Consider the following 55,734-nt stretch of genomic DNA (forward strand, 5'->3'; position numbering starts at 1 on the left):
TGGTTGTTACGGCAACTCGTACTGAAATGGCACTAAAACAAGCGCCGGCTTCAATGTCAGTGATCACCGCTCAAGACATTGAAGACAGCCCTGGTATTACCTTGGCTGACATCGTTGCAGAATCAACCAGTGTCGAATCTGACTTTGATAGCACACGGGCTGGCCGTCAGATGATCTCTATTCGTGGTATGGATTCAGATTACACGCTTATCATGGTGAATGGCCGTCGTCTAAGCTCGGCGAGTGCCATCATCCGTGGTAACGACTTCGACTTATCGACTATTCCTGCTGATTCAATCGAACGTGTTGAAATCATCCGTGGTCCAATGTCTGCACTTTATGGTTCAGATGGCATGGGTGGCACAATCAACATCATCACCAAGGCTCCTGAAAATGATTGGAGCTCTACGTTAAGCATGGACACTTCATCTCCGTTAGACGGTGATGGTGGAGAAGAGTACTCGATGGGCTTCACAACATCGGGCGCGTTAATTGAAGACGAGTTGTTTGCTCGCCTATCTGTTAACCAAACTAGCCGTGATGCTTGGCAACCCTATTCTGGTACGCATAGCTCTGGTTACGATCGTTTAGACATTACTGCGTTAGAAGAAAGAGAGACATTAAGCTTACTCGCAAGCCTAACTTGGAATGCGACAGACAACCAAACGATCGACTTTGATTTTGGGTACAGCGACGACGAACGTGAGTCATCCGCTGAAAACTTAAGTTCTGTAATTGAATCAGATACACAAGTAGTGCGCCAGAGCCAAGCGATTACACATAGTGGCTTTTGGAGTTGGGGTGATACAAAAGTTCGCTACTCGCGCGAAAATGTGACTGACAACGACGCTGCGGATTCTGATACTAACTACAGCAGTGACGTAGAAGAGTTAACTCAAATAGCAGAAGCATCAGCGACGACTTATCTTGGTGATAATCATACCGTAACGTTTGGTATGGACTATCAGTTGAGCGAATTAACCAACAAAGAAAACTTGGTCAATGGCACATCAGAAGCGTATCAAGGCGCGTTATTTGTTCAAGACCAATGGCTGATGACTGAACAACTAACCGCAACCATCGGTGGTCGTTTAGATAAGCACGAATTGTACGGTGAAGAGTTTAGTCCTCGTGTGTATTTGGTGCACCAAACAACGAATGACCTGATCATTAAGGGTGGCGTGGGTAAAGCATTTAAAGCACCAACATTGACTCAAAACCAAGCCGACTACACAGTTAACAGTTGTAAAGGTGCTTGTGATTTATATGGCAATGAAGACCTGAAGCCTGAAACGAGCTGGAACTATGAGATTGCAGCGATATACAGCCAACCTCGTTGGAACGTTGAAGGTGCCTTGTTCCGCAATGAAATCAATGACCTTATTGATCGTGATGAAACCTACTGCGAGAACGGCGGAATGTTTGAATCGGGTAAAGGGTGTGCCGATAGTTCTAGCTCAACTGGCTATGTGAAAGGCAAACGTACTTATACCAATGTGTCTGAGGCTGTGGTTCAAGGTGCTGAGCTTACTGGCCAATTCCAAATAACGGATGAATGGGGCGTATCTGGTAACTACACTTTCTTAGACACTGAAGATAAGTCTACTGGTGAAGAACTGCTTGAGCGTTACAAGCACTCGGGTTTAGTTAAACTGAACTGGAGCCCAACTTACGACCTGAACACCTTTGTTAGTGCGCGTTACCGAGGTGAGCGTAATATCGAAACTGATTTGACTCAAGAAGCATACACTACGCTAAATATTGGTGGGGTATACAACATTAATGATTCGGTTAGAGTACGCGCAGGCATTACTAACTTGACTGACGAAGCGGTATCACAAGAGCTAGAGAGCATGGGTTATGTTGAAGAGCCACGCACTTATTACTTAGGTATGACCGCTGACTTCTAATCGAGAGTTCGCACACCGATAGCTTGATACAAAAGAACCCACACTGGCTGGATGCTCGATAAAGAGTACGGCGAGTGCGGGTTCTTTTTTGTCTGTGCTTGAATCTGGCTAATTCGTTTTGTATCGACGGACCTAGATTTTTACACAAGCGATCAGAGCATTACCTGATTTGGTATCCCAAGGTAACAGCTTGTCATAATCGTGCTCAAAAATATGAACCTCAAAGTAGGGCTTCAATATCTCGATCAACTCCTTAAACGAGAATGCCACCATCGGGTGTTCATCATTCCAAACTTGCGTCTTACCAGCTGTTGTCTTTTCGATACTGAGTTTTAACGCCTGCTTGTCACCCTTGCCAGAGTAATACCAGCCGGAGCTGAACGTGAAATCATCTTGTTCAAGATTGGTGGTGTGTCGAACAAAAAGATCATTGCTGATCTTGTCTTTATCCACCACATTAAAACAGAAAATTCCCTCTGGTTTTAAAGCGCGATGTACGCTCTCAACACATTCTTTTAGCTTCTCGAAACCATCGTTGTAATGGATTGAGTATAAGAAGCAGGTGATCAAATCCAGAGGTTCTGCCACTTCAAAACTGCTCATGTTTTGCACCGAGAAATGGGCTTCGGGGCAGCGAACCTGAGCGATATCTAGCATTGGCGCGTTGAGATCGAGTCCATTACTTTGGTAACCAAAATCGATAAAGTGACGAACGTGTGGACCAGTGCCGCAAGCTAAGTCGAGGTGAGTCTTTCCACCATTCCCGAAAATTTGATGTAGCCTACGTACGCAGTTACTTTGCGCTTGATAGTCAATATCAACACACATTAAATCGTAGTAACTGGATAGGTCGGTATAAAGTGCGTTGGAAGAAATAGTAGCTGACATATTGGCGGACATAAGTGCCTACAGCGTTAGCTGATATAATGAGGGTGGCGCATCATATACCGAAATGTCGAAATCGCAATCAAATATTCGATCAAGTTATGTGCTTTAATTCTCGGTGGCTGTACCTTAATTATGTGCGGCTGTGCTCAATTTGTATGGTTAGCCGACTCATTTAGCGTTAGCTTAAAAAGGCGTTGGATTATGAAAGAGAGCTGGTGGGTTATGCAGGATAGCCAGTGGATTATGAAGGAGAGCAGGGAACTGCGATCAAGCTAGTGCTTCATAGCAAACCACATCATCGTTGATCGATACTTGATTTTTACCATTCGCTTTCGCACGATATAGTGCATCATCGGTAACACGAATAAGTATATCAATGGTGTTGGCAGAGTGGCACAAGCACTGGTTGGTAACGCCAATACTCACGCTCGTTGTAAAAGCGCGGCGATTAATACCAAAGAAGGTATGTTGATTGAAGGTGTGGCAGATTCGTTCGCTGATGATTTTGGTATGGGCCGATTTCGCTTTTGGAATGAACACAATAAACTCCTCGCCACCCCAACGTCCAACTACACCACCTAACAACTCAATGTGAGTTTTAATGGTGTCTGCTAAGTGCCTAATCACCGTGTCACCCACTGTATGCCCAAATCGATCGTTAACCGATTTGAAGTCATCAATATCAATCAACAGACATGACATCTCCATATGCTGATTAACCGGCTTCTTGAGCCAATCGTAAATAGCACGGCGATTGAACACATGCGTTAAGTCATCATGCATCGCTCGATGCAGCAACTCCCTTTCTAGTAATACTTTATCGGTGACTTCTTCAAGGATCACTTGTATCGCGTCTTCACCTTCCCAGTTAATCACGTTGTCATAGAGGTTGAAGTATTTGTGGGTGCCATCAAAGCATTGGTTAGACACCACGGAACTAAAGTTGGGTGTATTGCCATTGAGAATGTTCTCGCAGCGTCTGATGGCCGTTGAACGCTGATCTTCAGGTACGATGGGTAGGATAGAGTCCATCGCAAGCACTTGCTCTATTGAGTCCGCACCTTGTTGTTCTACCCATGCTTGGTTGACCATTAAAGGTTTGAAGTTTCTATGGATCAGGATCCCTTGTTTCGATGTATTAAGTAGCGTGCGATACATGCGATCCGTTTCGTTACGTTTGCGCTGAGCTTCGACTACGGATGTGATGTCGATGATAGTGACTTGGAGGGCGGGTTTACTATTGAGTTCAATAATGTGTGATAGGCAAAAGATAGAGATGTTGCGGCCATTGGCTGGAATATCGGTGTACAATTTTCCTTTTTTTAGTTTTCCTTTTATGGCCTCTAAGTAACGTTTCTTGGCTAACTCTTGGTAACTGTCAGGAACTAACGCATAAACAAATTCAACGTTCAATAACAGCGCTTCACGGGTTCGGTAACCAAAGATCTGAGCGATTTCGTTGTCGACATCAATAATTCGGTGATTTTGCAGTGTCATGCGCCCTTGCGCGGAATCGAAGTTCTGGCAGGGTGTCGTGGTGGTTAAATCTAATTGAATGCTCATATCGACCTGGCTACTTATTCGTTAAATTGAAACAGGTGTTGTTCCTCGCCGTAGTGAACACACAGGCATTGTGGAACACTTTTATGAAGAGACTAGATAAGAAAAACATGCTATCTAGGTAAGGTCAGTATGGCATTTATAATTTCCTGATTAATCGGTAATTTTACTGATTCAAACGGAGTTTTTGAAAAGAAAACAGTCAGGAAAGCAGGCCAGTAATTAAAGCCAAATCACTCAAGCTAGATAAGCGAACTAAACAAGGAGAGTTGAGGTAATGAAACCAGAAATAAAAGCACAGGATTCAATGGGAAACGGAACAGCATTGGAAAGCAGCACATCAATAGAAATTAAGCTTGATGACTTGTCGGGTGGGGAAGTCGTTGAATTGCTTGAAGAGCACCTTGCTGACATGTATGCCACGTCACCGGCTGAAAGCGTTCATGCATTGGATCTGGATGGGCTCAAGTCGCCAGAAATTACCTTTTTCAGCGCTTGGAAAGACAGCCAATTGCTTGGGTGTGTTGCCATTAAAGAGCTAAATCCCCAACATGCTGAACTGAAATCGATGAGAACCTCACAGTTTGCTCGAAAGTCAGGTGTTGCAAGCCAACTGTTACAGCATGTAATAGACACAGCAACCGTTCGCCAGTATCGACAAATCAGTTTAGAGACAGGCTCAGAAGATTACTTTAAGCCAGCGCGTAACCTGTATGAAAAGTTTGGCTTTGGATACTGCGAACCCTTTGCTGACTATGTGTTGGACCCGCACAGCCAGTTCATGAGTATTGAGTTGCGTTAGATGTGGTCGAAATTGTAGATCGAAGTAAAAGAAAGATTCCCTATCACGTTCGTTCCTCACTGTAGGGAATGACGGGCGGGGTGTATCTCGATGACTTGTACTTCTATTTTGCTGTTGTGAAAACAAAAAGGTTGCTCTGAGCAACCTTTTTTCTTTATGAATCAATAGATAAACTGAAAGCGTTAGCGTGTTTCTAGTTCTGCAAATATCGCTTCTGCATCCACAACGCTGCCTGAGATAGAAAGGGTACTGAAAGGAACCAAATCTTCTGGGTTTGATGGCTTTTTAACAAGCAGCTCTGGGTAGATTTTTGATTCACCCATTAACATCGCCTTTAGCTCTTTTACCGATAAATCAGGATAGCGCGACCACACCAACGCAGCGACACCGGAAACAACAGGTGCAGCCATACTTGTGCCACTTTTCGAACCGTAGGTGTTTCCCGGAGTGGTTGATAAAATGCGGTACCCAGGTGCAAACACATCAACCGATTTCTGACCGAAATTACTGAAGTTTGCGACCAAGGTTTCGTCTGCGTATTTCGCTGATGCGCCCACATCTAACCACGTTGAAATAGGCTTCGAGCGGTAGTGCTTAGCGTAGCGGTTTGGAAAGCTTGGTTTGATGTCGTTATCGTTGCGGCTGTTACCCGCAGAGTGAACGATCAATACGCCTTTACGAGCGGCATAGCGGAACGCGTGGTCAACGATGTATTTACGTGGCGAGTAGCTTTTACCAAAGCTCATGTTAATGATCTTCGCGCCATTATCGACGGCGTAACGCACTGCATTGGCAATGTCCTTATCTCGCTCATCGCCATTTGGCACCATGCGTACCGCCATGATTTGGGCATGATCCGCGACACCTTCAATACCAATAAAATTGCCGCGCTCCGCAGCGATGATTCCAGCAACGTGTGTACCGTGCGAACCGACAGGGCCTTTTACATCGTTGTTGCCGTAGCCTTTTTCCCAAGGGTTAGAAATGTCATCCCATACAATATCGCCACGCGTATCAAGATCTAAGTTAAGGTGGAAATCTAGAGAGTCTTGATAACGGCTACGACGTGATTCTAGATATTCAAAGGAGTACCATGAATCAAATACGCTCAAAAGCCCTTCAGCTGCTGTAACGACGCTAGCATTCTCACTATCTAACAGTGTTTTAAGACCGTTAGTAGAAAAGTCTTTTTGATCGACGAATTTAAGAATCTCTTCTTTGTACTCATTAGCTTGATTAGTTGCTGATGTTACGCGATTCAACGCATCTTGGTCATCTTTTAGAGACGACAAATAATCAGATTCAACACCTTGATAGTACTTGCGTTTCTTTCGAGGAATCCAATGTCCATTTTCTTTTAACTCGAGGTACTTTTTGTATTCTCTGGTGACCTCTAATGTATCTTGATCAACGTTAATACCTAACGAGTTACCCAGAAAGTTCCAGCCGTGGACATCATCGATGTAACCATTACCATCATCGTCAATCCCGTTGTCTGGGATCTCGTCTTCATTGGTCCAAAGTTTGTTTTTGAGGTCTTCGTGTTCAACGTCGACACCCGAATCAAGAACGGCAACGATGACAGGTTGTGGTTGAAGAGGGGGCATCAAGTAGTCGTATACCACATCAGAACCCACGCCCTGAAGTCTTGTGTAGCTCGCCGATAAGTTAAACCAATCGCCGCGTTGTTCATCGGCGTTACTCATCATTCTCATAGAGAAGAACGAAGGTTGAATGGTTTCTCGTGAGTAATCCTCAACAATCGTGCCTTTTACATCTTGAATAAAAGGTGAGTTGATGGGTTGTGGCTCTGGGCTACTTTTGTTCAGAGTCGTAGCTGATACGTGGGTCGAAGCCATAATAGCTAGGGCTATAGTGGTAAGTCTTTGTCCGTGATTCATCTGTGGTGCATCCTTATCATTGTGCGACTAAATAGTTGTGCGACTAACGCTGACTTCTTCGAAACGAAGTGTACAACGCGCAATAAGTCAGTTAAGTGAGAGGAAAATGCCCGCTCAAAACGCAGTTAAAAGGTAATATGCAATCAGACTTGTATCATTCGCTTGGTCAATGAAATGGTAGGAAGATCTCACTGTGATCGATTTTTAATTCTCAAACTTTGAGCTAAATTCTATTAATAAAATCAACATTTATAAAATAGAGCTTGGAATTAAAGATGTTTAAAATCAAGTGATTGGATTGTTAATTATTGTATCGGAGGGTAGGGTAACTCGTTCCGAGTAGAGTCGAAGTATGCGTCTGCTCCTCGTCTTTTGGTTACTCTAATGGCCAAAAATACACGAAACGTGTCATTGATAAACAACAGAGTCACTTGTTAACAATCTGATTAATTGGCAGTATTGTGTCAATTATTACCGTCACTACTTTTACAGATCTTTTTCCATGACGACTTATTTTGCTGGTTTCTCTCTGGGGCTTTCGCTGATTCTTGCGATTGGCTCTCAAAATGCGTTTGTTTTAAAGCAAGGGCTTAAGAACCAACACGTATTGGCAATTTGCGCTGTATGTGCGATTTCTGATGCCTTACTCATTAGCTTTGGTGTGACGGGCTTTGGCGCAATCGTTAAGCAGTTCCCACAAATTGAGCAGTTCGCCCGTTATGGTGGGGCTATCTTTTTGGGTGTCTATTCATTCTTAAGCTTCCGTTCAGCATTTACTGAAAACCACGCCTTAGAAGCCACTGCTGAAACCAAAGACTCGCTAACTAAAGCGATTGCGATGTGTTTGGCATTCACTTGGCTTAATCCGCATGTGTATTTGGATACTGTGGTATTGCTGGGTTCTATCTCAACCCAATATCAACCTAACCAAATGTTGTTTGGCGCTGGTGCAGTATCGGCGTCGTTTGTGTTCTTCTTTTCACTTGGATATGGAGCACGCTTTTTGGCTCCAATGTTTAAGAACCCGAGATCGTGGAAGGTATTGGAGTTTGTCGTTGGCGTGATCATGGCATCTATTGCAATATCTTTGATCGTCTAGTTACTCGTAATTAGGCATTCAAATATATTATCTAAAGTTCCCACTTAAAGTGACGACTTAAAATGACTGTCTTTAGTTGCCTTTGTATTTAATTATTTCCACAAAAATGGAATTATTTTTCGTCTTTCGGTTTTGGCGTTCGTCTTAGGGGTACAAATACAAATTAATGACCTAATTCGGAGTCAACCATGATTAAACTTGTTAGCTTTAAAAACTGCCCATTCGTTCAACGTGTAATGGGTGCTTTAGTAATGAAAAATGTCCCATTTGAAATTGAATACATTGAGCTAAACAATAAGCCTCAATGGTTCCTAAATATTTCGCCAAACGGACAAGTGCCGGTATTGATTACAGAAAATGACACGGTTCTGTTTGAGTCTGATGCAATTGTTGAATACCTAGACGATAAATATGCGCCGATAGAAGAGGTGTCTGCAGAGCAAAAAGCACTAGATCGCGCTTGGTCTTATCAGGCAAGCAAACATTACATGCCGCAATGTGGAACGATGGGCAGTAAAGATAAAGAAACCTTTGAGACACGTTTAGCGAATCTTCAAAAATCCTTCCAAAAGGCCGAGAACAAGCTGGGTGACAGCGACTTCTTCAAAGGCGATGACATCTCTAACGTCGACATCGCTTGGCTACCACTATTACACCGAGCGTCAGTGATTAAAGAAGGCTCCGGTTTTGATATGCTTGAAGGCTTCCCGAAAGTACAGAAGTGGCAAGCGGCGCTGATTGAATCTGGCTTGACCGATAAAACCGTTCCTGCGGACTTTATTGAGAAGTTCAGCGGCTTCTACTTAACGAATAACTATTTGGCTAGTCTCGTTGACGCTCGTTAATAATATGAATTAAATTGTAATATATTTTAATAGCAGGTCGTTCTAAATAAATGTCCTCCAAAAATAAAACTCATTCTTCTCTTTATATCTTTTATTGGGAAAAGAGAGAAACAGGATGAGTTTTTATATTTAGGCGTGAAGATTCAGGTTGTTTTTGAGAACGAGTGACAATTTGGCTAGTACGGTAACGACATGATTATAATGAACTTAATGTTGATGATGCTCAGGTTTACTATCAGGTTTATACGTATTTTAGTACTCGTCACTTCTCAGGAAATACATCTGTCTCATAAGTAAGACTGAATTAAATATCTATGATTGTTCGTTTGATGACCTAAAAATCTTGTGGTACTTTCTCATTCGCTCCGTAAATGAACAGTGTTTTATTATTCATTAGGGGCTGCTTATTTAATTTATTTTAAACAGTAACGCAACAGGTGAAATAGTGTTGGAAGCTATTGGCGGTTGATCAACGTTACTGTAGGACAGACAAAAAAAGGGTATTTTCATGCTTAAATCATCATTTCTATTGGGCCTAGTTGGCTTAGTTTCACTTCCTACATTTGCTGCTGGTATTGAGGGTGGTCCATACATTGGCGCCGGCCTTGGTGTGTATCAAGACTCAGACACTGACGGCGCAGGTAATTTAGATGCTGAAAGCATGGGATATAGCCTTTACGGTGGTTACCAATTTAACCGCATTGTAGGTATCGAACTTGGTTACACGGATTATGCTGACTATGAATCATTTGGAACGAAGGTGTTTTCGCCAACATCGCTTTCTGTTGCAGCAAACCTTGGCTACACCTTCGATAACTCAATTCGTCCATTTGTACTAGCGGGCTTGAGCTACGTAGATTTGAACTCAAACAACGCTAGCTCTTTTGATGATGATTCTGGTGCCGGCTTTCATTTCGGTATTGGTGTTGAATACACGCCAGTAGAAAACCTAACATTACGTTTGATCTCACAAGCAGACGCAGTAAACATCGAATTCTTCGATAGAACAACGGGTAATCGATTGGAAAGCCGTGATGTAGCCTTTAGCACAGTAACTCTGGGTGCTTCATACAATTTCTAATGGCTTCTGTTAAATAGCTTAAAGCTAAAGCTATGGACACCCAAAACCGCTCTAACGTTGAGCGGTTTTTTTATGTCAAAAATAACGATTGCTCACGCTGTGGGCGGAGTTGGTCCAAAGCCTGAAATTAGTTGGTTTTCACAAGCTTATAAAAGGGAATTATCTCGACTATTTTGGTAGATTAAAGGTATTACAGACTTCCAGTGAGCAGCAATGAAGATTCTTCACACGTCCGATTGGCACCTTGGCCAAAACTTCTACAATAAAAGCCGTAAGAATGAACATGAACGGTTTTTACAATGGTTACTTGAGCAAGTTACAGAGCACGACATCGACGCGATCATTGTTGCTGGCGATATTTTTGATACCAGCACACCGCCGAGTTACGCTCGTGAGATGTATAACAAGTTCGTGGTCGACTCGAACAAGATCGGCTGTCAATTGGTGTTGTTAGGTGGAAATCACGATTCGGTGTCTGTGCTTAAAGAGACACAACAGCTGCTCAAATACATGGGTACAGACGTGATTCCTAATACTAACGAAGATCATGCGACTCAGGTTGTCGAACTCAAAGGCAAGAACGGCGATGTAGAAGCGCTGGTTTGTGCTATTCCTTTTATTCGCCCTCGCGATGTGTTGACCAGTCAGGCAGGTGTCACCGGCGTTGAGCGTCAGAAGCAACTCGGAGATGCAATCAAACAGCACTACCAAAGTGTTTATGATGCCGCTGTAGAAAAACGTGCGACGTTTGAAAACAGCGAACACATGCCGATTATCGCTACGGGTCATTTAACGGCGATGGGGGTTCAACAATCGGATTCGGTACGCGACATCTATGTCGGTAACCTTGATGGTTTTGCCGCTGATGGCTTCCCAGACGCAGATTATATTGCACTTGGTCATATCCACCGCCCACAAGTGGTGGCAAAGCGTGAATACATTCGTTACTGCGGCTCACCAATACCATTAAGCTTTGATGAACTTAAATCTCAAAAGCAGGTATGTGTGGTTGAGTTTGTTGAGGGCGTGCGCACCATTTCTCAATTGCCAGTTCCAACGTTCCAACCCTTAGCTGAAATCAAAGGCGACTTGAGTGAAATCGAATCTCAACTGAATCAATATGTAGGCTTAGATAGCGAACAAAGCGTTTGGTTATCGATAGAAGTGCAAGCGCAAGATTACTTGTCGGATCTTCAAGAACGTATGCGCGCACTAACAGAAGGTTTGAATGTGGAAGTGCTTCAATTGCGCAGAGCAAGAGAACGTCGCAATCAAGCATTAGAGCAAGAGTCAGCAGAAACACTATCAGAATTGAGCCCGATGGACGTTTTTAGCAAGCGTATTGCCTTAGAAGAATTTGAAACCGATTCTGAAAAAGCACGTTTAGAGCGAATGACGGTGAAGTTTAAACAAGTGATGGTTGAAGTGTCTGAAAGCGCTCAAACACCAAACAAAGTAGAAGAGTAACCAGCATGAAGATTTTAAGCCTAGAATTTGAAAACCTGAACTCTTTGAAAGGGCGTTGGAAGCTCGATTTTACCCAATCACCGTTTGCAGAAAATGGTCTGTTCGCGATTACTGGCCCGACAGGGGCAGGTAAAACCACTATTCTTGATGCGATTTGTTTGGCACTGTTCCACCGCACGCCACGTTTGAAAAGTATCGCTAAAGGCAACAATGAATTAATGACACGTGGTACAGGTGAGTGTTTCGCTGAGCTGGAATTTGAAGTGCAGGGCAAAACGTACCGCTCTAACTTCCATCAAAAGCGAGCGCGTGGAAAGCACGATGGCGCATTACAAACGCCAACGTGTGAATTTGCCGATGCTGACACCGACAAAGTCTTAGAAACCATGCTGACCAAGAAGACCAAGTTGGTCGAGCAAGTAACAGGTCTCGACTTCTCTCGTTTCACCAAATCCATCATGTTGTCTCAAGGTGAGTTTGCGGCGTTCTTAAATGCCAATGCGAACGACCGCGCAGAGCTACTTGAAGAGCTGACGGGAACAGAAGTTTATAGCCTGATTTCAGAGCGTATCTACGATCATTTTAAGTCGAGTGAAGAGTCGCTTAATCACCTTAAAGCGAAAGCCGAAGGGGTGAGTTTACTGTCTGAAGAGCAAATCCAAGCGCTAACCGCAGAGCGTGAAACGCTAGAAGTCGACCAGAAGCGTTTAGCCGAGCAACTAAAAGAGTGGCAAGCCCATTTAAGCTGGTGGAAAGACGTGACTAAAGCTGAGCAAACTATTGCGACCAGTGAGCACGACCTTAAAAGCACTCAAGATGAACTAGACCGTAACCAACCTTCACTAGAGCGTTTGGCAAACAGTGAGCCGGCTGAAAAGCTGCGCCCAATGCACAAAGATTTAAAGCGTTGCGAACAAGAGGTAAACACCACTCAAGCTAACCTAGATAACAGCACCAAGTTACTTGAAGCTCGTGATGCAGAAAAGAAAGACGCGCAAACTCAACTGACTCAAAGCAGTGACGCTGTTCAGAAGATAAAAACCGAACAACAAGATCAAGAGAAGATCATTGAACAGGTTCGTCCTCTAGATAACCAAATTGCCGTACTCAAAGATAAGCAAACTGCGGCCGTTAATGCAGCGAATACGCTAAACGAGCAACACACGCAGCAGCGTAATCAACAGGTCGATTTAGTTCAAAAAACTGATGCACTGAAGCAACAATATCAACTCAGCACTGAGTACCTAAATACGCATCAAGCTGACCAACATCTAGAAAAATACTTAGGTCAGTGGCAAGCCAAAGTAGAGCAAGTTCGTACCCTTGAGCGTCAGCATTCAGAACAACTAAATTCAGCGAAGCAAGCTTTGTCTGCGGTTGATGCACAGCAAACGATCATCAAATCTGCGCAAGAAGCTAAAGCCACGCAAGATAAAACTTTAGCTGAATTGGTTGTGCTAGAGAGTAGTGCAAAGCAACAGTGGGAAGCCTTGCAAGGCAACACCAGCGAACAAGTATTGAATGCGCAAAAAGATCTGTTGGAGTATTGGAATCGCAATACGCACTCATTACTTGAGATCAATCGTGGTTTCCTAAATGCCCAACAACAGCTGCACGTTAAAACACAAACACATCAAACTAACACTCAGTTGGTCGACAAGCTTTCGAAAGAGCGTGAAGTGTTGGTGGAGCGATATAAAGAGAAAGAGACTTCGCTTGAGCGATTAACGCGTTTGATTGATCAAGAAGGCGAGTTGGCGAAATACCGTGCAGCTCTAGAATCTGGATCTGAGTGCCCGCTGTGTGGTTCAACAGACCATTCGATTGAGCAGTCGCAAGATATTGCAAATCTGGTCTCGCAAAAAGATCGGGAAAACCTAGAGTTAGCGGCCATCAAAAAAGAAGGCCAAGAGCATCGTCAGCAGTTAGATTCTCTTGCCCCTATGATTGCAGCACTTAACGATGACATTCAACGTGCGCAAGCGGATATTCAGCAGGCTCAAATGAATTGGCAAGGTGTAATTGGTAAGCTTCAACAAAGCTTATCGGATTTCGCTGGCACGGCTCCAGAACTAGCACTGCTAACGGTAAACGATTTAGGCAATGACGCTACAGTCGCGACCTTTGCTCAGCAGTGTGAACTTCAACTAAGTCAGAGCTCGCAGCAACTCAAAGCATTGGCTGATGCTAAAGCGCATTATGCGGAAGCTGAGAAACAACGCCTGTCTGTAAGTGTTATGGCTGACAAAGCGCAATCTAACCTTGAACTGGCCGAGCAACGCTTAGCGGATCTGAATAAGCAAAACCACATTACAAACGAACAAGTAGCTAAGATAGCTCAAGCGAAAGATCAGCAATGGCATTCGTTGAAAGAGAGCATTGTTCAAACCGCTATCGAAGCACCTGAACTTGAACATATCGATGATTGGTTTACTGCGAAATCACAAGCATCAAGCACATGGCAGCAAACCAAACAGCAACAGGCCGATATTGAGAAGCAACTGATTACTCAAAATGCCGAATTGAAAACCTTAGATGACAAGCTAAGTAGCGCAGAGAAAGAGCTCGCGACACTGACGCAACAGAGTGAGTCTTTAGTGTTAGAGCTGACTCGTATTAGTGCTGAAAGGGCAGAGTTGTTTGGTGACAAAGACATTCAAGCCACCAGCAATGGGATGAAGCAAAAAGTCACTGAAGCGGTAAATACGTTTGATGCAGCGCAGTTAGTGCTTAACCGCTGCGAACTGGAACATCGAACTGAGCAAACTAAACACATTAGCTTCTCTGAAGAGTTGGCCAGCAAGCAGTCAAGTTACACACAAGCGTCGAATGCTTGGTTAGAAGCGCTTAAAACGAGCCCATTCGAAGGTGAGGCTGATTTTGAAGCAGCATTGTTGGATGAAGAGGTTAGAACTCAACTTCAAAGCCTGAAGAAGTCTTTAGACGAAGCGATTGTCAGTGCACAAGCTAGGTTGAACACCGCCAAAACGACGCAAGTGGAGCTACAAAACCACGAAAATGCTAAAGCATGGCAAGAGCAAAACCAGCAGCAAGTTGAAGACGCGACAACTGAGTGTCAAAACGCACAACAAAGCCATGCGACAAAGATCGGCGCGATTTCTGCCAATCTTGAAACGGATAGCCAGAACCGCAGTAATCAGCAAGATCTGTTTAAGCAAATAGACGAGCATCAGATCGAGTTTGATGATATCTCACGTCTGAATTCACTTATTGGTTCTAAGAACGGCGACAAGTTCCGTAAGTTTGCTCAAGGTTTAACACTGGAAAACTTGGTGTACTTGGCGAACAAGCAGCTACAGCGTTTGCATGGTCGTTACGAGCTAAAACGTAAAGCCGATGATGGCTTAGAACTGCAAGTGCTTGATACATGGCAGGGCGATGTGATGCGTGACACCAAAACCTTATCCGGTGGCGAAAGCTTCTTAGTGAGCTTGGCGTTGGCATTAGCGCTTTCTGATCTTGTGAGTTACAAAACCAGTATTGATTCATTGTTCTTGGATGAAGGCTTCGGCACGTTGGATAGCGACACATTGGACATTGCTTTAAACGCGCTCGATAACTTGAATGCATCTGGCAAGATGATTGGCGTCATCAGTCACGTTGAAGCATTGAAAGAGCGAGTGCCTGTTCAGCTTAAAGTAACAAAACACTCCGGCTTAGGTGTGAGTGAGATGGAGAAGCAGTACAAGGTTGTTGCTTAGCTTCTAGCCATATTCATTAGCGCAGAAATAGAGGTAGAGCTAGACCAAGCAGATCCCCGACTCAGTCGTTCCTCCTTCTCGAGGATGACGGAGTCGGGAGTTGTCATCAATCATGTCTCGTACTCCCTAACACATGGAACGAACATAATAATTATCGTCATTCCCTAAAGCGAGGGACGAGCGTAATAGGGAATCTAGCTTTGTTGGTTTTACGTTCGTCATTCCCTAAAGTGAGGAACGAACGTAATAGGGAATTTCTACTAGACGCAGAAAGTGGACTCATCGAAAAGGAAACTGACATGCACAAGAAGCCCCATTTACCAACTAAGACATGTCCTATTTGCCAAAAGTCTTTCTCATGGCGTAAAAAGTGGCAGCGCTGTTGGGATGACGTGATCTACTGTTCAGAACGTTGTCGTCGTCATAAGCCAACTTTGGCGTAATTTCTGTTCGTTTTTAGAACACGTTAATAGTTTCGTCATTCATTTCTTAAGTTAATATTTCTATCTGTAAGACAACTAATGTATAAAGGCGGCATGAAGATACCTAAAAGAATACAGCCCTTAGTTGACGATGGTTTAGTCGACGAGGTGACAAGCCAATTAATGAGTGGCAAAGAAGCATCAGTGTACATAGTGCGCTGCGGCGATACGATCCGTTGTGCCAAGGTATATAAGGAAATAAGCCAGCGCAGCTTTAAAAAAGCAACGGCGTATCGTGAAGGACGAAAAGTCCGAAACAGCCGCCGTGCCAGAGCGATGGAAAAAGGCTCAGGATTTGGACGTGAGCAACAAGAGAAAGTGTGGCAAAGCGCTGAAGTGGATGCCTTGTATAAATTGGCAGAAGCGGGTGTTCGTGTGCCTGTGCCTTATGGCTGTTTTGATGGCGTGCTGCTTATGGAGCTAGTCACTGATGATGACGGTTATGTTGCTCCAAGATTGAACGATGTTGTGATGCCGCCAGAACAAGCGATTGAAGATCATGCAGTGATGATGACTTACGTGGTTAAAATGCTTTGCGTTGGTTTGATCCATGGTGACTTGTCTGAGTTCAACGTATTGGTTGATGAATACGGCCCTGTGATTATCGATCTACCACAAGCGGTCGACGCTTCGGCTAATAACAACGCCGAGTGGATGTTGGCTCGTGACATCAATAACATCCGTGATTATTACGCTCAGTTTGCCCCTGAATTGGCGAAAACCGAGTATGCCAAGGAAATGTGGGCTTTATACGAGAAAGGCGACTTAAAGCCAGACAGCAAGCTGACGGGCGAGTTTACAGAAACTGACGATTTGGCAGACATCGAAGCCATTATGCAAGAGATAGACGCTGCGCGAATTGAAGAACAACACCGACGCGAGCGTGTTAAAGAAGAAAAAGAAGGTGTGGACGACAGCAAGTTCAATTGGGCTGAGTAGTCGTAATGACCCGTTTTGAGCTTTAGTTAAGCATCAGCCATATATCCCTAAATAATTGATGCATTCGTTCTAAAAATAACCCAACAGAGTAACACTCGTTGGGTTTTCTTTTTTAGCACTCATCAAATTTTACCATTCATCAAAGCCAGCGATTGGTATTCCTCACTACCAGTTTAACTGCTCACCATCGTAAGCGTAGAAGTGCCCACTTTTGTCCGGTGTGGCAGTGCGAATGATATCGACCAATTGATGGGCGACATAGCTCGACTCAAACAACTTGCCTTCAGGGACATTGGTCTGAAAAGGCTTCGATAAAGCCGTGTCTGTTGTGCCCGGATGTAGCGCTAACACGGTGCCTTTCTTTATGGTACGTTGCCATTCAATCGACATGGTTTTGATAAACATATTGAGTGCCGCTTTCGATGACCGATAGCTATACCAACCACCTAAGCGGTTATCTGAAATACTGCCGACTTTGGCCGATACCACTGCAAATTTTGGATTGTCACTGGCTTTGAGGATCGGCGTGAAGTGCTTTGCCAGTAATAAGCTGGGTAGGGTATTCACCGAGATGTTTTTCAGGAAGAATTCTGGGTCGATAGAAGATAGATTTTTTTCAGGCCCTAGATCTGGTGTATGAAGCATACCCACGCAATTTATTAACCAATCCAATCGCTCGAATTGAGTGCTTAGCTGCTCAATATCAGCTTCGTTGGTGGCATCGACTTGGTGCCAATTTAGACGGCTATCTTCCAATTCCGGTCGTTGTGAATGATAAGTCGCGTCTACATGCACATCAAGAAAATCAAAGCGAGACAGCTCAGACAGTAGGTGCTTAACCACGGCGAAACCAATACCGCCGCTGCCACCAATGACCAATATATGTAATCTGAGTTGTTCCACCATTATAAGTTCTCCAAGTTAGTCAGTCGTTGTTCTGCGGTGTCGAGTATCGCTTGTTGGTCTTGCTCATCCATGTTGTCCCAAGAGCGATATAACATGCCCATTCGAGGGTTGCGATTTAGGGCCTCGCGATGTTTGTTCATGAAGCGCCAGTACAAGCTGTTGAATGGACAAGAACTCTCGCCGCTGCGCTCTTTAATTTGGTAATGACAGCCTTTGCAGTAATCACTCATGCGATTAATGTAAGAACCGCTGGCAGAGTATGGTTTGGTTCCGACGATCCCGCCATCGGCAAAAAGTGCCATACCTCGCGTATTCGGCATTTCGACCCACTCAATCGCGTCGACGTATATACCAAGGTACCAACTGTCTACTTGGTCGGGGTCTATGCCAGTAATTAAGCAGAAGTTACCGGTGATCATGAGCCTTTGAATGTGGTGCGCGTAAGCAAACTCGAGGGATTGATCAATCGCGTGTTTCATACAATTCATCTTGGTTTGCCCATCCCAAAAATAATGAGGCAACTGACGGTCTGCTGCGTAGTGGTTTTTGTTGGCGTAAGCAGGCATGTTCGCCCAATAAACGCCACGTATGTATTCTCTCCAACCTAGAATTTGGCGTACGAACCCTTCAACTTGTGCAATATCGATAGTGGGTGCGTTTGGTTTAGAAGAAGCCTGATAAGCCGAAAGTGCCGCATCAATCACTTCTTGGGGACTTAGCAGTTTACTGTTCAACGAAAAGGAGAGGCGACTGTGGTACAAACTCCATTTCGAATCGTGCTCGGTCGTCATTGCATCTTGAAACTGACCAAACAGTGGCAAACAGACTTGGCAGAAGTGAGCAAGCAGAGACAGGCTTTGCGCTCGATTGACTGGCCATAATAACTGATCGCCAACTTCACCAATGGTTTGAACTTGATGACACTCGATGCGTTTTAAAATCGCAGAAATGTCGTTGGCAAACATTAATGGTTGCGGCAAGTTCTCGATGTCTTGCTTCTTTAGCTTCTTACGATTGTTTGCATCGTAATTCCATTTTCCGCCAACCGGTTTACCATCGTCGAGCAGGATGTCGAAACGCTTTCTCATTCGACGATAGAAGTGTTCCATCATGATGTGTTTGTCTTTAGGAAACTGGGTTTCAATCTCGTCAAACGGAAACAGGAAGTGCTCGGAATCGCTACAGCCTTTGGTTACTCCAGTTAACTTCAGCTTTGCCAGTTGTTGGAGAAGTCGATATTCATCTGGCCGTTGGTATTCAAATTTTTCAGCTGCAAACTCGTGTACATAGTGTTGCAATAGAGCATCGAGATTTTCAAATTGAGTCGTGTCATCCAGAGTTAGGTGGAGTACCTGATGACCTTGTTGTTTTAGCTCGTCGGCAAAGTAGCCCATCGCAGAGAAAAACGCGGCCACTTTTTGAATGTGAGATGCAACGTAGTCAGTCTCTTGCTTAAGTTCGGCAATGATATAAATGACATCGTCATCAACTTGTTGAAACCAAGAGTGCTGTATATTGAGTTGGTCGCCTAAGACAAGGCGCACAGTTTTGAAATTCATAACATATCCTGATTGTTGGTTAAGACAGGTTCTTTGCTGCTCGTATTCCACTTATTGATAAACGCTTGGTCTGGATCGTACATATCCGTTTGCTTACCCAAATCAAAATGTCGTGATTTAGGTTTGGTTTTAGGTTTAGGTTGCTTAGCATCATTTTGCTTATTGGCTTGGGTGTTTGCCTGAGAGTTCAGGGCTCCGGCTATATATGCCCAGTTACCCCAGTTTGATGCCACGTCATAGTCAATAAGTTGGCTCTCAAAATAGGCTGCACCGTGTCGCCAATCGCTCCCTAGTTCATAGATCAAACAGCTAGCGGCTAGCTGTCTTCCTCGGTTAGACATGTAGCCTGTTTCATTAAGCTGACGCATACATGCATCGACAATCGGATAGTTGGTATTGCCACTCTTCCATTTGGCGAAATTCAGGTTCGAAGTCGCTGAGGAGTTTGAAGAGTGGAGTTCATGGTTTGAGGTTTCACCGAACAACGAGGAGCCCAGTGACAAACACTTCCAATAGAAAAATTCGCGCCACAACAACTCAAAGTAGATCCAATAGGTTGAATCGTTACTGCCATGTTCAGTTTCTAATTGTTTCAAATGGCGATAAATCGTTTTAGGCGAAACGCAACCGAGCGCTAACCACGGCGAGAACTTGGTTGAGCTTTCGATGCCGTCAAATGCGTTTCGAGTCTGCTTGTAGTTAAGGGCGTAATCATGTGAAAAGTAGTTTTCTAAATGCGCTAGTCCTGCGTCTTCTCCACCCAAATAATCGCTTGTTACTCCGATTTCATCATTTGCTGAACTAAATAGTGGGATTGTCGCTATTGGTGTCACTGCTGGTGGGAGGTTTGCAATAACCGTCTCATCGCCATTAACGTCCAAGTGTTCGACTAGCTTTCTAAATTTGGTAAACGAGCTTGGGACTTTTGATAATTCAAATGGTAGCTCATGTGAGTCAAACAAGGTCGAGTTATGTGGTAAACACATTACTAAGTTAGGGGACTGTCTTTGTATTGACCGAATCAATTGTCGCTCGTCGTAGCCGCAATGTGCGTTAGCGAAAAAGTGAGTGACGTGTTGAGTAGCGATGATTTGGCTGAGTGTTTTCTCAGCAGAGCCTGGCTCTATATGGTTACTGTGAATTACGACCAGTTGCTGCCCAAGCTTTACCAAATTCGATTCTAAGTTAGCTATCGATTGTGAAATAAAAGCCTGGCGATGTGCGCCATAACTTTGTTCTTTCGCGAAATCAGCAGAGAAACGAACCAAAGTGGGGTCGACAATCACGCAAATGAGTTTATCGACGCTCTGTGCAGCACAATGGAGCAATTGATTGTCGTTGATTCTTAAGTCGTTCGTAAAAAGATAGAGACCAATCTTTTTCATTGCTTGCACTCGTGATTTGTTAGTTATTAGACGGTTACGAGTGGATGAGCAAACAAGATCACAAATGATTACGCCGAATGGGTAATGGTTGAATTTGGGGAAAGAAGAGGATTGAGGAGGGAATAGAAGCCAACCAATAATACCGATAGAGGTTGGCTTATCAAGTCTGGCTTTATAAGCCTAAACAGCTATTTTTTAAGAGCGACAGTCTTTAGGAGCAGACAGTCCATAGAAACTCTAGTCCATAGGAACGACGAGTATGTCGACAGGAGAAGAGTCTATCAATTGCTTCGAGTGCGAGATGATCTTATGCCAAAAATCATGATGGTGACCACAGAGCATTAGGTCAATGTTGTGCGCTTTTACGGTGTCTTTGAGCTTGTCATTCAAATCACCCGTACCCACAAAGATGTGCTGAACCGGCTGTTTAGCGTAAGCCTCAAACTCTCTTAGTTGTTTTATGGCATCTTCATTGACAGGTAGGTCATTCTCATTTTCTTGAATATCAACGAGTTCTGGGTAGATTTCTCCGTGAGTACCGTCGATATAAACAAATGAAAGTTCCGTTTCTAGTTTGTTCGCGAAGAAGGTTGCTCTATCAATGAGAATTTTTGAGTCATCAGACATTTCAAGTGCGACCAGAATATGTCGGTATTCCATAATTAAAGCCTCTTGTTATTAGTGATGTTACAAGCATAGTTTCTCTCTAAGTAAATGATATCGAAGAGGTCTCATATTGCGTAAAATCATCATTCAAAGATCTTCTAAGTACTCTCGTATTTATATCGCTTTGATTGATAAGAAATTTACAAAAGGTTGTTATAGTGACTTGAGTCCGAGCTTTAGCCTTTTTGCCATTATATAAGTTCGCCAGTCCAACGCGCCATTAACGAAGAGGCATCAATGACAGCATTACTTACCATTCCCACTCGTACATTAGGCTTCGACTACGATATTGAGATCAGTGATTGGTCACAAAAGCTCGTGGGCTTTCATGTGTTCGAAGATGGTAGGCGCCCGCTCGATGGTGGTATTGGTTTAAGCCTCAATCTCGTTGAGCAGTTTGATGTGAATGGTCGTTGGTTAGAATCATTGCCAGCTCGTTATCGTGAAATCACCGATGATTTTCCAGAGTATCAATACCAGATGTTGTGGCTCGCGGCGAATACTTATGAAGCTGCTCAACTGCTTGAATTAAGACCGGTTATCTTGGCATTAATCTGCATGAAGCACAGTGTCGATAACAAGAAAGCGTTGGAACTGAGTCGCTTAGGGCAAAAGAAAATCTTAACCAAACTGGGCTTAGACGGTAGTAAAGCGACCCTAAAATTCATCGATAAGCTAGAGCTTCATTACAACGTCGGTGACGAGCTTGACCACATTGTGCGAATTCTTGAACCGCTGCAAAGGCGTGTACTGAAATTTAAACACTATTCTAAAGTGGGTTATACAGCGCTGCGTTTGGATCAGGTTCATCCGTTTCTAACGGGTAGTCGATTAGGTATTGCAATGGTTGAGGAGGGCAGGCTTAATGCGCCTTCAAAAATGGCCATGTTCCAAGATGCGATATTGTTAGGACTAGATTTGGAGATGGATGATCCATTACGCGCCATTACCAGCCAGAACTCGTTTGCGATGTTCGAACAACTTCACGATAGATGGACAGAGCAACGTCAACTGCGTCGTTTAGAAGGTAACCGCCCAATGGATAAAGACATTCCTTACCCGGTTCCTTTGCTAGGTAACGACAATATTCATCCGCTTACTGATTACTACGACCTTGAAAAAGAAGGCATGGAGCAAAAACACTGCATTGGTGTTTATCACAATCGAATCATGAGCGATCGCTATGTGGTATTCCGCATGTTCAAACCTCAGCGTTTAACCATAGGTCTACGTCGTGTACCGAGCAAAGCGTTTCCGTTTGAGATTGACCAAATTTGCGGCAAACGAAATGCACCGCCATCGGAGTCTGCTCGCCAAGTTATTCATGATTGGTTAGAAGCGAGTAAGCAAAAGTATCCGAAGCAATAGCTGTGAAGTAGAAGGAATAACAGGATGTTTCAACAAGGCGATTTATGCCCGCATTGTGGTTTGATTATTGTCATGCCAACAGATTTGCAAGCCGAATGCTTAGGGTGTGGCGAAGAGATCAATCAAGACCCTGCAGACGATTACGACGAAGAAGAGTAACTTTATCTACACTGATATAAACCAAGGCTAGGATGGCCGTATTAGCCCTTCAAAGGATGGGAAGACATGCAGAAAGTAATCTTTAGAAATTGCGATGAGAGTTCGCCATATTGGAGTGATTTAGAGCGCTTGTTTCAAAGTGAATGGTCGGATTTTAAGTTTAAAGATACCTATAAAGACTGCGTACAACTCCCTCCAGTAATAGTAGTGCTTCGCGATAATGTGGTCATTGGTGGCTTGGCATATTCCCATTTTCAGGAACCTCATCAAGTAAGAGATGTGGTTTGGGTCAATGCCGTTTATGTTGATGCTCAATGGCGAGGCCAAGGTATTGCAAGTGAATTGATTAATCGTGGTGTAAAACAGGTTTCTTCTACAGTGCAAACTCAACTGTACGTGTACACCAATGTAATGGAACTCTACCAAGGGTTAGGTTGGTCAGTCGTCGATATCGACTCAGAAGCAAACCATAAAGTGATGAGTATAGAGCTTATTCGATAAGCTCAGAGCAAAGCCGACTATTAGGTTATCTACCTATCGAGTATTGAACCTATCTCTTTATCAACAACGTATAATCCTGTTAAATTTTCGTTTGAAATGATACCTATATCGCCTTTAAATCAAACAACTCGCTGTTGATTAAAACGATCACTACGATTTATTGCAGCAGTTGTTGAGCACAAAGCCTATATTGACTAGAATGGCGCACTTTTTTTATTTACGTACATACAGGTAATGAACATGAGCGATACTAATTCAAAACCAGCTTTACCAGATCATCTAGCAGGTAACCCACGCAGCCCACACCACGTGGCTGAGTGTTTCGAATACCCAATCGGTATTCGTCTAAATGGTAAAGAGCGTACTGATGTTGAAGAATACTGCATCAGCGAAGGTTGGGTTAAGATCCCTTCTCCAAAAGCGCTAGACCGCCGTGGTCAGCCAATGCTTATTACTCTAAAAGGCTCTGTAGAAGCTTTTTACATCGAAGAATAATCGCTTTGTGTGACTAGCTAATGCTTCGTGTAGTTAGCAAATGTTTTGGCTAATTAGCCAACATAAAGTCACTAAGAGTTATTACTTGAAAGGGTCTAGAGAAATCTAGACCCTTTTTGTTTGCATTAATGTTGGCGAACTTGTTTAACCAATAACCAAAACCACCTTCATAACTCCACAAAGCTTATCAAACTTGTCGACGTCTACTATGCATGCGTTGGAATAATGCGCTTACTGCTGGTTGATTTATGTTCGCTCGCTCGTTTTGGGTTGATTCGCATTCGAAATTACTGCTGATAAATCAACCGATCAAAAACAAAAATATGAAGCGTAGTCTAATTAAATGAAACTAAAGTGCTGTATTTAAGGTTGTTTATTGTTAATGGCTATCTCTATCACAGAAAATAATCCTGAAGCACATACAATTCCCAGGCTTTCGAATGAGCACTATACTTTTTTCGTTCGAGCATTTTATTTCTATCGCCCAATACACATGAGGTTCCTATGTTTGGAATATTCAAACCTATGGCGCATATCGATCGCTTATCTACCGATAAGATCGATAGCACCTACACACGATTACGATGGCAGCTTTTTCTCGGCATCTTTGTTGGCTATGCGGGTTATTACTTAGTTCGCAAAAACTTCAGTTTGGCGATGCCATACCTGATTGAGCAAGGGTACAGTCGAGGAGAGTTAGGGATTGCTTTAGCCGCAGTATCCATCGCTTACGGTTTATCTAAGTTTTTAATGGGAAGCGTTTCTGATCGTTCAAATCCCCGTTATTTCCTAAGCGGTGGCTTGTTAATGTCTGCACTGGTGATGTTTTGCTTCGGCTTCATGCCATGGGCAACAGGCAGTATCACTGCAATGTTTATTCTATTGTTCTTGAATGGTTGGTTCCAAGGAATGGGCTGGCCAGCTTGTGGACGAACCATGGTTCACTGGTGGTCACGCAAAGAGCGTGGTGAGATCGTATCGGTATGGAACGTTGCTCACAACGTGGGTGGCGGTTTGATTGGTCCAATGTTCTTATTGGGTCTTTGGGCTTTTAACGATGATTGGCGAACCGCTTTCTATGTTCCTGCATTTTTTGCCACTCTCGTTGCTATCTTTGTTTGGTTCACGGTAAGAGATACACCTCAATCTTGTGGCTTACCACCGATTGAAGAACACAAAGACGATTACCCAGACGACTACGATACGTCTCATGAGAAAGAAATGACGGCGAAAGAGATCTTCTTTAAGTACGTTTTCTCTAACAAGTTATTGTGGTCAATCGCGATTGCCAATGCGTTTGTTTATCTTATCCGCTATGGCGTACTCGATTGGGCTCCAGTTTACTTAAAAGAAGCAAAAGACTTCTCTGTAGATAAATCGTCTTGGGCTTACTTCCTGTATGAGTGGGCAGGTATTCCTGGCACATTATTGTGTGGTTGGATTTCAGATAAGTTGTTCAAAGGTCGACGCGCTCCAGCAGGGATCCTGTTTATGGTTCTCGTAACTGTCGCAGTGTTGGTGTACTGGTTGAACCCAGCGGGTAACCCAACGGTTGATATGTTGGCACTTATCGCGATTGGTTTCCTTATCTATGGACCAGTAATGCTAATTGGTTTGTATGCACTTGAACTTGCACCTAAGAAAGCGGCAGGTACGGCTGCAGGTCTTACTGGCTTGTTTGGTTACTTAGGTGGCGCAGTTGCTGCCAATGCAGTGCTTGGTTTCATGGTTGACCATTACGGCTGGGATGGCGGCTTCATTATCTTGGTAGGTGCTTGTGTTGCTTCAATAATTTGTCTGCTTTATGCCTTCTTAGGAGAGCGTGAACACCATAAACAAAAAGAACTCGAACAACAGAAAGAAGCGTTAACTCAGTAGTTCATTAACTGGACAACGTCATACTAATAAACAACAGAGGCAGGTATATCCTGCTTCTGTTTTATCAAGGGAAACAATAATGAAAACAACGTCACTGTCTCTGACTTTATTAGCACTTAGCTTATCTGCAAATGCGTTCGCCGATCCTTTAGTGATTGCGCATCGCGGTGCTTCTGGTTATTTACCCGAGCATACATTACCGGCTAAAGCACTCGCTTACGCAATGAAACCTGACTATATCGAACAAGATGTAGTGATGACCAAAGATGACCAATTGGTGGTTTTGCATGATCACTATTTAGATCGCGTCACCGATGTCGCGGATCGTTTTCCAACACGCGCTCGTGCAGATGGCCGTTACTATGCGATTGATTTTACGCTTGCCGAGATCAAATCATTAAAAGTGACTGAAGGCTTTAACCTAGATGACCAAGGTAATCGAGTGGCTGGGTTCCCAGCACGCTTCCCAATGTGGCAGTCTGATTTTCGTGTAGCCACATTTGCAGAAGAAATTGAATTGATCCAAGGTCTAAACAAGACGCTCGGTTATGACGTGGGTATCTATCCAGAGATTAAAGCACCTTGGTTCCATCGTCACGAAGGCAAAGATATCTCTAAAGCTGTGCTTGCCACCTTGCAACAATATGGGTATCTATCGAAAGACGACAAGGTGTACTTGCAGTGTTTCGACGCCAATGAACTTCAACGCATCAATGATGAACTTATGCCAGCGATGGAAATGGATCTTAAGCTCGTTCAGTTGATGGCTTATACAGATTGGAATGAAACCATGACGTACCAAGGTGACAAAGCAATGCCGTACAGTTATGACTGGATGTTTGAGAAGGGCGGAATGGCAAAAGTCGCTAGCTATGCTGATGGCATTGGCCCATGGAAACCTATGCTGGTGGACGATGCATCGACCAAAGATAACATCATTATTAAACCATTGATGAAATCAGCAAAAGACGCTGGCTTAGACGTTCACCCGTACACGTTCCGTGCTGATCCAGGAAGAATCCCAGCTTATGCTGATAACTTTGATGGCATGTTGGATGTCTTCTACAACCAAGTCAAAGTCGATGGTGTGTTTACCGACTTTCCGGACAAAGCGGTCGACTTCTTAAAACGTTAATTTCCTGCTCAGTTACGAGGTACTAGTAACGAGATACGAAGAGCTAAAAGCACAGCCTAAAGGCGCTTTTAGCTCTTTTTACTTTTCGGCTCTTCTTGTACTGGCCTCGAAATCCTACCCATACTCTTCTTTCTCAGCCCACATTTTGATATTCACTCGGTTTACAGCAATAACCTGACTTGATAGGTTACTCCCAATGCAGCCAGATGCTTAATCTATAAGTATTTATCGGCTCAACCTAATATTGAACTTGGAAAGATCATGGAAGAAAGAAGTAAAGCTTATCTTGATAGGTACCTCAACACATTGCCAGCAGACGTTGCCTCGCAATACACCTCCTTTAGTGCTGATTATTACTGCGCCGACGAGTACAACGCCAACCTTTGCGCGCAGTTGATTTTAAAAGGTGAAAAACAGGCGTCCTGCGGCCTTGAACACTGGTATACCTATGAAGGCGAGACGAGACCCATAGTGGGTCACTTACAAGTCGTCACCGATTGGGATGGTGAGCCTGTCTGTATTGTTGAGATCACGTCGGTGTCGTCGTGCAAATACAACGAAGTGAGTGCGGAGTTTGCTGCTGCAGAAGGCGAGGGTGACAAAACACTAGAATGGTGGAGAAAAGCTCACTGGAACTTCTTCTCTCGTGAATGTGAAGAACTCAAGATCTCACCAAGTGAAGACATGTTACTTATGTTAGAGCGTTTCAAAGTGGTTTATCAACAGTGAACTCCCCAGTGAGTGCCATGTTGAATCTCGAGGCATGGCACTTTAGTCTTCATTTGAACAATACAAGATAACTAACAATCACAAGGAGAGTGATGTGAAAATAGCGATATTGGATGACTATCAGAACGTCGTTAAAGACCTCAACTGTTTCCAGAAACTTAAACAACATGATGTTACAGTATTTACCGAGACTTATTCAGAGCAACAACTTGTCGCGAAGTTGATCTCGTTTGAAGCCATTGTACTTATTCGAGAAAGAACCGAGCTCACCGAATCTCTGTTATCACAACTCCCTAACCTCAAGCTGATTAGCCAGACGGGCAAAGTGAGCAACCATATCGACCCGCAAATGTGCGAACGATTTGGTGTTACCGTTTTAGAAGGTCGAGGCTCGCCTGTTGCGCCCTCCGAGCTATGTTGGGGGTTGATTATGACTGCATTGCGCCACATTCCGACTTATGCTTCAAACCTTAAACAGAACCAGTGGCAGGATTCTGGCTCATTAGGGTTAGGTCGAACTTTGAAGGACTTGAAGCTAGGTATTTGGGGCTACGGAAAAATCGGAAAATGCATTGCACAATACGCCCAAGCATTTGGGATGTCTGTCGTAGTGTGGGGGAGCCAAGCTTCACGCGATCAAGCACAAGCAGATGGCTTCGAAGCAGCAGCAACCAAACAAGACTTCTTTCGAGAAGTTGATGTTCTTTCTTTGCATTTGCGTTTGAATGATGTCACCAGAGGATGTGTTACGGCACACGACCTTAGCTTGATGAAACCGAACTCATTGTTTGTGAACATCAGCCGTGCCGAGTTAGTCGAACCGATGGCCTTGTATCATGAACTACGCGAGGTAGCGACCAAAACTGCCGCTATTGATGTGTTCGATTGTGAGCCAGTAACAATAGACACCGAACCGCTATTGTCCTTGCCAAACGTCACAGCGACTCCACATTTGGGCTATGTTGAACAAAATAGCTACGAACTCTACTTCGATATCGCTTTCGACAACATTCTGTCCTATCAAAGAGATGGCCTATAAAGGCGCGATGACTAATGCAGGAGGCAAGATGACAAAGCTAATCGAATTAACAGAAGTAGTCTTATTCGACTGGGGCAATACGCTGATGGTCGATTTCCCCGACGCACAAGGGAAGATGTGTGACTGGGAAACCGTACAAGAAGTGAGTGGTGCTCGTGTATTACTGGCTGAACTCTCCAAAAATCATCAAGTCTATGTTGCCACCAATGCCGGTGATTCAAGTAAAAACGACATCATTCAAGCCTTTGAGCGTGTTGGCCTGTCTCAATATATCTTGGGTTATTTTTGTAAGGCGAGCATTGGCTTTTCTAAGTTCGAACCGGAGTTCTATCCCGCCATCATTTCTAAGCTCGGTGTTGAACCACAACACATCACAATGGTGGGTGACACCCTAGATAAAGACATTTACCCAGCACTTGAAGCGGGTTTGCAAGCGGTGTGGTTGAATACGGAAGGAGTTGATCTTAAGTCAGAGCATCCGCGTATCGTGCAAGTTCAAAATCTAAGCGCACTGTTGGAAAAGCATGTTTAACTCTCTGATATTAAGCTCGGATAAATCGCTTGTCCGTTTTGACGCCAACTTCTCATCTCTTTGTTATTTAATCCTCTAAGCTAAGTCTAGTTTCCACTATGAGGGCTAGGCTATGAATATCGAACGTCACGGAATATCGGTTGGAATTGAACGTGTTAGTGGTGAAACCATTGTTGTGTTTAAAGCGAAAGGTAAACTCACACATGATGACTATCAAGCAATGATGCCAATTCTAAATACCACGCTAGAAGAACTCGATTCATCCGAACTCAAGATGCTTGTCGACATCTCCACTTTAACGGGATGGGAGTTGCGTGCTGCTTGGGATGATTTCAAATTGGGATTAGAGCTCAATTCGAAGATAGACAAAATCGCGATTTATGGTGATAAAAGCTGGCAAGAATTCGCTTCAAAAGTAGGGGGCTGGTTTGTGTCCGGTGAGATAAAGTCATTCGAAGAGCATGACTCTGCGTTTCAGTGGCTAGTCGATTGATACTATTCGCGGGCAGCTAGAAGTAGTTCGTAAACATCGCCAATGACAGTTGATGAGCATTGTGCTTAAAGGCTGTCATTTTTTGTTTTGACTATGATATTTCCTATTCGATTCAATAGAGTATATTCATTCCAGCGTGTAACATACGCAGGCTTGGTTTGGTCGTGACTAATAACGCGGCCAGATTCAGTAATAACGAGAACTAAAACAGAAATAAGGTCTAACGACATGCATAAGGTAATTGATAAGCTGGCTTGGATATTCATCAAAGACGGCAAGTTGTTGATGGTGAGATCAAAAGGCAAAGAACTGTTCTATCTACCGGGTGGTAAGCGTGAAGCTGGCGAAAGTGATGAGCAAGCACTGGTTCGCGAAATCAAAGAAGAGATCTCGGTAGATTTGGTGCCTGATTCCATCAAATACGTTGAGACGTTTACAGGCCAAGCTGACGGTAAAGCAGAAGGCGTATCGGTGCAATTGACTTGTTATCTTGCTGATTATACTGGCGAACTGTCTCCAGATGCCGAAATTGAAGAGCTTAAGTTTGTGGATGGCAACGACAGAGCGGTATGTTCATTGGCGGCACTGGTTGCGCTTGATTGGTTAGAAGCGAACCAGTATTTGGCTTAAGGTTTTAGCATCTATCAGCTGTATTAGTGCATATTAGCTAATGCTGAAAATTGATCTTCAAAAGATCATCGCTTACGAATAGCTTGAAGGGCGGCTGTCTTTCATCAATAGGTCGAGTTTCCTTTGAGCTTTCTTCATGTCTTGTAAATCCACCACCTCAATCATTTCACACTCATCTCGTACCATCTCATTAATCAGGCTTGGATAGTGTCTGCAATCTTCTGGTCGGTCTAAGTAAATACTACAGGTGTACTTGGCTTGAGCCTTGGTGTCTTTCGTCGGAACTAGCTCCAGAAAAGGGCAGCGAGTTAAACGTTCACCAGATTCAGGGTCGAACCAGATCTCGCTTCCTCGAACATATTCAAAGATGTCTGGATTGAACAACTCCCACAAATCAATCTCTTCTTGCGTTGCGGCAAGGTCACCATCTCCGTATTTGATACAGCATTTCCCGCATTGATTACAATTTTTCATTAGTGACTTCATTGGTTGGTGAGCTTTTATCATTTTACCACTGATAGGCGTGGCACGTTGACTTTGTTGTTCATGGTTAAACGGTTTCGGGAAGGAGCCTAAAATAGAAGTACTTAATATTACTTTAACTACCTAACACCACTCCAAACAAGGCTGTAAACAGTGATACAATTTGCGCCTAGTAAGTTATTAAAATAAGGCATAGAAATGAGAACCGTATACACCACCGAAGGCGATATCAACGCAAAGAAACAGAAAGACGCTTACCCAAAGTTGGCGCTATGTGATAACTGCGTTCGAGGTTATGTGGTGATTGCTCAAGGCGAACGTACCTACAAGCCATGCGCAAAATGTGGCGCTGACGATTAATGCGCCTTGATAAATACCTATGCAAAAGCACTGAACTAACCAAGCCTGAAGCGATTGAACGCATCCATAATGGCGAGGTGAACGTGAACTGCGAGATTGTCACCGATGAATCGACTCAGATTCACGAAAGCAACACCATCTTGTTAAATGGTAGGCTTCTTAAGTTACGTGAATTTCGATACCTTTTAATGCACAAGCCAGCCGGTACTATTTGCTCCAATATCGATGAGGTTTATCCTTCACTGTTCAATTACATCGAGATAGACAAAGCATCAGAACTGCACATCGCAGGGCGCTTAGATGCAGATACAACAGGCTTAGTCTTGATTACCGATGATGGGCGATGGTCATTCAATATCACGCTGCCAACCAAGTCATGTAAGAAGGTGTATCGCGTGACATTGTCACGAGACATTAAAGACGATGTTGCTGACAAGTTCAAAGCGGGCATTCAATTGCAAGGCGAGCAAAAACTGACGCGTCCGGCAGAGCTCGAAGTGATTACCAGTAAAGAAGTGCTGTTGACCATTACAGAGGGTAAGTTTCATCAAGTAAAACGAATGTTTGCCGCGGTAGGAAATCGCGTTGTTGGCCTTCACCGTGAACAGATTGGTGATGTTCGTTTAGATGTTGAAGCAGGCCAGTGGCGTTATTTAACCCAAGCCGAAGTCGACTCATTTCAGCAGGGTTCTGAGTAATTGTTTAACCACTAGAAGCGTAAAGCGTGTCAGCACCAGAACATCAACACTATAAGGATGTAGGATGGAAAACCTAAAAGTCTCAGAAATTAAGTCTTTCGTACCCGCGAGAGACTTCGTTTTATCCAAGCGTTTTTACCAGTCAATCGGCTTCGAAGTGATGTCTGAATTTCACGATATCGCCTATTTACGACACGGCAGTTGTGCCTTCCTTCTGCAAAACTTTTATGAACCTGCGCACTGTCACAATTACATGATGCACTTGCTGGTTGAAGACGTAAAAAGTTGGTATCAACACATTCAAAACTCTAATGTAGTGTCGGAATTTGAAGTTACCGTTTCCGAGGTTGTTGAGCAGCCTTGGGGAATGCTTGAGTTTTGTATCACTGACCCAAGTGGTGTGCTTTGGCGTGTGGCTGAAAACATCAGGCCGCGTTAATTCATCCAACTTGCATTGAGGCCAGTGAAAACTTCAAATTATTCATCTGTTTCTTTATTTATGCCGACATAAGGCAATGATCAAATAGGTTCAAACATGGATATAAAGGCTAAAATGCACAGCCAAGACGTTTACTACTGTGACGACGTTGATTTGGTTGCTGAGCAAACTCAATGCTTAGAAGTGCTATACGATTTTAACCACACTCGTCCTAGTGAAGGGGATAAACGACAACAAATCATGAAGCAACTGTTCGCCGAAGTCGGTGAGGGCTGCTACATCGAGCCGCCGTTACGCGCGAACTGGGGGCGTCACACGCACCTAGGCAACAACGTATACGTGAACTTCAATTTAACTTTGGTCGACGACACAGACGTATTCATCGGCGACAACGTGATGATTGCGCCTAACGTGACCATCGCCACTGGCACACATCCCATCAGCCCTGAACTCAGACTAAAAGCAGCGCAGTTCAATATCCCCGTTCGTATTGGCAACAACGTATGGCTTGGCGCGCACACCGTCGTACTTCCCGGTGTCACCATTGGTGAAAACTCGGTTATCGGAGCGGGCAGCATAGTCACCAAAGACATCCCAGCTAATGTCGTCGCAGTCGGAAACCCATGCTGCGTGGTACGTGAAATCAATGAGCACGACCGAGAGTATTACCATAAAGATCGCCGCATTCCAGATGAACTAAAGTAAGCGATTTTTCACACGCCTGAAATTAGCTGTGACATAAGCCATTGTTATACAAAGGCTTGGTTGTATATTGCTTGTCTATCTTAGAAACTAGACAAAATTATTCTGGAGTTAAGTGCAGAATTTTTATGTCTGATAGCTGTTATATGTACAGGGAGTTTCAATGAAGGGTTTTCTCAAAGGGATTTTAGCTTATCTTGTTGTGATCTCGGTAGCTCTGCTAATTTCTCGCAATTTTTTTGATTACCTATCCACAATAGACTTGGTTGACTACATTGCATATGCCGGTGTTTTACTTGTTGTATTGGCAGGCATTACATTTGATGGTAACAATCCAGCTAATCAAGACTTTTTGTCGTTAATGATTCATCGTGAACTTGTGTCCCGAACCAATGACTTTCAAGACGAAACGAATAAAGTAAGTTTTGCAGTTAATGTCGGATTGATAGGTATATTTTTACTTATTGCTAGTGGTGTAATGGCTTGGCATATTAGTAAGTAAAATATATAACATGCCTTTAAATCTGATTCGTAAACGCGTGCCGAACTCAGACATGGCACACATCCACTCACAGCGTAGCTAAGCGTTATGCCTCGTAATTCTTCCAGAGTTAAAGCAACTGCCATATCTAGTCTTAATAGTTTGTTTAGGTTCACGGTGCTTTTCTTAACTATTTGTTAGAGTGGCATTTCAGTGTGCACGGAGGTTTTATCATGGGAACTGTAATCGGTTTGGTGATTCTAGCTGCTATAGATTTGTATCTTTTTCGTAAAACAGGGCTTCATATTCATAAATGGATCTCTAAAAAGTACGCCGCGTATCTGTCGGATAAGGGAAACAAAAAATAGCCTTTACTTATTAAGTCATCGGTATAAAAAGCGTTAGCTGTTATTAATTTTACACACATTACAAAGATTGGAGGATTCATGAAAGGTAAAGGAAAGTGCCTATGTGGCTCGGTTGAGTTGGAAGTAGAGTACGCCAGTAATGAATTGGGGGCTTGTCATTGTAGTATGTGTAGAAATTGGTCTGGCGGCCCGATGTTAGTCATTGATTGCGCTGATTCCGTCAAAATATCAGGTGAATCAAATGTAGTGAGATATAAATCATCCGATTGGGCTGAGAGGGGGTTTTGCGGTAAATGTGGTACTCACTTGTTTTACTTTTTGGTGCCAAATAATCAGTATCACCTTCCTGTCGGGTTATTGATGCCTGGGGATGACTACAAGTTAACTCATCAAATATTCATCGATGAAAAGCCTGAATACTACGAATTTAAAAATGAGACACAAAATATGACTGGTGCAGAGGTTTTTGCCTACTTTGAAAGTAGAGAGTAGCACTTAGTTTTTATTAGCTTAAGACTAATTCACAAAGCTCGGCATTTTTTAGTTTCGGTCGAGTTTTGTGTTTGCGGTGCAATGGTTTCGGTCAGGTGGTAGCGTTGCTCACGCTTAACCTCCCAGCATCAACCCCCAATTTGAAGTGACTCGAAACTCGATTGTCTGAACTCCGAATAGCTGAATAGTTACTCTAATATACAACGAGTTTCTAATGGCTCTGAGGGGGCGGAAATGACAGATATGGCAATATCAAGTTACCTTGGCTGGTTGTTACTTCTTATCGGTTGTTATCCTTTCTTTCTTGTTGGTGTCAGTATGTTTTTCTATGATGCAGAGCGTAAACAAGCATTAAGGTGGTTGAATGGAGTTAGTTTTCTATTGGCTGCATTCCTTCTTTACATGCATATGCAGACAGAAGTCGTCTATGGTCGGGAACTGCTCGAAGCCTGGTATCGTGATAACCCTCAATAAAAAGCACATAACAAGTGTTTATTATCCATATCGGTATATAAGAGTGATGTTAAACGCTTGGCATTTCCTGTTCGAATCAGCTTTAGTGTTTTCGGTACATGGTTGAGGTGAGGTGGTCGCGATGTCAGCCACTTCAAGCGGCGATAACTCGTCTATCCAATTATGGTTATCCGAGTGAACCATGTTCTCTTACAAAGTGTCTGACATTTTAGATATTCAAATGTTGAGGCTCCGATGAATTTTCTCCGTAAGTATAAAATCAGCTTTCTTTTCTGTGTTAGTGGCCTTTTGTGTTTCATTGCTTATAACACCATTGGTTCATACGTAGATGAAATTGGTTTGTTGGTTGAGCCATTCGGGCTTATTCCTCTATTTTGGCTTTTTGAGCTACTTGCGTTAGTGGCTTTTGTTGTGGCGTTCGTTAGACAGAGAAAGTGCCAGTAATCCAGTTAAGCTACGAGTGCACGAAGATGTTTTGTTATCACAAACAACTTAGGCGCGATTCGGTACGCGTGGCATTTTTGGCATGCGGCGGTATTGGTGTTTCCACTCGTTTTAACTTCAGTGGGTTAGGTGTTAAATTTGAGAGTATTGGTAGCGTTGTAATCTGCTCAAGCGGGCGTTATGTTACTAATTGAATTCAACGTTTATAAAGGATGAACATGGTAGTACTTAGAGGAATGCGCCAAGACGAATATCCAGCATATTGTCAGTATTTTATTGACGATTACAGTCAGGAAATAGCTAGAAATTATGGGCATTCTTTAGACGTTGCAGTCGAATTGGCAAAGAAGGACTTGCATCGCAGCTTCCCTAACGGACTAGAGGGCAATGAGCATTCGCTATTATGCATTGATGCTGAAGTCGATGGCGAATGTAAGCTTGTGGGTTACCTATGGCACTCAGTCAATATTGGGGATAAATCTACGTTTATCTATGACTTCTTCATTTCGAATGAACATCGAGGTCTAGGTTATGGTACTCAATCAATTTTTGCGTTAGAGACCCAACTACTCACTATTGGTATCAATCAAATAAAACTGAGGGTCGCATATCATAATGAGCGGGCGCTTAAGTTGTATAAAGAAGTTGGCTTTGAGGTTACCGGTTTCAATATGTCTAAGAAACTAAGCGGGTAGCCTCAACATATCAAGCAACATACATAGACCGGCAGGTTTCATTTAAACATGGAGTGAAAATATGAAGTCGGATTTTTCAAAACTTGCGACAACCGAGTACGGAAACATACTAAATAATGACCACTTTATTAATTTTAGTATTGGTCCTCTTTGGCAGGGAATGCCGCCAATTTTTGGAGAAGCGTTTACTGTCCAGTTAACGTCTGGTGATAATTTAATGCTTCATTCAGCCATATACGAAGCACCAGAAGGTTCCATCATTGTAGTGGATGGAGTTGATAGCGAATATGCAGTAGCCGGCGGTAATGTATGCGCAGTCGCTAAGAGTCGAGGTATCAAAGGTTTTATTATTGATGGTGTCATTCGAGATTTGAGTGAAATTTTAGATATGAAGTTTCCAGTTTTTGCGAAAGGTGTTCATCCAGTACCGGGAAAGAAAGAGGTCTATTCTGAATTGGGCGCTCCAATCACTTGCGGGGGAGCAAAGGTCTCTACGGGAGATATCATTGTTGCTGATGTAGAGGGTATTGTCGTTATTCCTAAATCAAGAAAAGATGAAGTGTTTCTAATGGCTTCAAAGAAAGCAAGTGACGAAGCTTCATTAACACTCGCTGAGTGGGAAACGAGTCATAGGGCTAAAATAGCCCAAGCAATAAAGTGTGCGAAACAAAAAACTTAATTGGTGCAGCAAGCTGATTTGTAACGCGTGGCATTTGTCATCAATTAACAGGCGTTAGGCGACAACGAATAAATTCATCCATGGAGAAGAGAGTGATCGTACGGACTGCGACGAAGTATGAAAATAACGACGCTGGTTGATAACTCTCGACTGGATAACCGAAAAGACTTAGCCGTTGAGCGCGGGCTATCACAGCATATTGAAACCGAGAAGCTAAAGATCTTGTTCTATATGGGAAGTGGCGATACGTTTTGTAAAAATGCACCATTACTGGGTGTTAATAGGTCACGATGAATAAACAAAAACTAAAGAACCTCATTCAACAAGTTCCTGAGCTAATCGAAACAGCCAACGTATGTCGTGAGGTGGGCTTGCCAAACTTCTATATTGCAGGCGGTGCTATCACTCAAATCATCTGGAATGATATCGAAAACAAACCGCTTCTAGACCAAGTCAAAGACTTCGATGTTGTCTATTTCAATAGTACCTCAGCTATCACCGAAGATGAGTTCAAAAACCGCATTCGTTCGCGGTTAAGTCATTGTGTCGACGTAGACGTAAAGAACCAAGCGACCATTCATGAGCATTACGCTAAGAAGTTCGGTTGCCTCATTCAGCCATACTATCGTGTTGAACAAGGTATCGAGTCTTGGCTCTCTGCATTTGCTATAGGGTTTACTCTGGATGATTCAGGCGATATCAAGTTGTTTGCACCATACGGTGTAGAGGACGCGTTTGATATGCTGATTAAACCGAATAAGCGAGCAATGACAGAAGCGAACTACAACAAAATGACGGCTGGTTATAAGGCCCGATGGCAGCAAGTAAAAGTATTCCTTTGGGATTGATCGATAGAGCTTTACGAGATGATTCTCAACATTTGGTATTTAACTCGGCTTGGCGTTAGTGGTAAATTTGAACGCAATCTCAGAATTGTTAGTCACTTAGCTGTTCGTTTGTCTTTTAGTAAGAATTAAGGAGTTTTAAGTGAGTCAGGAAGTAAGAACAGGTGTAGCTGCGGTTATTCTACGTGAAGGACGAGTGCTACTTGGAGAGCGAATTGGTTCCCACGGGGCTCATACGTGGGCAACGCCGGGCGGACACCTTGAATGGGGTGAAAGCATTGAAGAGTGTGCTAAACGTGAAACACTCGAAGAGACTGGCTTAGTTGTTAGTGCATTTGAGAAGCTGACTTTTACCAATGATATTTTTGAGAAAGAGAACAAGCACTATATAACGCTGTTTGTTGTTGCTTCTGATGCTAACGGCGAACCGCAGGTGACAGAGCCTGATAAATGTAAGCAATGGGAATGGTTTAAACTAGATGAGTTACCAGAACCACTGTTTCTTCCTCTGACGAATCTGTTGAGCGATCCAGTCATCCTTGCGAAGCTAGCGCAGTAATGCAAATTGTTAGTTCGTTGCTATGTGAATACAGGGAACAATCAAATGGAATTAAAGTGTCACTGTGGAAATGTGAGCTTAGATCTGAGCTCGCTTCCAGACGAAGTCGGGGAGTGTAATTGTTCTATCTGTCGTCGTTATGCTGCCGTTTGGGCGTATTTTTCTCCGGAGCAAGTTCAAATCAACTTGAGCGATAAAACTGAGTTTTATTGTTGGGGCGATAAAGAAGTCGAATTTCATCGCTGCAAGTTGTGTGGATGTTTAACGCATTACGTAACGACAGAGAAATGCTCCGCAGATATCTTGGCTGTGAACATGAGAATGGCCGAAAATGAAGTGCTTGCAAGCATCCCAGTTCGTAAGATCAACGGCGCAGCGTACTAAGTCAACTAACAAGGTACTTTCACTGCGCCTTGCAGTATTGAAACGGTAGATTTGGTCGTATTAAGGAGAAGTTCGATGTTCAAGTGTCCAAATTGTGGGGCGTCGGTTTCTATTAAAGAGAAATCGAAGCTACATCCTTCCAAGCACATGCCATGTAAACAATGCGCTCAAGTATTGAAGCCTTTTACTATTTATTACTATTCACTCTTTTTTATTGCCCCTTTTACGGTTTCGATTTCAATGAATTATGCAGGGTTTAGCACTTTAGGTGCCATGGTGCTTAGTTTTACATTGTTTTACGTGCTGTTAGTGTGTCAGCCAATAAAGAAAGTAACGCAATAGCCCCCTAGCATTAAAAGAAGATGACTAATCAGCAATAAAATAATGAGGCAGGTAAATCATGACATTACGAGTAGTTCCAGAGCTTTATTGTTTCGATATTAATGTGAGCAAATCCTTCTTTGTCGATGTGTTGGGGTTTGAAGTGAAATACGAGCGCCCAGATGAAGAGTTTGTTTATCTAACGCTTAATGGTGTTGATGTGATGCTTGAAGGGATTGCGGGAAAAAGTCGAAAATGGCTTTCAGGTGATCTGGAGTTTCCGTTAGGGCGTGGTGTTAACTTCCAATGGGATGTTATCGATATCGAACCTCTATATCAGAGAGTTAACGAAAGCGCCGCTGATTCTATTTACTTAGCGTTAGAGTCAAAGTCTTATCAATGTGGGGATTCGATCGCGACTCAGAAGCAGTTCATCGTTCAAACTCCTGACGGTTATCTCTTTAGGTTCAGCCAAGATATTCGTTAACACATAAATATTATTGGTTACTTACTACGAGAAACATGGCTAACTAAGTACCTGCTTAAACAAGGAGAGTAGAGTGGTCAACATTCGGGAAATGGCAATTTCAGATTACGACTCAGTGATCGCGTTGTGGTGCCAGACAGAAGGCATGAGTATTCGAGATTCCGATTCGAAAGAAAGCATTGCGAGCTATTTAGCTCGTAACCCCGGTCTGAGTTTTGTGGCTGAAAGTAACAATGAGATCATTGGCGCTGTCTTGGTCGGAACGGATGGACGTCGTGGGTATTTACAACATTTAGCTGTCTCGGCCAACTTCAGAGGGCAAAAATTAGGTTGTAAGCTTGTCGCAGAGGCGGTTAACGCACTTGCAGGGCTAGGTATTCCCAAGACCCACTTGTTTGTTTATAACGACAACATCAATGCTCAACAGTTTTACGAAAAGTTGGGCTGGTTTCCTCGAGATGAAGTTCGAATGTACTCGTTTAATAGCTCGGATAATAGTAACGTTTAGCCTTATAAGTTCGCGTTGGCTGAGCTTGAATTTGCAACAGGTTCGCGCGCATCCGTCTAATATCAAAAAATCCTTGGAGTATTTAGAAATGTTGTTTTCTAGTCTGTCTAAACCATTGATTCATGGATCCGAGTTATGTGCTGATCTGCTGAATTTCTTAACCGAGCATAAGAATGATTTCGAAGAAAAGTTAATCCCCGATCTGTCATACATCGATGATATCGCACATGTGGTGAACGGCATTAAAATCAAAGACGTTCTACACATCAGTAGTAATCAATACCGACTTCAATATTCGTTTGATTGGGAGCTGTTTTTAGGATGTTCAGATAGGAACGAAACCGGTGTAGAGAATGGAAGTGTTCTATTCACACTCAATGACGATAACGTTCTTAATATCAACTTCCCAAACTACGCCTCTCGAGACACTAGCGATGAGCTGTAGTCGGTTTTTCGTGCGTGTTATACAGAAGGAAGAACAATGATAACTATCGAAAGGCTTGAAGAATCACATGTGACGTTAGTTCAGGCCATCCAACTCGCCGATGAACAGGTCAAGTTCGCTGGCACAGCTGCAGAGTTTTTATTAGACGGCAGTGAAACGACGCACTTGCACGTGATTAAGTCTAATAACGAAGTTGTTGGTTTCTTTAAGCTGGATATCGCTTACGCAGATTCTTATGAGTTTTGCCCTGAAGGAAGCATTGGGTTAAGAGCCTTTGTTGTTGATAAAAACCAGCAAGGTAAAGGTTTGGGAACAGGCACGGTGAAGGCTTTGTTTCCGTATTTAAAAGCGAATTACTTAGCGTATGAGTCGATTTACTTAACCGTGAATTGTAAAAATCCCGTAGCATTTAACTGTTATAAGAAAGGCGGCTTCGAAGATACCAGTGAGCAGTATTTAGGTGGTGCAGCAGGCCCGCAATTTATCATGAGCGGTCGAATCGCTTAGTAATATTATACCGACTAATTATTGATGAGAAACACCTGCACAGCTGTATGCAGGTTGAGAGTTTTAAAGAGCACGAAAAGGAAATTTGATGAAGGTTCAATATCTTGAAGTGGTTACCCCAGAAGTCGATGTTGTTTGTGCAACATACGCTCAGCTCTACAACGTGAAGTTTAGTGGTGCTGATGTGAACCTTGGTGGGGCGCGCACTGCAAAGCTATCTAATGGTGGGGTAATAGGTATTCGAGCACCGCTTCGTGAAACTGAAGAACCAACTGTTCGACATTACACGCTGGTTGAGGATATTCAGTCTGCAGTAAATACAGCCGAAAAACTAGGTGCCGAAGTCGTAGTAACGCCAATGGAGTTACCACGTCACGGCATGTGTGCCATTGTTATTCAAGGTGGCGTCGAGCTCGGATTCTGGGAGTTATAGGTGATACATAGCCTTTAGATTGTGAAGGACGAGATACTGCGATTTATGATACGACACCTAGTGTCTTTGCCGGCTTCATGGCATCATTCCACGCAGCTAAAACCCCAACAAGGTATGTTATGAAACAGAATATTGTCCACATTGCACTCGTGGTAAAAGACTACGATGAAGCGCTTGATTTCTATGTAAACAAGCTTAAGTTTGATCTCATCGAAGACACGTATCTACCAGAAGAAGATAAGCGCTGGGTTGTTGTTGCTCCACCAAATTCAACCGGTGTGAGCCTGTTACTTGCTAGAGCTTCCAAGCCAGAGCAACTTGATTTCATCGGCAACCAAGCTGGTGGACGTGTATTCCTATTCTTAAACACCGATGACTTCTGGCGTGATTACGAACGCATGACATCTTTGGGTATTAACTTTGTCCGAGAGCCAAAAGAGCAAGGCTACGGTACCGTTGCTGTGTTTGAAGATCTTTACGGTAACTTGTGGGATCTGCTTCAGTTAAACCCTGAACATCCTATGGCTAATAGGTAGAATAGCTTAGTCAACAACCCTAATTCTAGTCATACGGATTGACAGGAGCGACATGGAAGTCACAAAGTATCATCCCAAGTATTTAACCGCTTTACAGGCAATCTATTTAGAATCGAGACAGAAAACCTTTCATTGGGCTGATACTAACGCTTTTAAGTTATCCGATTTCGACTTAGATACAGAAGGTGAGCAAATATGGGTCGCTGTTTCTGGCAATAAGGTTTTAGGTTTTGCCTCTATTTGGATACCTGAAAGCTTCATCCATCACCTCTATGTTTGCCCGCGAACGCTACGTTCTGGGGCTGGTTCTGCTTTACTCAATACCTGCAAACAACATTACTCTGGTCTGACATTGAAGTGTTTGACTGCCAATGAAAATGCGATTGGCTTTTATCAGTCGCAAGGCTTTGTTATCTCGTCCACAGAGGGAGAGGGGTTAGAGCGTTATCACTTAATGACGTACTAAGCTTTGTAATAATAAGTTTAGTAATAACAATCATAACAATCACAAGCCCTGCAATTACAACAAGGGTAATCAAGTCGGGAGTTTAAACAGAGAATATGGAAATAAAACAGCTTTCAGCGATTGAGGTACTTCCGGTTAGGCATCAAGTGCTTTGGCCTGATAAACCGATGTCGTTTTGCATGGTGCCAGATGACGAACAAGCAACGCATTACGGCGCGTTTGTTGGTGAGCTGCTGGTATGTGTCGCATCTATCTATATTCAAGACAATGAAGCTAGGTTGAGAAAGTTTGCTACGCTGCCTGAATTCCAAGGGCAGGGAATCGGTTCCAACGTGATTGAGCATGCGATCTCTAACCTCAAAGATTTAAACATCCAATACTTTTGGTGCGATGCACGTACAACGGCTTTAGGTTTTTATCAAAAGTTTGGGATGGCTGTAGAAGGCTCTGAATTTGAAAAATCGGGTGTCGCGTATTACAAAATGTCGGTTCATTGGGAGTAACGGTTCTCTGTAGCTCTGTTAACCCTCCGTATCGCCAAATCATCAACTTAAGTTAAGGAAGCTCATCGTGGAAGAAATAAAAGGCATTCTCCAATTCATGGTCGAAATTGAACAATTAAAGGATGTTCATCGACAAACAAAGCCAGTTGGATTGGCTCGATATGAAAACTCCGCTGAGCACAGTTGGCACGTCTGTTTGAGCGCGCTCATGTTGAAAGACTATGCCAATGAAGAAATCGATATTACGCGAGTGATGAAGATGTTGCTGATTCATGACCTTGGGGAAATCGATGCCGGAGACACCATCATTTATGCCAGTGAAACCGAAGAAAACAAGCTCAAAGAGAGAAACTGCGTCGAGCGCTTGCTGAAATCATTGCCGAGCCATTTAAGCACTGAGTACTTGGATCTATGGCTTGAGTTCGAAGCGGGTGAGTCACCGGAAGCCAGATTTGGTAAGGCGATCGATAGAGTGCCACCTTTGCTTCATAACATCCATGGAGGCGGTCACAGCTGGAAGAAGCACAACATATCTAAAGATAAAGTACTGACCTTTAATGGCGAGCGTATTTCTAAAGGCAGTCGTGCTCTATGGAAAGAGCTAGAAGTGCAACTTGAAGGGGCTGCGGACAAAGGGCTATTAAAGTAAAAATTAACTATCTTGCCAAGGAATGACAAAGAAGTTTCAACCTAACAACGTTTAAATTAAACGCGAGAATTCATAGTGTTACTTCAGCGTAGCAAGCCCATTGTTAAAGGAATAAGAACCACATGAAAACCACTGCTTTAGCTTTATTGTTGCTTAGTGTTTTTGGTAGTGCATTTGCAACCAATATTGAAGCGATCGATTACCAAGTGTCGGTCACTGTCGAGGATTCCGAATCAAAACTCAACTTCCCAACCTTTAAGTTCGACTCTTTCGGACAGGAAGTCTCATCTCAAACTGAAGAATGCATTTATTCGGGTGTTCTTTCTAAGCATGAAGCTAACGCTATTCTATTAGAGGCCAAAATGTCATGCGATTATGAAAATGGTGAGTCTAGTAGTGAGATGCCTGTTTTTATTCTTGATAAAGAGGGTGGAGAAGCAAGTATCGAGCTTGGAGAAGATGAAGCAAACCTGTGGAAATACACGGTTCTAATTAAAGCGCTTAACTAAATTTCAAACGATACACGGTTACTCTTTTTGTTCTGCTATTGAACACCGCAATGCCAATTAAAGTAGATGCATGACACATGGTATTATCTTGTGTCTCATTTCTTTCTAATAAAACTCTAATGGACGACAATAAGTTCGAGAACCGAGTGATAAGTTGTTAGTATGCATCAACTTTATAAATGTTAGTTGGCTTATATAAATGCTTGATAATAAGTATATTAAACACCCTTATCACTGTGAACAGTGCAACGCACTGACCCCACACCTTGCTGTTAACGCTTCCGATGCTCAATCTAAAGCGGACGCTGAATCTGAAAAGAAACAATGGAAGTTAGGCGTGTTGATGGAGTACCTGATGACGTTATTGTTTAAAGGTGACCATAATGTTCCTGGTTTTTATGTCGACAGTGATTATGAATACCAATGTGAAAAGTGTGGGACTAAGTCGTGGCATTAATTGGGTATGAAAATTTGATTCAACCCTAATTTTCGAGCTCTAATCCCCAAAATCAATTAGCTTAAAGAACTAGTTAGCTTTAATAATTAGTGAGTTTCAATCAGGCGTATTATTCTTACTTTGTTATGGAGGACAAACGAGTGATATACCCAAAAACTTTAAATATCGGTGACAAAATCGGATTTTTCTCACCGTCATCGCCTGCAACTGTCTTTGCTCCTAAACGGTTTGCTCGTTCTAAACGCTATTTGGAAGAGCAGGGCTTCATTCTGGTTGAAGGTTCGTTAACTGGAGAGTCAGAAGGGTATCGTTCTGGTTCCATTCAAGCACGAGCCGAAGAACTCAACCAGCTCATTCGAGACCCAGACGTGCGCTGCATTATATCGACCATTGGTGGTAACAACAGCAACTCACTGTTGCCATACATCGATTATGATGCCCTTAGAAACGACCCTAAGATCATCGTCGGCTATTCAGATGCCACCGCATTACTGTTAGGCATCTACGCCAAAACTGGATTGGTGACTTTCTATGGTCCAGCACTCGTCGCGTCATTTGGTGAGTTCCCGCCGTTAGTCGACGAAACCTTCCAATCATTTACTGCCATCTTATGTTCGGATTCAAGCCAACATCAGTACACGATGCCTGAGAGTTGGACGGACATCAAACACGACTGGGAAACTCAAGATTCGGCAAAGCCAGTTTACAATAACGAATGGCACTTCATGGGAATAGGTCAAGTAAGCGGTCGCGTGATTGGTGGCAATCTGAGTACCATGGCGGGGATTTGGGGCAGTGAATACATGCCAGAAATTCAGACTGGCGATATTCTCCTTATTGAAGATTCACTAAAAGGCATTGAAGCGGTAGAGCGTTCATTCGCACACTTATTGGCTTGCGGAGTATTCGATAAAGTAGGCGCAATTGTACTCGGCAAACATGAGCTGTCTGATGACAAAGGGACAGGGCGAACACCCCTCGATGTACTTCTTGAAGTGTTGAACGGTAAAAATGTCCCGATCCTGTATGGCTTCGACAGTTGCCACACCCATCCTATGCTAGTCACGCCACTAGGTGTGCAAGGCACTATTGATTTTGATGACCAGACATTCAAGCTTCAAAGCCAATGGTTAGCGTCGAGTTAGCCTAAACTGATGATAATAAGACGCATTAGAAAAGTGATCCTCTCTGCAAACTGAGAATGGAAACGCGTCTATACTGACATGGGTTACGTCACTGATTTAAGAAGTGGCGCTATGAATGTAAGTTTGATTAGGCTAAATCTCAGAGGTGACGATGAAAAAATTACTACCACTATGCGCCATTTTACTCTCGGCATCATTTTCAGCTGCGGCTTCTGATGGTTTGATTAAATACCAAAGTAATTACTCAGTGAAAGAGACTGCTGACCGCTTTGAAGAAATCGCCAAAAGCAAAGGTTTGACCTTGTTTGCGAGAATCGACCATCAGAAAAATGCGAGTAAGGTCGATCTTGAATTGAGACCAACGGAAGTCATCATCTTTGGTAACCCAAAAGTAGGGACACCATTAATGCAATGCGCTCAAGATGTCGCGATAGACTTACCGCAGAAGGTGTTAGTCACTGAGGATTCTAATAAAGAAGTATGGCTATCTTACAACGATCCTAATTACTTGGTAGAGCGTCACGCAATCAATGGCTGTGACGAAGTGGTTAAGAAGATATCGGGTGTACTAAGCAAGCTTTCAGAAGCGACAGTGGCGAAAGCTGAATAACCGAGCCAATAAGCACTCATTTAGACCATTAATGGGTGCGACTTGACGATGATATAGCTTCCCAATCAACGTTTGGCTGCATTGACAACTAAGCAACAATATATAAAAGTAGTGTTATGAAACTGAATTTAGCGTCATCTAACCAACGAATTATCATCATTCCATAGGAATGGTGGGATTGTTGATGCGCTTTGTTTATCGAACCCACCCGTAAGGTGGGTTTTTTGTCGCTGTCTTATGGGTTTTATCTGAATAGAGGAAGTCATATGAAAAAGGTCGCGGTTTTTGGCAAGCCTGGGAGTGGAAAGTCCACAATCAGCAAAGCGTTAGCACTAGCTACAGGCATAGAGCTTCACCAGTTGGACTCTATTGTTTATAAGGCCAACGGAGAGTTTGTTGAGCGTGAAGTGTTCGACCTAGCACACGACAACATAATCAATTCTGAAAGCTGGATCATCGATGGTTTTGGCCCTCTAGACTTATTCAACACACGTTTAGATACAGCTGATACTTTGGTTTATATCGACCTTCCTTATCCAATTAGCTACTGGTTTGTTACCAAGCGAATGCTCAAAGGGTTGTTCGTTAAACCTGAAGGCTGGCCTGATGGATGCTCAGTGATAAAAGGCACGATACAAAGTTACAAGACACTAAAACTGTGCCCGAAGTTTTGGAATGACGACTTTAGAGCAAGGTTAGAATTACGCGCAAAAGAGAAAGAGGTTCACATCATCAGAAGCGTGAGTGAATTGAATAACTTTGTCCGCCAACACGTCACTTAACAGGTGAGAGCTTACCTTTCTTTGAAACGCTTTAATTTGCTCATAACTTCATGAATATATTTAGATTTAATTCAACATGTGGCATATTTGCCATGTGTTGAATTTGTGCTTTGAGTTAAGGCTATAGATATTATGTATGGAAGTGAGAAGACGAGAGCGTTCTGCTGTAACTGTAAGGAACTTACACTGCATAGGTACACGATGTTCAGTAGCCAAGTGCAAAAGGCACCACAAGCTGAAGATAAAGAACCGAGCTTACTCCAACGAATTTTATCGGAGCTTCTATCTTTTGGTGTAACAGGTTCGGGCGCGACAGGTGATTACAAATGTACCCAATGTGGAACATATCTGAATACACCAGACAACCTAGACTGAGTTTGTGAGTTTGGCTTAGGCAAATAAAAACGGGAAGACCTCAATGATCTTCCCGTTAGGTATTACTTAACTCATCGTGCTATTGGCAGTTTGAGTGAGAAGCCTTATGCACAACACTTCTTGTATTTCTTACCGCTACCGCAAGAACATGGGTCGTTACGGTTAGGTGTCTTTTCGAACGTCATTGTTTTTGGCTTGTTTAGCAACGTGTCGAACTCAAGCGTGTTTTCTTCTTTAGTTGCATCAACAGATACAGTAACAAAGATTGAATGCTCAGCCGCGATTGCTTCAACTTCTGCTTTACGATCTTCAGTTTGAACCATTACCGCAACTGGTGACTCTTCAGTACCCACTTTAACATCGCGGTTTACATTGTAGCCAGCAAGAACGTGGTTCTGTCTTGTTTCGATACGGCCTTTGAAAAATAGTTTCGACATTGGGTACTCACAAAATTTGGGATGACGCTATTCCTATGCTAGGTAGCGTTATAGAGCGGGGGATTATACGCATATATTCCAATTGATAAAGCAGTGATGTGAGTAAAGATTGTTGGTTTTTGTTTGCTAGCAATTATTTGTTTTATTGCTTTGTTCTAATTAGACTAATTTTGAAACTCAAGACAATAAGGTTTCCCTTAACAGGGCTTCAAGTGATAAATTTAAATCGTCAATTTAAACAACGAGATACCCCATGAAGTTAGATGCCATCCTGTGGGATTACGATGGAACCTTAGTGAATTCAGTTCCAAAGAATATCGCAATTACTAAAGATATTATCTCTGTGGTCGCGCCACACTTATCAGGTGAGAACTTACCTAAATATCTGCTCAGCGAAACGCTTTATCACGAAGCCAACCACGGTGCTAAAAACTGGCAAGCTTTATATGTCGATTATTATGGCCTATCACATGACGAAATGCTGATCGCCGGTGGAATGTGGGCAGAGCATCAAGAGAAAAATCAAACTGCTGTCACCTTGTTTGACGGGATGAACACTGTGGTAAGTCAGTTTGCTCATCTTCCTCATGGGATTTGTTCTCAAAACTCTCAATTGAATATTCGTGGTGTACTCGACAGTTATGGCATTGGCGATTTGTTTAAATCGGTAGTGGGCTATGACGATGTCTCGAACGGCCACCAAAAACCACATCCATTTGGTGGAGTGAAATGTGTTGAGAACATATTTGGCGCCGATCAGTCTAACGAGCTTTGTTTGATGTACATCGGTGACCATGAAGCGGACACACAGTTTGCTCGCAATATTGAAGCAGCATTGAGTAAGAACGCAAAAGTGATTGCCGTGGCCGCCGGTTATAGCCGATCTGAGCCTGAAAACTGGCAAACCAAGCCCGATTATATTGCCAACCATGTCGATGATCTTTTAACGATAATCGGCAAGTACGTATAAAAATCACCACACCTGAATGATTTTAAGGAAGAATAATGACACCAAAACAAGTGGTATTAGGTTTTTGGGATGCAATGCGCAGTAATGATTTTGCAAAGGCGAGTGAATGGCTAGCCGCAGATTTTGAAGGCTATTGGCCTCAGTCGTCTGAATTGACGGTAGGCCGCCACAACTTCACTGCAATCAACTCTGAATACCCAGCCAATGGTGTTTGGAAATTCACCCTCAATTCGATTGTCTGTGAAGGAGATTCCGTAGTAACAGACGTTTCGGTTACTGACAGTGTATTGAAAGACCGAGTGATTACCTTTCACACGGTGGTTGATGGTTTTATTCAAAAGCAAACTGAGTTTTGGCCAGACCCGTTCGAAGCGCCGGCGTGGCGATCGCAGTGGGTTCAGGTTGTATCGAGCAATTAGTTTATATCGATACGATCAGTTTGTAATGAAAACCCAGGTCGTATCGAATAATCAGGTTATATCGAACGATCAGGTTTCATCGAAAAATTAGGTTATAACAAACAAGTGGCATTAGGAGGTTTCATTGAGCAAGGTAGTGATTGTAACAGGCGGAAGCAGAGGTATTGGCGCAGCGACGTCTAAATTGTTGGCCAGTAAAGGCTATGCCGTATGCGTTAATTTTATACACAATGAGTCGCGAGCTGAAGATCTAGTGAACGAGATTCGCGAACAAGGCGGAACCGCGATAAGCGTGCGTGCGGATGTGTCTGTTGAATCGGACGTGAAATCCTTATTTGAGATTGCACGTAACAAGCTGGGCCCAGTGACTCACTTGGTCAATAATGCCGGGATCTTGTTTACCCAGTCACCATTGGTTGATATCGAATTGGATCGCTTTGAGAAGGTGATGAAATCGAATGTATCAAGCTGTTTCCTGTGCAGTAAAGCCTTTATCAAACAAGCGGACGGTGCAGGTTCTATTGTGAATGTCTCATCTGCTGCTTCTCGCACAGGAGCGCCGTTTGAATATGTCGATTATGCAGCATCGAAAGGTGCGATGGATTCACTAACCAAAGGCTTATCGCTTGAATTGGCTGCACGTAATATCCGAGTGAATGGCGTAAGGCCGGGTTGTATCTACACCGAAATGCACGCAGACGGCGGAGAGCCTGATCGCGTAGACAGACTAGCTTCGCAGTTACCATTACAACGAGGTGGCACGCCAGAAGAGGTGGCTAACTCTATCGCGTGGTTACTGTCAGACGAAGCTTCTTATGTAACTGGTTCATTTATTGATATTGCGGGCGGGCGATAGGGCTCGTTAGCTTTTACACTAAGATAGATCAGTAAAAACCATAAACACGCAACAAAAGTACCTAACTAAAAGAACGAAACTAAGAGTACAAACATGAAAAACTATTTTGAGAGTCCGTTTGTCGGAAAGTCACTCAAAGAACAAGTGACCAACCCAAACATCAACGTGGGCGAGCACAGCTATTACTCGGGTTACTACCATAACCATAGTTTTGATGACTGTGCGCGTTATTTATTACCGGATAGAACCGACATCGATAAGCTGATCATCGGTAGCTATTGCTCGATTGGTTCTGGCGCCGTATTTATGATGGCGGGCAACCAAGGCCACCAAAATCAGTGGGTGAGTACCTTCCCGTTCTTCTATCAAGACGACGAGAAATTTGAAGATGCGATAGACGGCTTCGAACGCTCTGGTGATACCTTGATTGGTAACGATGTGTGGATTGGCACAGAAGCCATGATCATGAGTGGTGTTAAGGTCGGTGACGGAGCCATTATCGCAAGTCGAGCGGTTGTGACTAAAGACGTTGCACCATACTCGATTGTTGGTTCAAACCCTGCGCGTCACATCCGTTATCGTTTCAATGAAACTGAAATTACTCAGTTGTTAGAAATGAAATGGTGGGAGTGGAGCGAAGAACAAATCAAAGGCGCGATGCCATTGATGTGTTCTTCAGATATCGACGGTTTGTACCAATATTGGAAGGCGTTCGCGCAATCTTAAATTCAGGCTCGCTGAAATTACAAGTGCGCCTAAATAAACGCACGTGAGCTAGATACCAGCGCCAACTTGAAAATAGAGCGCGGTATCTTCTTCACTGAACGCGAGGTCAATCCCCGAAATTAGACCATAGCGTCTTGCGATAAGGTAACGGAAACCAACGCCGTAAGCCGCGTGAGAGCTTTGATCAAACATGTCTTTATCGCTGTCACCTGCATAACCAATTCCCGTAAACACAGCGGTTGACCAGCGTGGTGTCCATTGTTTGCTTACTTGAACTTCTGCCGCGACCGTGTGCTCACCTTGATAACGATTACGGGCGATACCTCTCAGTTCAATGTCTGGGTAATATTGAGGAGAAAGCACTCGTTCATTGGTCGACAATGATTTGTACTGTCCTCGCAATGCTAGGTTCCACTCCTTGTTTAACTCCCAATAGTTCAGCCCTTCCACATTAAACGTTTGGTAGGTGTAGTCACTGCCAATCGCATCACCAAACCAAAGGTATTCCGCGACATAGTTGTAGCCTTGCGTCGGATTCAAGAAGCTGTTCTTGCTGTCGTATTCAGCGATTAGACCCAAACCGGAAGAGGTCGGTGACGTGTTGCCAATGTTGTTTAAGATTTCTTGCACTTTAGGATGATTATTGAGTGAGAGTGTTGGTGCGAAAAACTGTTGAGAAAACCCAAGTAACCATTGGGAGTCGGGCACTCTAAATTGGATCTTCTGTATCCCGCCCATGCCTTTGAGTCCTAGCTCAACACCTTCGTTTGGAGCGAGTGGAGACAAGGCATTCGGAGAGCTTTGTCTATAAAAGGTCATGTTGATATCGCCATAACCTAATCCACCAAGGTAGCGTATTGAGTCCTCATTCCAACTGCGCTTATGACCAACAAACGCCATCCAAGTGCCATTCTCTGTCGCAAAGCCGCCAATCGCAGTGATTGCAGGGGTGAGAAGCTGCGCGCCACCATCGATGGATTTTTCAGCGAGTTCTTTACGCGTGTTTTTTTGCTCTTCAGATTCGTGCATGAAGATACCAGTGAAGCCGCCACCGTATCCTACCGCAGGCTCTGTAATCAGAATTGGAACAGGAAGAAAGCCGTAGGCATTTTCTGCGAGGTATTCTCCCATATCGAGTTGGCCATCAATTTCATCGATAAAGCTGACGGCGTGTGTTGTCGTAGAAAATAGCACCAAAGAACTGATGGCTAAGGGTTTGAGAGTCATAACATTCCATATTATTCACTATCCATTAAATTGAGTGTAATCAATCAAATAGATAGCGCAATAGAACGAGGAGTATTAACCGATATATCGGTTCAAAAGGCGAATGGAACAGCGTTTACTATTGGATAGCTTCTACGTACGTCAGAATATCCAGAGCATCTTGCTTGGTAATTGTACCTTTCCACGCTGGCATACCTTGTTCTACGTTACCCTCTAAAATGTCATCCGCCACAGAACTTGGACTGGTAAAAAAGCCGCCTAGTTTATTAGCGATATTGGCGGGCTTGTGTGGCAATGAAGCGGCAGTGGGGCCATCACCGTGTCCTTTGTCGCCATGACACACCTGACAAAGCTGTCGGTATTTGGTTTTACCATTGGCGAAGTGGCTCGCATCGATTTCTGAGGCGGCACTCGCATTAAACGCCATTATTGAAGCGACTAAACCTAAGAAAGCTAACACGTGTAAATGGTCTATGGTTTTCATTGTTTTGTTCTCGATTATTATTTAACAATGAAAGAATAAGCGGATGTGAGTAGAAGAAACGTGAATGGATAAAGCGAGATTAAGCTAAGTTTAGAAGCAAGTTTAGAAGCAAGTTTAGAATTAGCTTTAAAAGTAAATTTAGAAACAAGTTTAGTTGCGGACGAACATCAATGTGATGTAGGTAAATGATTGATTATATGCATATTGCATAGTATGGCGTGTCGCATTAGCGTGGTGGATGAATTGGAGGGGTATTATGATTAGTTGCAACGATTACGATTATATTGAGATTGTGTGTATGCACCGATACCCAATCAAATTAACGCTGAAGTCTGGCGAGCAGATTGAATGTGTCGGATTAGATACTCAACACAATGATAGCCGTGAAGAGTGCATTAAGGTCAGTATTCAAGGTGTAGAACAACTTGTCGTACTCACTGATCTTTCCACACTAGAAGTCTGTGTCGACAATCCTCATTTTCAGCAGATTTCATTCAAAACGTCATAGGCTTTCAAATGAATAACACCATAGAACAATGCTATTGCACCGCGTGCAGAGAAGACACACAACACGTTGTTGTGTTGGTCAGAAAGACGAGTGCGTTTGCAGACAAACCTAACCAAAAGCGAAGCGAGTTTTGGGCAGGCATGATAAAAGGTTGGTTCCTTGGCCCGTTTATCGCGTCAATGGATGAATTTTCTCGTCATCTTGTGTGTGAGAAGTGCGGCCATAAAGAGATTGAAGACTAAGTATTGATTTAATATGCTGAAACTAACGTTGGCTAGGAATGAAAACAGATGAAAGTTGAAACGATTGAAGCCGTGAAGGCATACGGGTTCGCAGTGAGAACGACCAATACTAATGAAATGGACCCAGCTAAAGCGAAAATAGGTCAACTGTGGCAAGGGTTTTTCGACCAAGCTTTTCCTAAACTGACACCAGATTCAAAGGTGTATGGTGTCTACACTAATTACGAATCGGATTTTACTGGTGAGTTTGATGTTATCGCGTGTACCAATGCACTAACGGATAACAATTTAGATGACCTAGTTGAAACCGAAATTGAAGCCGGTAAGTACCTAACGTTCTCTGCTGACGGTGAATTGCCGCAAGCGGTTATCGATTTATGGGGCGAAGTATGGGCGTATTTCAATGCGCAGGATTGCCCACATGTTCGAACTTACACGACAGATTTTGAATTCTACAAAGGCGAAACTGAAGTCGAGATTTCGATAGCGATTCAGTGATCAGTTTAAAATAAACAAAAGGCTTAACTTAGACTCTAACATCCGGTTAAAGGACTGCAGTATCCAGTTAAGAGACAGTAGTTATCGGTAACGAGACTGCGAAAAACCAGTTAAGCCTTTGAATATCTGTTCATTCCAAATAAGATACAGTGTCACGTAATTACCTTAATACCCACGCCTTATCTAACCCTGAATTTCCCTAGCTCACCCCAAACTCCCTTAAGTCACCCAAAAACACAATCTTGCTTGGTTTCATTCCACAAAGGGTATTGCTTCATGACTTGGGTGTAGAGCTTACTTTCCAAGTGCGCTCTTAACCAACGTCCTACGTTTTGATATTCAGATTGCACAAACCACTTCTTTTCGACTCGTACAAACTGGCTGACAAAAGGCATCACGGCAAAGTCGGCTAAGCTTGGGGTTTCTCCGAAAAAGTAGGGCTGTTCGGTGAGTAGCGTTTCTAGCTGACTAATGAACGCTTCGCAGGCTTGTCGACGTTGTTCAACATCGATGTTTCGGTAACGAACAGACGCTCTGTACTTTTCTAAGTGGCCAATAAAATCTTCATCGTTGGTTTTGATGAGCTGGTGGACTTGTTGGCTCAGTGTTGGATTACTTGAACGGAGAAGATCTTGAGGATCGTTTTGCTGTAGTGCCCAGTTCATAACATCCAAGCTCTGCTCAATGATTTGTCCATCTGGTAACACCAATACCGGAACAGTACCTTTTGGCGAACTGGCCAATAGTTCGCTAGGCTTGTCTTTGGTAACGATTTCTCGAAGTAACACTTTTTGCTGTGATAGTGCGATGCCCATTCGTCCGCGCATGGCGTAAGGGCAGCGACGTAAAGAATAAAGGATAGGTAAATCGGATTCGTTTGGCATTATTGAGGTCATTTAGTTTGAAAAGTGTTGTTAGGTGGTAAAGAGATCGTGATGTAGGTAGAATACGCGGCTTAAAAATTATAAGTAAGTGAGCGACTTCAAAAATGAGCAGAAAGATTGAGTTATTAGCCCCAGGTGGCGATGTAGAGGCGATTAAAGCAGCTATCGTAGCGGGTGCTAATGCGGTTTATTGCGGTTTAGACACCTTCAACGCTCGTAACAGAGCCTCTAACCTATCGTTAGATGAGTTGAATGGTGTGATTCGCCTTGCTCATGAATACGGTTGTGAAGTGTTTCTGACTCTTAACGTTGTGCTGCTGGAGCATGAAATTAAGAGCATCACTAAACTGTTGAACCAGCTTGTGAACACTAAGCTTGATGGCATCATCGTCCAAGATCTTGGTTTGTTCGATTTGGTGAAAAAGCATTTCCCATCGTTAGATGTTCACGCATCGACTCAGTTAACGACACACAACGAAGGCCAGATTAAGTTCTTGTCTAAAATTGGCGCAACACGCGTTAACTTGTCTCGTGAATTGAACCTGCCAGAAATCAAAATGCTGACGGAAGTGGCACACGACCACGATGTTCTAACCGAAGTGTTTGTACATGGCGCTTTGTGTATCGCATTCTCTGGCCAATGTTACTCAAGCTCAGTAAGTGTGGGTAACTCAGGTAACCGTGGCCGTTGTAGCCAAGCATGTCGTGATGAATACGAAATCACTGATGCAGGAAACAAGTTCCCACTGAACCTGAAAGATAATTCAGCGTACTACGACCTACCTGAATTGGTTGACGCGAAAGTCGACTCATTGAAAGTTGAAGGCCGTATCAAAGGCGCACACTACGTATACACAGTGGTTGATACGTGGCGCAAACAAATTGATAGCTTTGTAGAAAGTGGTTTGTTGATCGAAGACGATTCGAACCTGCACAAAGTATTCAACCGTGATTTCACCAACTCTTTCCTAAAGGGTAACCTAACGAAAGACATGTTCATTGATAATCCTCGTGACAACAGCATGAACTACGCCGTTGATAAAGCGACGAAAGAGAACAATGAAATCTCAGTGGTACAAATTCAAGAAGTGACCAGCGATCTTTATGAAGCGAAAAATGCCCTAGGCAGTGAAATGCGCGACAAGATCGAGTTCCTTGATATTCGTAAAACACCCGTGTCATTGTCGTTTAGCGCTAAGGTGGGTCAACCATTTACGGTGACAGTGAACACACCAAAAGAGAACTTTACGGTTCAATCTCAATCGTTATTGGCAACAGCTAAAGAGACTGCAATTACTCAGGCGTTACTTGAGAAGCGTTTCAAATCAGTGAAGAGTGCGGTTCATACGCTAGAAAACTGTAACTACGACAACTTAGATGAAGGTCTGATTCTTCCTTTGAAAGAAGTGTCGGTCTTAAAAGACGAAATCGATTTCATCTTAAACGGTTCTGTGAAAGTGATTAAGCATGTTGAAG

Annotated in this window: 68 protein-coding genes and 1 pseudogene (2 of these 69 running past the window's edge); 57 read left to right on the plus strand and 12 right to left on the minus strand. The window is 43.3% G+C overall.

The window, feature by feature from the left end:
- A protein-coding gene (locus tag AC3CID_RS07550) for a TonB-dependent receptor domain-containing protein (RefSeq protein WP_488527212.1) crosses the window boundary here: on the plus strand, positions 1-1,910 show its 3' portion. The gene continues 136 nt to the left of window position 1, outside the view; 1,910 of the gene's 2,046 nt are visible here — the last part of the coding sequence; its start codon lies beyond the left edge, outside the window; the stop codon is at positions 1,908-1,910.
- Positions 1,911-2,042: 132 nt separating this feature from the next.
- Here AC3CID_RS07550 and AC3CID_RS07555 read toward each other — a convergent pair whose 3' ends face one another.
- Complete coding sequence (locus AC3CID_RS07555; RefSeq protein ID WP_488527213.1) at positions 2,043-2,798, minus strand: class I SAM-dependent DNA methyltransferase; 756 nt, start codon at positions 2,796-2,798, stop codon at positions 2,043-2,045.
- Positions 2,799-3,065: 267 nt separating this feature from the next.
- A complete protein-coding gene (locus AC3CID_RS07560) occupies positions 3,066-4,361 on the minus strand; it encodes a sensor domain-containing diguanylate cyclase (RefSeq protein WP_488527214.1) in 1,296 nt (431 codons plus the stop codon).
- A 274-nt stretch (positions 4,362-4,635) separates the two neighbouring features.
- Here AC3CID_RS07560 and AC3CID_RS07565 point away from each other — a divergent pair, with 274 nt between their 5' ends.
- The gene (locus AC3CID_RS07565) at positions 4,636-5,160 is read left to right on the plus strand and encodes a GNAT family N-acetyltransferase (RefSeq protein ID WP_428786989.1); all 525 of its coding nucleotides are present in this window, start codon (positions 4,636-4,638) and stop codon (positions 5,158-5,160) included.
- Between the two features lie 182 nt (positions 5,161-5,342).
- Here AC3CID_RS07565 and AC3CID_RS07570 read toward each other — a convergent pair whose 3' ends face one another.
- Positions 5,343-7,061 (minus strand): S8 family peptidase, encoded by a 1,719-nt coding sequence (locus AC3CID_RS07570; protein WP_488527215.1) that lies wholly within the window; start codon positions 7,059-7,061, stop codon positions 5,343-5,345.
- Positions 7,062-7,563: 502 nt separating this feature from the next.
- On the opposite strand from AC3CID_RS07570, the gene AC3CID_RS07575 reads away from it, so the two are divergent.
- From AC3CID_RS07575 to AC3CID_RS07605, 7 genes are all read left to right on the plus strand, one after another.
- Positions 7,564-8,160, plus strand: a complete 597-nt coding sequence (locus tag AC3CID_RS07575; RefSeq protein WP_114633473.1) for a LysE/ArgO family amino acid transporter — start codon at positions 7,564-7,566, stop codon at positions 8,158-8,160.
- Between the two features lie 188 nt (positions 8,161-8,348).
- The gene (locus tag AC3CID_RS07580; protein ID WP_114633474.1) at positions 8,349-9,005 is read left to right on the plus strand and encodes a glutathione S-transferase family protein; all 657 of its coding nucleotides are present in this window, start codon (positions 8,349-8,351) and stop codon (positions 9,003-9,005) included.
- Positions 9,006-9,513: 508 nt separating this feature from the next.
- The gene (locus AC3CID_RS07585; RefSeq protein WP_065205291.1) at positions 9,514-10,086 is read left to right on the plus strand and encodes a porin family protein; all 573 of its coding nucleotides are present in this window, start codon (positions 9,514-9,516) and stop codon (positions 10,084-10,086) included.
- Between the two features lie 213 nt (positions 10,087-10,299).
- Positions 10,300-11,553, plus strand: coding sequence for an exonuclease subunit SbcD (gene sbcD / locus AC3CID_RS07590; protein ID WP_428784123.1), 1,254 nt, complete (start codon positions 10,300-10,302; stop codon positions 11,551-11,553).
- Between the two features lie 5 nt (positions 11,554-11,558).
- Positions 11,559-15,275 (plus strand): SbcC/MukB-like Walker B domain-containing protein, encoded by a 3,717-nt coding sequence (locus AC3CID_RS07595; RefSeq protein ID WP_488527216.1) that lies wholly within the window; start codon positions 11,559-11,561, stop codon positions 15,273-15,275.
- A 299-nt stretch (positions 15,276-15,574) separates the two neighbouring features.
- On the plus strand, positions 15,575-15,718 hold the full coding sequence (locus AC3CID_RS07600) for a DUF2256 domain-containing protein (RefSeq protein WP_171316249.1): 144 nt from the start codon (positions 15,575-15,577) through the stop codon (positions 15,716-15,718).
- Between the two features lie 93 nt (positions 15,719-15,811).
- Positions 15,812-16,696 carry a PA4780 family RIO1-like protein kinase gene (locus AC3CID_RS07605; RefSeq protein WP_029221996.1) on the plus strand — a complete coding sequence of 295 codons (885 nt, stop codon included), beginning with the start codon at positions 15,812-15,814 and terminating at the stop codon, positions 16,694-16,696.
- A 165-nt stretch (positions 16,697-16,861) separates the two neighbouring features.
- Here the strand turns inward: AC3CID_RS07605 and AC3CID_RS07610 are convergent, their stop codons facing one another.
- The 4 genes from AC3CID_RS07610 to AC3CID_RS07625 form a co-directional block, all read right to left on the minus strand.
- Entirely contained in the window at positions 16,862-17,602 is a 741-nt protein-coding gene (locus AC3CID_RS07610) for an SDR family oxidoreductase (protein ID WP_488527217.1), read from the minus strand.
- Positions 17,602-19,161, minus strand: coding sequence for a cryptochrome/photolyase family protein (locus tag AC3CID_RS07615; RefSeq protein WP_171316252.1), 1,560 nt, complete (start codon positions 19,159-19,161; stop codon positions 17,602-17,604). Before AC3CID_RS07615 ends, AC3CID_RS07610 begins: the two co-directional genes overlap by 1 nt.
- Complete coding sequence (locus AC3CID_RS07620; protein WP_488527218.1) at positions 19,158-20,546, minus strand: DASH family cryptochrome; 1,389 nt, start codon at positions 20,544-20,546, stop codon at positions 19,158-19,160. The genes AC3CID_RS07615 and AC3CID_RS07620 overlap by 4 nt, the downstream gene beginning before the upstream one ends.
- A 237-nt stretch (positions 20,547-20,783) precedes the next feature.
- The gene (locus tag AC3CID_RS07625; protein ID WP_054546383.1) at positions 20,784-21,206 is read right to left on the minus strand and encodes a universal stress protein; all 423 of its coding nucleotides are present in this window, start codon (positions 21,204-21,206) and stop codon (positions 20,784-20,786) included.
- 243 nt (positions 21,207-21,449) lie between these two features.
- Here AC3CID_RS07625 and AC3CID_RS07630 point away from each other — a divergent pair, with 243 nt between their 5' ends.
- The 11 genes from AC3CID_RS07630 (at position 21,450) to AC3CID_RS07680 (ending at position 30,171) form a co-directional block, all read left to right on the plus strand.
- Positions 21,450-22,580: a PcfJ domain-containing protein gene (locus AC3CID_RS07630; RefSeq protein ID WP_171316255.1), complete on the plus strand. Its 1,131-nt coding sequence runs from the start codon at positions 21,450-21,452 to the stop codon at positions 22,578-22,580.
- Positions 22,581-22,604: 24 nt separating this feature from the next.
- On the plus strand, positions 22,605-22,739 hold the full coding sequence (locus AC3CID_RS07635) for a hypothetical protein (protein ID WP_009846853.1): 135 nt from the start codon (positions 22,605-22,607) through the stop codon (positions 22,737-22,739).
- Between the two features lie 66 nt (positions 22,740-22,805).
- Entirely contained in the window at positions 22,806-23,240 is a 435-nt protein-coding gene (locus AC3CID_RS07640; protein ID WP_488518825.1) for a GNAT family N-acetyltransferase, read from the plus strand.
- 240 nt (positions 23,241-23,480) lie between these two features.
- Positions 23,481-23,735 (plus strand): DUF3297 family protein, encoded by a 255-nt coding sequence (locus AC3CID_RS07645; protein WP_004733911.1) that lies wholly within the window; start codon positions 23,481-23,483, stop codon positions 23,733-23,735.
- A gap of 504 nt (positions 23,736-24,239) precedes the next feature.
- Positions 24,240-25,613 carry a glycerol-3-phosphate transporter gene (glpT, locus tag AC3CID_RS07650; RefSeq protein WP_114633484.1) on the plus strand — a complete coding sequence of 458 codons (1,374 nt, stop codon included), beginning with the start codon at positions 24,240-24,242 and terminating at the stop codon, positions 25,611-25,613.
- A gap of 79 nt (positions 25,614-25,692) precedes the next feature.
- Positions 25,693-26,748 (plus strand): glycerophosphodiester phosphodiesterase, encoded by a 1,056-nt coding sequence (glpQ, locus tag AC3CID_RS07655; RefSeq protein ID WP_488527219.1) that lies wholly within the window; start codon positions 25,693-25,695, stop codon positions 26,746-26,748.
- A gap of 261 nt (positions 26,749-27,009) precedes the next feature.
- Positions 27,010-27,477, plus strand: a complete 468-nt coding sequence (locus tag AC3CID_RS07660) for an ASCH domain-containing protein (RefSeq protein ID WP_102442728.1) — start codon at positions 27,010-27,012, stop codon at positions 27,475-27,477.
- Positions 27,478-27,571: 94 nt separating this feature from the next.
- The gene (locus AC3CID_RS07665; RefSeq protein WP_488527220.1) at positions 27,572-28,516 is read left to right on the plus strand and encodes a D-2-hydroxyacid dehydrogenase family protein; all 945 of its coding nucleotides are present in this window, start codon (positions 27,572-27,574) and stop codon (positions 28,514-28,516) included.
- A gap of 28 nt (positions 28,517-28,544) precedes the next feature.
- The gene (locus AC3CID_RS07670) at positions 28,545-29,048 is read left to right on the plus strand and encodes an HAD family hydrolase (RefSeq protein WP_488527221.1); all 504 of its coding nucleotides are present in this window, start codon (positions 28,545-28,547) and stop codon (positions 29,046-29,048) included.
- A gap of 112 nt (positions 29,049-29,160) precedes the next feature.
- Positions 29,161-29,541 carry a SpoIIAA family protein gene (locus AC3CID_RS07675; RefSeq protein ID WP_474355429.1) on the plus strand — a complete coding sequence of 127 codons (381 nt, stop codon included), beginning with the start codon at positions 29,161-29,163 and terminating at the stop codon, positions 29,539-29,541.
- A gap of 228 nt (positions 29,542-29,769) precedes the next feature.
- Positions 29,770-30,171, plus strand: a complete 402-nt coding sequence (locus AC3CID_RS07680; RefSeq protein ID WP_017059210.1) for an NUDIX hydrolase — start codon at positions 29,770-29,772, stop codon at positions 30,169-30,171.
- A 72-nt stretch (positions 30,172-30,243) separates the two neighbouring features.
- Here the strand turns inward: AC3CID_RS07680 and AC3CID_RS07685 are convergent, their stop codons facing one another.
- The gene (locus AC3CID_RS07685) at positions 30,244-30,645 is read right to left on the minus strand and encodes a YkgJ family cysteine cluster protein (RefSeq protein ID WP_488527222.1); all 402 of its coding nucleotides are present in this window, start codon (positions 30,643-30,645) and stop codon (positions 30,244-30,246) included.
- Positions 30,646-30,852: 207 nt separating this feature from the next.
- Between AC3CID_RS07685 and AC3CID_RS07690 the strand changes: the two genes are divergently transcribed.
- The 29 genes and pseudogenes from AC3CID_RS07690 (at position 30,853) to AC3CID_RS07830 (ending at position 47,007) form a co-directional block, all read left to right on the plus strand.
- Positions 30,853-31,014, plus strand: a complete 162-nt coding sequence (locus AC3CID_RS07690) for a hypothetical protein (protein WP_167409361.1) — start codon at positions 30,853-30,855, stop codon at positions 31,012-31,014.
- The gene (locus AC3CID_RS07695) at positions 31,014-31,712 is read left to right on the plus strand and encodes a pseudouridine synthase (protein ID WP_474355428.1); all 699 of its coding nucleotides are present in this window, start codon (positions 31,014-31,016) and stop codon (positions 31,710-31,712) included. The genes AC3CID_RS07690 and AC3CID_RS07695 overlap by 1 nt, the downstream gene beginning before the upstream one ends.
- A gap of 64 nt (positions 31,713-31,776) precedes the next feature.
- Positions 31,777-32,151, plus strand: a complete 375-nt coding sequence (locus tag AC3CID_RS07700) for a VOC family protein (protein ID WP_017078093.1) — start codon at positions 31,777-31,779, stop codon at positions 32,149-32,151.
- A 96-nt stretch (positions 32,152-32,247) separates the two neighbouring features.
- On the plus strand, positions 32,248-32,856 hold the full coding sequence (locus tag AC3CID_RS07705; protein ID WP_139137190.1) for a sugar O-acetyltransferase: 609 nt from the start codon (positions 32,248-32,250) through the stop codon (positions 32,854-32,856).
- Positions 32,857-33,016: 160 nt separating this feature from the next.
- Complete coding sequence (locus AC3CID_RS07710; RefSeq protein WP_017090233.1) at positions 33,017-33,355, plus strand: hypothetical protein; 339 nt, start codon at positions 33,017-33,019, stop codon at positions 33,353-33,355.
- 425 nt (positions 33,356-33,780) lie between these two features.
- Positions 33,781-34,194, plus strand: a complete 414-nt coding sequence (locus AC3CID_RS07715; RefSeq protein ID WP_017078097.1) for a GFA family protein — start codon at positions 33,781-33,783, stop codon at positions 34,192-34,194.
- 234 nt (positions 34,195-34,428) lie between these two features.
- Positions 34,429-34,668: a hypothetical protein gene (locus tag AC3CID_RS07720; RefSeq protein WP_237299080.1), complete on the plus strand. Its 240-nt coding sequence runs from the start codon at positions 34,429-34,431 to the stop codon at positions 34,666-34,668.
- A gap of 234 nt (positions 34,669-34,902) precedes the next feature.
- A complete protein-coding gene (locus AC3CID_RS07725; RefSeq protein WP_479305543.1) occupies positions 34,903-35,112 on the plus strand; it encodes a DUF3955 domain-containing protein in 210 nt (69 codons plus the stop codon).
- Between the two features lie 218 nt (positions 35,113-35,330).
- Entirely contained in the window at positions 35,331-35,807 is a 477-nt protein-coding gene (locus AC3CID_RS07730; protein WP_488527223.1) for a GNAT family N-acetyltransferase, read from the plus strand.
- A 61-nt stretch (positions 35,808-35,868) separates the two neighbouring features.
- A complete protein-coding gene (locus AC3CID_RS07735) occupies positions 35,869-36,486 on the plus strand; it encodes an RraA family protein (RefSeq protein WP_488527224.1) in 618 nt (205 codons plus the stop codon).
- A 117-nt stretch (positions 36,487-36,603) separates the two neighbouring features.
- Positions 36,604-36,768, plus strand: a pseudogene (locus tag AC3CID_RS07740) (MBL fold metallo-hydrolase); the annotation flags it as partial.
- Positions 36,769-36,776: 8 nt separating this feature from the next.
- A complete protein-coding gene (locus tag AC3CID_RS07745; RefSeq protein WP_372243909.1) occupies positions 36,777-37,334 on the plus strand; it encodes a nucleotidyltransferase family protein in 558 nt (185 codons plus the stop codon).
- Positions 37,335-37,473: 139 nt separating this feature from the next.
- Positions 37,474-37,890 (plus strand): nucleotide triphosphate diphosphatase NUDT15, encoded by a 417-nt coding sequence (locus tag AC3CID_RS07750; protein ID WP_488527225.1) that lies wholly within the window; start codon positions 37,474-37,476, stop codon positions 37,888-37,890.
- Positions 37,891-37,935: 45 nt separating this feature from the next.
- Entirely contained in the window at positions 37,936-38,274 is a 339-nt protein-coding gene (locus AC3CID_RS07755) for a GFA family protein (RefSeq protein ID WP_114633499.1), read from the plus strand.
- A gap of 400 nt (positions 38,275-38,674) precedes the next feature.
- Positions 38,675-39,082, plus strand: coding sequence for a bleomycin resistance protein (locus AC3CID_RS07760; protein WP_114633501.1), 408 nt, complete (start codon positions 38,675-38,677; stop codon positions 39,080-39,082).
- Between the two features lie 73 nt (positions 39,083-39,155).
- Positions 39,156-39,590 carry a GNAT family N-acetyltransferase gene (locus tag AC3CID_RS07765; protein WP_171308231.1) on the plus strand — a complete coding sequence of 145 codons (435 nt, stop codon included), beginning with the start codon at positions 39,156-39,158 and terminating at the stop codon, positions 39,588-39,590.
- Between the two features lie 88 nt (positions 39,591-39,678).
- A complete protein-coding gene (locus tag AC3CID_RS07770; RefSeq protein ID WP_488527226.1) occupies positions 39,679-40,035 on the plus strand; it encodes a hypothetical protein in 357 nt (118 codons plus the stop codon).
- 36 nt (positions 40,036-40,071) lie between these two features.
- A complete protein-coding gene (locus AC3CID_RS07775) occupies positions 40,072-40,542 on the plus strand; it encodes a GNAT family N-acetyltransferase (RefSeq protein WP_372243914.1) in 471 nt (156 codons plus the stop codon).
- A gap of 88 nt (positions 40,543-40,630) precedes the next feature.
- The gene (locus tag AC3CID_RS07780; RefSeq protein ID WP_488527227.1) at positions 40,631-40,975 is read left to right on the plus strand and encodes a VOC family protein; all 345 of its coding nucleotides are present in this window, start codon (positions 40,631-40,633) and stop codon (positions 40,973-40,975) included.
- A 119-nt stretch (positions 40,976-41,094) separates the two neighbouring features.
- Entirely contained in the window at positions 41,095-41,511 is a 417-nt protein-coding gene (locus AC3CID_RS07785) for a VOC family protein (RefSeq protein ID WP_017061801.1), read from the plus strand.
- Between the two features lie 52 nt (positions 41,512-41,563).
- Complete coding sequence (locus AC3CID_RS07790) at positions 41,564-41,977, plus strand: GNAT family N-acetyltransferase (protein WP_054546358.1); 414 nt, start codon at positions 41,564-41,566, stop codon at positions 41,975-41,977.
- A gap of 95 nt (positions 41,978-42,072) precedes the next feature.
- Complete coding sequence (locus AC3CID_RS07795) at positions 42,073-42,480, plus strand: GNAT family N-acetyltransferase (RefSeq protein ID WP_146454499.1); 408 nt, start codon at positions 42,073-42,075, stop codon at positions 42,478-42,480.
- Between the two features lie 67 nt (positions 42,481-42,547).
- Positions 42,548-43,129, plus strand: coding sequence for an HD domain-containing protein (locus AC3CID_RS07800; RefSeq protein WP_488527228.1), 582 nt, complete (start codon positions 42,548-42,550; stop codon positions 43,127-43,129).
- A gap of 122 nt (positions 43,130-43,251) precedes the next feature.
- Positions 43,252-43,638: a hypothetical protein gene (locus AC3CID_RS07805; RefSeq protein WP_428784104.1), complete on the plus strand. Its 387-nt coding sequence runs from the start codon at positions 43,252-43,254 to the stop codon at positions 43,636-43,638.
- Positions 43,639-43,837: 199 nt separating this feature from the next.
- Positions 43,838-44,095 carry a hypothetical protein gene (locus AC3CID_RS07810; protein WP_004733861.1) on the plus strand — a complete coding sequence of 86 codons (258 nt, stop codon included), beginning with the start codon at positions 43,838-43,840 and terminating at the stop codon, positions 44,093-44,095.
- Positions 44,096-44,235: 140 nt separating this feature from the next.
- Entirely contained in the window at positions 44,236-45,240 is a 1,005-nt protein-coding gene (locus AC3CID_RS07815; RefSeq protein WP_488527229.1) for a S66 family peptidase, read from the plus strand.
- Positions 45,241-45,391: 151 nt separating this feature from the next.
- Positions 45,392-45,850: a DUF302 domain-containing protein gene (locus AC3CID_RS07820; RefSeq protein WP_029222242.1), complete on the plus strand. Its 459-nt coding sequence runs from the start codon at positions 45,392-45,394 to the stop codon at positions 45,848-45,850.
- A gap of 266 nt (positions 45,851-46,116) precedes the next feature.
- Entirely contained in the window at positions 46,117-46,632 is a 516-nt protein-coding gene (locus AC3CID_RS07825; protein WP_488527230.1) for a P-loop NTPase family protein, read from the plus strand.
- A 132-nt stretch (positions 46,633-46,764) separates the two neighbouring features.
- Positions 46,765-47,007 carry a hypothetical protein gene (locus AC3CID_RS07830; protein ID WP_029222243.1) on the plus strand — a complete coding sequence of 81 codons (243 nt, stop codon included), beginning with the start codon at positions 46,765-46,767 and terminating at the stop codon, positions 47,005-47,007.
- Positions 47,008-47,111: 104 nt separating this feature from the next.
- On the opposite strand, the gene AC3CID_RS07835 is transcribed toward AC3CID_RS07830, so the two are convergent.
- Positions 47,112-47,444, minus strand: coding sequence for a PBPRA1643 family SWIM/SEC-C metal-binding motif protein (locus AC3CID_RS07835; protein WP_065205255.1), 333 nt, complete (start codon positions 47,442-47,444; stop codon positions 47,112-47,114).
- 253 nt (positions 47,445-47,697) lie between these two features.
- On the opposite strand from AC3CID_RS07835, the gene AC3CID_RS07840 reads away from it, so the two are divergent.
- The 4 genes from AC3CID_RS07840 (at position 47,698) to catB (ending at position 50,415) form a co-directional block, all read left to right on the plus strand.
- Positions 47,698-48,414, plus strand: coding sequence for an HAD family hydrolase (locus AC3CID_RS07840; RefSeq protein ID WP_488527231.1), 717 nt, complete (start codon positions 47,698-47,700; stop codon positions 48,412-48,414).
- Positions 48,415-48,449: 35 nt separating this feature from the next.
- Positions 48,450-48,833, plus strand: coding sequence for a nuclear transport factor 2 family protein (locus AC3CID_RS07845; RefSeq protein WP_488527232.1), 384 nt, complete (start codon positions 48,450-48,452; stop codon positions 48,831-48,833).
- A 124-nt stretch (positions 48,834-48,957) separates the two neighbouring features.
- On the plus strand, positions 48,958-49,689 hold the full coding sequence (locus tag AC3CID_RS07850; RefSeq protein WP_017090681.1) for a glucose 1-dehydrogenase: 732 nt from the start codon (positions 48,958-48,960) through the stop codon (positions 49,687-49,689).
- 93 nt (positions 49,690-49,782) lie between these two features.
- A complete protein-coding gene (gene catB / locus AC3CID_RS07855; protein WP_488527233.1) occupies positions 49,783-50,415 on the plus strand; it encodes a type B chloramphenicol O-acetyltransferase in 633 nt (210 codons plus the stop codon).
- Positions 50,416-50,463: 48 nt separating this feature from the next.
- Here catB and AC3CID_RS07860 read toward each other — a convergent pair whose 3' ends face one another.
- Complete coding sequence (locus tag AC3CID_RS07860; RefSeq protein ID WP_488527234.1) at positions 50,464-51,642, minus strand: BamA/TamA family outer membrane protein; 1,179 nt, start codon at positions 51,640-51,642, stop codon at positions 50,464-50,466.
- 118 nt (positions 51,643-51,760) lie between these two features.
- Positions 51,761-52,126: a c-type cytochrome gene (locus AC3CID_RS07865; protein WP_488527235.1), complete on the minus strand. Its 366-nt coding sequence runs from the start codon at positions 52,124-52,126 to the stop codon at positions 51,761-51,763.
- A gap of 256 nt (positions 52,127-52,382) precedes the next feature.
- On the opposite strand from AC3CID_RS07865, the gene AC3CID_RS07870 reads away from it, so the two are divergent.
- The 3 genes from AC3CID_RS07870 to AC3CID_RS07880 are packed head-to-tail and all read left to right on the plus strand — an operon-like array spanning position 52,383 to position 53,374.
- Positions 52,383-52,634, plus strand: a complete 252-nt coding sequence (locus AC3CID_RS07870; protein ID WP_237299052.1) for a Rho-binding antiterminator — start codon at positions 52,383-52,385, stop codon at positions 52,632-52,634.
- Between the two features lie 8 nt (positions 52,635-52,642).
- Complete coding sequence (locus AC3CID_RS07875; RefSeq protein WP_488527236.1) at positions 52,643-52,876, plus strand: hypothetical protein; 234 nt, start codon at positions 52,643-52,645, stop codon at positions 52,874-52,876.
- 48 nt (positions 52,877-52,924) lie between these two features.
- The gene (locus AC3CID_RS07880; protein ID WP_488527237.1) at positions 52,925-53,374 is read left to right on the plus strand and encodes a GyrI-like domain-containing protein; all 450 of its coding nucleotides are present in this window, start codon (positions 52,925-52,927) and stop codon (positions 53,372-53,374) included.
- Positions 53,375-53,598: 224 nt separating this feature from the next.
- On the opposite strand, the gene AC3CID_RS07885 is transcribed toward AC3CID_RS07880, so the two are convergent.
- Positions 53,599-54,189 carry a glutathione S-transferase gene (locus AC3CID_RS07885; RefSeq protein ID WP_488527285.1) on the minus strand — a complete coding sequence of 197 codons (591 nt, stop codon included), beginning with the start codon at positions 54,187-54,189 and terminating at the stop codon, positions 53,599-53,601.
- 173 nt (positions 54,190-54,362) lie between these two features.
- On the opposite strand from AC3CID_RS07885, the gene AC3CID_RS07890 reads away from it, so the two are divergent.
- Positions 54,363-55,734, plus strand: the 5' portion of a protein-coding gene (locus AC3CID_RS07890; protein ID WP_054546343.1) for a peptidase U32 family protein. The gene runs 884 nt beyond the window's last position; 1,372 of the gene's 2,256 nt are visible here — the first part of the coding sequence; the start codon lies at positions 54,363-54,365; the stop codon falls past the right edge of the window.

Source organism: Vibrio sp. QJM3NY_21 (assembly GCF_057785975.1).

Coding starts and splice junctions, on each gene's coding strand:
- AC3CID_RS07825 (WP_488527230.1), top strand. CDS start 46,117: ATGAAAAAGGTCGCGGTTTTTGGCAAGCCTGGGAGTGGAAAGTCCACA.
- AC3CID_RS07680 (WP_017059210.1), top strand. CDS start 29,770: ATGCATAAGGTAATTGATAAGCTGGCTTGGATATTCATCAAAGACGGC.
- AC3CID_RS07595 (WP_488527216.1), top strand. CDS start 11,559: ATGAAGATTTTAAGCCTAGAATTTGAAAACCTGAACTCTTTGAAAGGG.
- AC3CID_RS07710 (WP_017090233.1), top strand. CDS start 33,017: ATGAAGGGTTTTCTCAAAGGGATTTTAGCTTATCTTGTTGTGATCTCG.
- AC3CID_RS07615 (WP_171316252.1), bottom strand. CDS start 19,161: ATGAATTTCAAAACTGTGCGCCTTGTCTTAGGCGACCAACTCAATATA.
- AC3CID_RS07880 (WP_488527237.1), top strand. CDS start 52,925: ATGAAAGTTGAAACGATTGAAGCCGTGAAGGCATACGGGTTCGCAGTG.
- AC3CID_RS07575 (WP_114633473.1), top strand. CDS start 7,564: ATGACGACTTATTTTGCTGGTTTCTCTCTGGGGCTTTCGCTGATTCTT.
- AC3CID_RS07700 (WP_017078093.1), top strand. CDS start 31,777: ATGGAAAACCTAAAAGTCTCAGAAATTAAGTCTTTCGTACCCGCGAGA.
- AC3CID_RS07885 (WP_488527285.1), bottom strand. CDS start 54,189: ATGGGCATCGCACTATCACAGCAAAAAGTGTTACTTCGAGAAATCGTT.
- AC3CID_RS07860 (WP_488527234.1), bottom strand. CDS start 51,642: ATGACTCTCAAACCCTTAGCCATCAGTTCTTTGGTGCTATTTTCTACG.
- AC3CID_RS07790 (WP_054546358.1), top strand. CDS start 41,564: ATGGAAGTCACAAAGTATCATCCCAAGTATTTAACCGCTTTACAGGCA.
- AC3CID_RS07645 (WP_004733911.1), top strand. CDS start 23,481: ATGAGCGATACTAATTCAAAACCAGCTTTACCAGATCATCTAGCAGGT.
- AC3CID_RS07760 (WP_114633501.1), top strand. CDS start 38,675: ATGACATTACGAGTAGTTCCAGAGCTTTATTGTTTCGATATTAATGTG.
- catB (WP_488527233.1), top strand. CDS start 49,783: ATGAAAAACTATTTTGAGAGTCCGTTTGTCGGAAAGTCACTCAAAGAA.
- AC3CID_RS07830 (WP_029222243.1), top strand. CDS start 46,765: ATGTATGGAAGTGAGAAGACGAGAGCGTTCTGCTGTAACTGTAAGGAA.
- AC3CID_RS07640 (WP_488518825.1), top strand. CDS start 22,806: ATGCAGAAAGTAATCTTTAGAAATTGCGATGAGAGTTCGCCATATTGG.
- AC3CID_RS07770 (WP_488527226.1), top strand. CDS start 39,679: ATGTTGTTTTCTAGTCTGTCTAAACCATTGATTCATGGATCCGAGTTA.
- AC3CID_RS07730 (WP_488527223.1), top strand. CDS start 35,331: ATGGTAGTACTTAGAGGAATGCGCCAAGACGAATATCCAGCATATTGT.
- AC3CID_RS07585 (WP_065205291.1), top strand. CDS start 9,514: ATGCTTAAATCATCATTTCTATTGGGCCTAGTTGGCTTAGTTTCACTT.
- AC3CID_RS07810 (WP_004733861.1), top strand. CDS start 43,838: ATGCTTGATAATAAGTATATTAAACACCCTTATCACTGTGAACAGTGC.
- AC3CID_RS07675 (WP_474355429.1), top strand. CDS start 29,161: ATGAATATCGAACGTCACGGAATATCGGTTGGAATTGAACGTGTTAGT.
- AC3CID_RS07580 (WP_114633474.1), top strand. CDS start 8,349: ATGATTAAACTTGTTAGCTTTAAAAACTGCCCATTCGTTCAACGTGTA.
- AC3CID_RS07570 (WP_488527215.1), bottom strand. CDS start 7,061: ATGAATCACGGACAAAGACTTACCACTATAGCCCTAGCTATTATGGCT.
- AC3CID_RS07610 (WP_488527217.1), bottom strand. CDS start 17,602: ATGGTGGAACAACTCAGATTACATATATTGGTCATTGGTGGCAGCGGC.
- glpT (WP_114633484.1), top strand. CDS start 24,240: ATGTTTGGAATATTCAAACCTATGGCGCATATCGATCGCTTATCTACC.
- AC3CID_RS07845 (WP_488527232.1), top strand. CDS start 48,450: ATGACACCAAAACAAGTGGTATTAGGTTTTTGGGATGCAATGCGCAGT.
- sbcD (WP_428784123.1), top strand. CDS start 10,300: ATGAAGATTCTTCACACGTCCGATTGGCACCTTGGCCAAAACTTCTAC.
- AC3CID_RS07715 (WP_017078097.1), top strand. CDS start 33,781: ATGAAAGGTAAAGGAAAGTGCCTATGTGGCTCGGTTGAGTTGGAAGTA.
- glpQ (WP_488527219.1), top strand. CDS start 25,693: ATGAAAACAACGTCACTGTCTCTGACTTTATTAGCACTTAGCTTATCT.
- AC3CID_RS07820 (WP_029222242.1), top strand. CDS start 45,392: ATGAAAAAATTACTACCACTATGCGCCATTTTACTCTCGGCATCATTT.
- AC3CID_RS07865 (WP_488527235.1), bottom strand. CDS start 52,126: ATGAAAACCATAGACCATTTACACGTGTTAGCTTTCTTAGGTTTAGTC.
- AC3CID_RS07875 (WP_488527236.1), top strand. CDS start 52,643: ATGAATAACACCATAGAACAATGCTATTGCACCGCGTGCAGAGAAGAC.
- AC3CID_RS07805 (WP_428784104.1), top strand. CDS start 43,252: ATGAAAACCACTGCTTTAGCTTTATTGTTGCTTAGTGTTTTTGGTAGT.
- AC3CID_RS07835 (WP_065205255.1), bottom strand. CDS start 47,444: ATGTCGAAACTATTTTTCAAAGGCCGTATCGAAACAAGACAGAACCAC.
- AC3CID_RS07780 (WP_488527227.1), top strand. CDS start 40,631: ATGAAGGTTCAATATCTTGAAGTGGTTACCCCAGAAGTCGATGTTGTT.
- AC3CID_RS07660 (WP_102442728.1), top strand. CDS start 27,010: ATGGAAGAAAGAAGTAAAGCTTATCTTGATAGGTACCTCAACACATTG.
- AC3CID_RS07725 (WP_479305543.1), top strand. CDS start 34,903: ATGAATTTTCTCCGTAAGTATAAAATCAGCTTTCTTTTCTGTGTTAGT.
- AC3CID_RS07755 (WP_114633499.1), top strand. CDS start 37,936: ATGGAATTAAAGTGTCACTGTGGAAATGTGAGCTTAGATCTGAGCTCG.
- AC3CID_RS07670 (WP_488527221.1), top strand. CDS start 28,545: ATGACAAAGCTAATCGAATTAACAGAAGTAGTCTTATTCGACTGGGGC.
- AC3CID_RS07630 (WP_171316255.1), top strand. CDS start 21,450: ATGACAGCATTACTTACCATTCCCACTCGTACATTAGGCTTCGACTAC.
- AC3CID_RS07785 (WP_017061801.1), top strand. CDS start 41,095: ATGAAACAGAATATTGTCCACATTGCACTCGTGGTAAAAGACTACGAT.
- AC3CID_RS07775 (WP_372243914.1), top strand. CDS start 40,072: ATGATAACTATCGAAAGGCTTGAAGAATCACATGTGACGTTAGTTCAG.
- AC3CID_RS07705 (WP_139137190.1), top strand. CDS start 32,248: ATGGATATAAAGGCTAAAATGCACAGCCAAGACGTTTACTACTGTGAC.
- AC3CID_RS07745 (WP_372243909.1), top strand. CDS start 36,777: ATGAATAAACAAAAACTAAAGAACCTCATTCAACAAGTTCCTGAGCTA.
- AC3CID_RS07735 (WP_488527224.1), top strand. CDS start 35,869: ATGAAGTCGGATTTTTCAAAACTTGCGACAACCGAGTACGGAAACATA.
- AC3CID_RS07795 (WP_146454499.1), top strand. CDS start 42,073: ATGGAAATAAAACAGCTTTCAGCGATTGAGGTACTTCCGGTTAGGCAT.
- AC3CID_RS07560 (WP_488527214.1), bottom strand. CDS start 4,361: ATGAGCATTCAATTAGATTTAACCACCACGACACCCTGCCAGAACTTC.
- AC3CID_RS07620 (WP_488527218.1), bottom strand. CDS start 20,546: ATGAAAAAGATTGGTCTCTATCTTTTTACGAACGACTTAAGAATCAAC.
- AC3CID_RS07685 (WP_488527222.1), bottom strand. CDS start 30,645: ATGAAAAATTGTAATCAATGCGGGAAATGCTGTATCAAATACGGAGAT.
- AC3CID_RS07690 (WP_167409361.1), top strand. CDS start 30,853: ATGAGAACCGTATACACCACCGAAGGCGATATCAACGCAAAGAAACAG.
- AC3CID_RS07600 (WP_171316249.1), top strand. CDS start 15,575: ATGCACAAGAAGCCCCATTTACCAACTAAGACATGTCCTATTTGCCAA.
- AC3CID_RS07565 (WP_428786989.1), top strand. CDS start 4,636: ATGAAACCAGAAATAAAAGCACAGGATTCAATGGGAAACGGAACAGCA.
- AC3CID_RS07720 (WP_237299080.1), top strand. CDS start 34,429: ATGACAGATATGGCAATATCAAGTTACCTTGGCTGGTTGTTACTTCTT.
- AC3CID_RS07555 (WP_488527213.1), bottom strand. CDS start 2,798: ATGTCAGCTACTATTTCTTCCAACGCACTTTATACCGACCTATCCAGT.
- AC3CID_RS07635 (WP_009846853.1), top strand. CDS start 22,605: ATGTTTCAACAAGGCGATTTATGCCCGCATTGTGGTTTGATTATTGTC.
- AC3CID_RS07625 (WP_054546383.1), bottom strand. CDS start 21,206: ATGGAATACCGACATATTCTGGTCGCACTTGAAATGTCTGATGACTCA.
- AC3CID_RS07695 (WP_474355428.1), top strand. CDS start 31,014: ATGCGCCTTGATAAATACCTATGCAAAAGCACTGAACTAACCAAGCCT.
- AC3CID_RS07870 (WP_237299052.1), top strand. CDS start 52,383: ATGATTAGTTGCAACGATTACGATTATATTGAGATTGTGTGTATGCAC.
- AC3CID_RS07840 (WP_488527231.1), top strand. CDS start 47,698: ATGAAGTTAGATGCCATCCTGTGGGATTACGATGGAACCTTAGTGAAT.
- AC3CID_RS07605 (WP_029221996.1), top strand. CDS start 15,812: ATGAAGATACCTAAAAGAATACAGCCCTTAGTTGACGATGGTTTAGTC.